Here is a 56,533-nt window from a genome sequence, read left to right as displayed (position 1 = left end):
GCGATCTGACCCTCGATGCGACGCAGCCGCTTCAGCAGATCGTCCTGCTCGCTCGTGTAACTACTCATACCGCCGATGATACCCCTACCGGGTATGGGAACACCCCTGAAAACGAACTCTGACTGCGTCGACCAGCAGTAGAAATGCGACGGTCACGCAGGCAGCACCGGCCGCTGTCCAGGAACCGGAGTACCGAACCGCCACGAATTCGGGCGCGCCCTCGTCCGTGGCCGCGAACAGGTGTTCCGTCGCACCGAGGTTCCAGCACACGACGGCCGCCGCGAACAACAGCACGGCACCGAGCACCTCCACCGCGGATCTCATGGGCCGCTCACCACCACTTCTTCCAGGGCCTCTCGTAAGCCGTCGTCGTCCTTCGCCCAGGCCTGAACCAGGCCGCCTCCCACCAGGCGCAACCCGACGCCGTGGCGTCGGCGGGGGATGCCGGTGAGCTCACCCAGCACCCGGGCGGTTTCCCACTTCTTCGGCTCGTATTCACCCGCGGCGTACTCGGGCGCCGGAAAGACGACGGCGATGTCCGCCACGGGCAGCCTTTCGGTGCCCTGGCGAAGCTCGGTCGCCGTGAGGGCCACGCTGACGTGGCGGCGAGCTGCGCTGACCTGAACGTAGGTGAAGCCCATCAGCACGACGGCAACCACTGCGAGCGCGACCCAGTGGACGACAGGCCCCGTCAGCAGCTCGAACACCAGTACCGCAGCGCAGAAGACAGGCCCCCACAGCAGCGATCGCCACCGAGCTCCCGGCTCTTCGAACAGCGCGTCGTTCGAGTCAGTCATGGGCGAACCACGGTGTCGCCGAGGGGCGGTAGATCACCACGCAGGCGGCGATCAGGACGAGGGCGACTGCGAGTAGTTCGGAGAACAGACCGAACACGAAGACCACCACGAGGAGCAGCAGAACGGTGACCGACGACAGCAGTACGGACACGGCCCGCATCCTTGCGTGTCCGGCGCGCACGGGTCCGGCGAGGAATCCGAGAACGATGCCCAGGAGTCCGCAGCCTGCACCGAGAAGACGAATGGTGCCGAGGTAGGAATCGATCTGAGCGGGTGTGTTGCCCTCGTCGGCGAGAGAGGTGCGTAGTTGGTCCACCGGCACGGTCAGCGTGATCAACGCGACGAAGACGAGCAGAACCGCAGCGATCAGCCACAGCAGGTATGCAGCGGTGACGACGCGCGGGCGTGCGGCCTTGTCCGAATTCACGACTTCATAGTGCCCGGTTACGTGTGATCGAACCACAGTGGGTCGGCCGAGAACCGCCGCGCGAAATTTCAGTGCGAGACGAGCGCCGGAATGACGATTGCGACCGATGCGAGGATGCCCATGGCAACCACGAGGGCGATCAGGAAGAGCTCTCGGGTGACACCGTGTTCGACGGGAATCGTGCGCTCGGCGGGTGGTGCGATCCGCCTCGAACTTGCCTGAACCATGGGTTCACCTCATCCTGACGAACGGGCATCTGCAGTGACAATTGTCACCGTACCCTCGCTCGGGTGCTCACCCTAATCACCAGGTCAGGCTGCACTCAACCCCATACTCACGATCAGCACGGCTACCGAGACGGCGGTGAGCAGACCGAGGAGCGCCCACAGCGGACGGCCGCGTTCGGGCTCGGGAACTTCGGATAGGGCCATGAGATGTCCGATCTACTCGACGGGTTCCCCCATCGCGTGATCGTAGTCACATGTGACGCATGTGGCTGATGTGACACGCGGAGCATCGGCCGAGTGTCAGTGCTTCCGCGCCGCCAGAAAGTACGCCTGCGACTCCTTGCGATGCATCAGATACACCGCGCCGCCCGCTAGAACACCCTGCAGAATGCCCGCGACGCTCATGACGATCTGCATGGCTCCACCGTCGACACCGAAGGCGAACAGCTGCGGGACGGCGAGCACCACCGTGACGGTTCCGATGACGGTGAGCACGGTTCGCGCCCAGAGCCGTCCGAGTCGCATCTTGTTCACCCAGTACAGGAACAGCCCCGCGAACGCGATGCCGATGACGGCCATCAACACCAGGGCGCCGGTCAGGTAACTTTCCGCGGATTCGAGCGTCAGCGGCAGCGACGGATCCTGTCTCGCCACGTCGTCGACCAGTTGCTGGGCGAACGGCGTGCGATCGGAGTTCACCATCACCAGGGTCAGAATCAAACTGATCAACCCGAGCGCGGTCACACCCCACCACAGATGCCGTGACGTCTCGATGTCCAGAGGAGCCGAACTGCGGGCCGCGGGCTGTTGCGGCGGGATGGCGTCGAATCCCACGGGGCCGTGCTCGGCTTCCCAGCGTGCCCAGTCGGGCTCGGGCGGGCGTTGTCCGTCATTGCTCACAGCCAGCCCGCCGCTTCCGTCGCCCAGTAGGTCAACACCACGTCTGCGCCTGCACGGCGAATGCTGGTCAACGACTCCAGGATTGCCGCGTCGCGGTCGATCCACCCGTTCTGGGCGGCCGCGGTGATCATCGAATACTCGCCGGAGATCTGGTACGCCGCAACCGGAACGGACGAGATGTTCGCGACGTCGCGCAGAATGTCGAGGTAGGACATCGCAGGCTTGACCATCACCATGTCCGCGCCCTCGTTCAGGTCCAACTCCACCTCGTGCACGGCCTCGCGGCGGTTCGCCGAATCCTGTTGGTAGGTACGGCGATCGCCCTGGAGCGACGAGCCGACGGCCTCGCGGAACGGACCGTAGAACGCCGAAGCGTACTTGGCCGAGTAGGCCAACTGTCCGATCTCGCGGTGCCCGGCGGCGTCGAGTGCCTCACGGATGACGCCGACCTGCCCGTCCATCATTCCGCTCGGTCCGAGCAGGTGTGCCCCTGCATCGGCCTGCGACAGCGCCATGTCCACGTAACGAGTCAGCGTCGCATCGTTGTCGACCGCGCCGTCCTCGGTGAGGACACCGCAGTGACCGTGGTCGGTGAACTCGTCGAGGCACGTGTCGGCCATGATGACCGTCGCATCGCCCAGATCCGACTTCAGCCGCCTCAGTCCGCGATTGAGAATGCCGTCCGGATCGCTCGCGCCGGAACCCTCGGCGTCCTTGTCCTCCGCCTTCGGCACGCCGAACAGCATGACACCACCGACGCCTGCTGCGACAGCCTCCTCCGCGGCTGTGCTCAACGAATCGAGCGTGTGCTGGAAGACTCCGGGCATCGACGAGATCTCACGAGGCTCGGCGATACCGTCGGCGACGAACATCGGCAGCACCAGGTGCCGTGGCTGCAGCGACGTTTCGGCGACGAGGCGCCGGAGCGCCGGGGTACGCCTGAGCCTGCGGGGACGGTCTACGGGAAACACCGGCCTCAGCGCCTACGGGACTTCTTGCGGGGAGGAGGCAGTGCGCCTTCGGCGCGCAGCCGAGCTGCGTGCTCGGCGAGCGCTTCGATCAGCGGACCGACCTGCGCGGTCTCCGGCTGCACGTCCACGCGCAGACCGAATTCCACCGCCGTCTCGGCTGTCTTCGGCCCGATGCACGCGACGAGTGTGCGCGCATGCGGCTTTCCGGCGATACCGACGAGATTGCGGACCGTGGAGCTCGACGTGAAGCACACGGCGTCGAATCCACCGGTCTTGATCATCTCGCGGGTCTCGGCGGGCGGCGGCGCTGCACGCACCGTGCGGTAGGCGGTGACGTCGTCGATCTCCCAGCCACGTTCACGCAGGCCCTCGGCAAGGGTCTCGGTGGCAATGTCGGCACGCGGCAACAGAACTCGGTTGACCGGGTCGAACACCTCGTCGTACGGCGGGAAGTCCTCGAGCAGGCCGAGAGAGGACTGATCACCCGACGGCAGCAGTTCGGGGTTGATTCCGAACGAACGGACCTTGTCCGCGGTTGCTTCACCGACGCAGGCGATCTTGACGCCCGAGAACGCGCGAGCGTCCAGCCCGAACTCCTCGAACTTCTCCCACACTGCGCGCACGGCGTTGGTGGAGGTGAAGACGACCCACTGGTAGCGGCCGTCGACGAGGCCCTTCACCGAGCGTTCCATCTGCGCGGGGCTGCGCGGCGGCTCGACGGCGATGGTCGGAACCTCGATCGGGATCGCACCGTGCGTGACGAGCCGATCGCTCATCTCACCGGCCTGATCCTTCGTCCGAGGCACCAGCACGGTCCACCCGTACAACGCCCGAGATTCCCACCAGGACATCTTGTTTCGGCCCGAAACGACCTTTCCGACGGTCACGACGAGCGAGCCGACGAGTTCGCTGCCCGCGTCGTTGAGCGTCGCGAGGGTGGCCTCGACGGTCCGCTGCTGACGGGTGGTGCCGCGAACGGTGATCGCGGCAGGTGTCTGTGGGGCGAGCCCGTGCTCGGTGAGCGCACTCGCGGTTTCGGCGAGGTGGCCGGACGTCGCGTGCAGAACCAGCGGGCCGGGAGCGGCCGCCAGAGCAGCCCAGTCGACCTCGCCGCGAACGTCGGCTTCGGTGTGACCGGAGCCCAAGGCCATGCCCGCGTAGCTGGGAACAGCCGATCCGGACGGGAGACCCGGCAGGACCTCGAACTGAACGTGGGTGCGAGCAACGGCAGCGACCTCGGCGATGACCGAATCGGTCGTCAACGGATCACCCGACACGAGACGGACGACGTCGTGGCCGTTCTTGGCCTCGGCCAGCAGAGTCTTCGCGACCTCGGCGGGCTCACCGAGGGCGGGACGGACGTCGACACCGTTCTCCCCGGTCTCCGGGTCGCGCGGGAGGTCGTTGCCGACCAGCGCCACGACACCCTTGTCGACGTCGGGATCGGTGAAGGCGAGTTCGGCTGCGCCGAGCACTTCGCGTGCGCGGACTGTGAGCAGAGCCGGATCTCCCGGCCCCGATCCCACGAACAGGATCCGTCCGTTTGCGTTCTTGCGGACTGGGCTCATCGGTTGTTCTCCAGTGCTGTCTTGTGTGGGTAATGCAGTTCGAGCGGGGTTGCCGGGCCCCGTTTCGGTATCAGTCGCGCGGTCGCTATCGCGCCGCCGCGCACAGGTGGCCGAGGGGCCCTGCGTTTGGCTCGTCCGCGTGTCGGAGCCGTGATGGACCTAGACATGGTCGGCTCCCCCGGTAGCGGCGGAACCGGCTGCGGGTGCAGGTTCGGTCACCGCGACGAGATCCCGGGCACCGAGGTCCAGGAGTTCGCGGGCGAGATCGCGACCGAGTTCCTCGGCGCCGGACACTGCGCCGACGATGGACGCTCGGATGCTGTCGCTGCCGTCGATTGCCGCGACACATCCACGGACCGACAACTCGTCGAACACTCGCCCGTCCTCGTCGATGGATTCGACGACCTCGGCGATGGCTCCGACGGGAGCGGTGCATCCCGCCTCCAGCTCGGCCAGCAGTCCACGTTCCGCGGCGACGGATGCCCGCGCGTTGGCGTCGTCCAGTGTGCGGACCACCTCGATGAGGTCGACGTCCGCGGACCGACATTCGACGGCGAGGGCACCTTGAGCGGGCGCGGGCAGCATCTGGACCGGGTCGAGAGCCTCGGTGACGACGTCCAGGCGGCCGATGCGGGCCAGTCCGGCCCGAGCCACGACGACGGCGTCGAGTTCGCCCGAGGCGACCTTGCCGATGCGGGTGTCGAGGTTTCCGCGTAGCGGCTGAACGTCGAGCCCCTGCCCCAGAGCTCGAAGTTGCGCCGCGCGACGCGGCGCCGAAGTTCCGATCCTCGCGCCTGCGGGCAGTTCGCCGAGAACGAGGCCGTCGCGTGCGACGAGTGCGTCGCGCGGATCCTCGCGGGGCGGGATTGCCGCGATGACGAAGCGCTCGTCGGGTGCGGTCGGCAGATCCTTGTAGGAGTGGACCGCGATGTCGACCTTGCCGTCGATGAGAGCCTCGCGCAGCGCGGCGGTGAAGACACCGACGCCGATGGTCTGCACCGGAGCAGCGGACAGATCGCCCGCAGTCTTGACGATGACGAGTTCGGCGTCGAGGCCTGCTGCGATCAAGCCCTGACGGACCGTCTCGGCCTGCGTCGTGGCGAGCAGAGACCCTCGCGTTCCGATCCGAACGACATTCTTTTCACTCACGCTCACTCCGACTGTCCCTTCCGACCATCGGTGCGGCTGGCGGTGAAGTCGTCCACGAGTTCCATTCCGTTGATCTCGATCGGGCTCGCGACGGCCTCGACCGTGCCCGGACTCAGCTCGAACAGTTCGCGCAGAGCAGCCGCGTACGAGTCCCCACCCGGGGTGGTGGCGAGCTGCTTGACCCGGACCGTCGGAGAGTGAAGAAGCTTGTCGACGACGCGCCGCACCGTCCTCGCGACCTCGTCGCGCTGCGGTGAGTCCAGGCCGGGCAATCTCGATTCCAGACGCATGAGCTCGCCTTCGACGACCTCCGCTGCGCGCTGGCGCAGCGCGGTGACCGTCGGCGTCACCTCGGCGAGCCGCTGGCCCGCCAGGTAGCCGGAAAGCTCGGAGGACACGATTTCGCGGGCCGCCGACGCGTCCGACGAGGCCGCTCCGGCTGCGGGGTCGCGTTGCAGCGACTCCATGTCGAACACGCTGATTCCGGGGAGTCCTGCGACTGCCGGATCCACGTCGCGGGGCAGTCCCAGGTCGCACACGGCGAGCGGCCGGCCTGCTTCTCGCTGCGCGAGCGCGTGGTGGGCGTCCGCGAGCGAGACGACGGCGCCGACCGCGCCGGTACAGGTGACGAGCACGTCTGCGTCGGCGAGGGCGGATGCGAGGTCGTCGAGGTCGACGGAGGTTGCTGCGACACCGGCCGACACCGCGGTCTCGGCCAGGTGGTCCGCACGCTCACGAGTGCGGTTGACGACGACCAGCGAGCCGATTCCGGCCCGACCGAGATGAGCCACGGACAGCCCGCCCATGGCCCCTGCGCCCAGCACGACAGCGGTTCGGCCTTCGAGGCTGCCGCCGAACAGTGCGGCGGCGCGGTCGAGCGCCACCGACACGACGGATGCGCCTGCGGCGTCGATCCCGGTTTCGGAGTGCACACGCTTGCCGACACGCAGTGCCTGTTGGGCCAGTTCGTGCAGAACACGTCCCGACGCCTGCGAGGCATCGGATGCCGCGTACGCGGCACGGATCTGACCGAGGATCTGCTGTTCACCGATGACCATCGAGTCCAGTCCGCTGGCGACGGCGAACAGGTGCTCCACAGCGGCTTCGCTGTAGCGAACGTAGGCGTGCTTGGTCAGCTCGGGAACCATCAGACCGGAGTGCTCGGCCAGGATCTCCCCCACCGATGCGAGCGCACCGTGGAAGGCGTCGACGACGGCGTAGACCTCGACGCGGTTGCACGTCGACACGACCATGACCTCGGATATGTTTCCGCTGGCCATCAGCTTGTCCGTCAACTTCGGACGGTCGGTCTCCGTGATGGCGACACGCTCGAGGACTGCGACGGGAGCGCTTCGATGCGAAATCCCGACGAGGAGGACACTCACGGTGTAATCACCGATCCGTTCTGTGTAAAGCTACTGCTTGCCGAACTACTTACCGGGGTACCGAGCGCGGATTGCGCCGAACTTGCTAGAGAACCGGGCGTGACGCGGGGGCCTCTGCTTCTGCCGAGCCGCGGCGCTGCCGACAGCGCGGACGCGTCGTTGCGGGAGCTGTTGAACGACAGGACCTGCATCTCGACGGCCAGATCCACGCGACGGACCTCCACTGCGTCGGGAACGTCCAGCGTCACCGGAGAGAAGCTGAGGATGCTCTGGACTCCGCCGGCGACGAACGCCGACGCCACGTCCTGGGCCGAATCGTCGGGGGTGGCGATGACGCCGATGGTCGCTTCCAGTTCACGGCACGACGTTTCGAGCCGGTCGACGTGCTGGACGCGGAGTCCGTCGATGTCGAGGCCGACCCGCTCGGGGTTGCGGTCGAACAGACCCACCATGGAGAAGCCACGACGGCCGAATCCTCCGTAGCGAGCGAGGGCCTCGCCGAGGTTTCCGACGCCGACGAGCACCACCTTGTGCCCGCGGTCCAGTCCCAGTGCGGTCTCGATCTTGGCGCGCAGTCGCAGAACGTCGTAACCGACGCCGCGGACACCGTTGGGCCCGAGAAAAGAAAGATCCTTGCGAAGTTTGGCCGATCCGACTCCGGCGGCAGTGGCGAGTTCTTCACTCGAAACGATCAGAACGCCGTCGTCGGCGAGGATTCCGAGGACCCGCAAGTAGGTGGCCAATCGCGTCACCGTAGCCTGTGGGATGACCCGTTCGGCAGTGCCCGATCGGGCTGGATCGACACCAGGTGACCGGTCGACACCAGCCGGCATGGCCGGGCGCTCTTCGGTCACGTTCATGGCTCCTCGTCCGATCGGCTGCGACGGCCGGTCTTCACGCTGATCCGCGGGCTTCTCTCACCAGAAACTGCACGCAGTTCCATTCCTGCGCCGACACCACGGTAACTGCTTGTGAACGAATGAACAAAGTCGCTGCATCCGTGCTAGAGGGGCTCTCACCTGCAAAGCGAGCACCGACGGCCCGTTATTAGGGTGCCCTTCTGGCTGCGAGATCGGCACGTAGACGTGGTTCGTCGACCTCCCAGTAACTGTGTTCGCGGCCGTCGAGCAGCACGACAGGGACGCGGTCGCCGTACTCCGCGCGCAGGTCAGGCATAGTTTTCGCGACTTCGTCGACGTCGGTGGACGTCGGCGTCACCCCGAACTCGCTGCAGACCGCCACCAATCGCTCGAAGGCGGCCACACATGTGTGACATCCGGCTCGGGTGAGAAGAACCACGGTGGGACCAGCTGTAGTCATACCGTCCACCCTCTCACCCACAGTAGAGAGACGAAGGTCACACAGGAGTGGAGCCTGCAGGAACGACCCGGTCGCACGTGGGTGGAGCCTGCGGGTCCTCGGTGGGGGTGACCGAGTGCGAGGGACTCCCCGCGGAGAGCTACGGACTAGGGTTTGGGGCAGTGCTCGAACATGGAGGTGCGCGTGATGAGCAACGGGGGTTCCGAGACGCCTGGAAGTACTCCTGACGGCCCGCTCGGGAGCAGCGACCCGGACACGAGCGCCGAGACGCCCGACCTTCCCATCACCGAGGTGCCGGACGAGGTCATGGTCGACACGGAGCATCCGCGGGAGGACAAGCGCCGCAAGCGGCGACTCCGTAATCCACTCGGTCCGTCGGATGCACAGGTGCGCGCGAATGTCGCAGGCGAGGCCAGTGCCGATGCTGCGATAGCGCTGCAGGCCGAGTCGGGAGGTTCGGTCCCACTCGACCTCACCGCGGCAGCGTTCTTCGACGTCGACAACACGATGGTGCAGGGTGCGTCGATCATTCACTTCGCGCGCGGGCTCGCAGCGCGCAAGTACTTCACCAGTAGCGACCTAGCGCAGTTCGCCTGGCAGCAGGTCAAGTTCCGGGTCAGCGGCAAGGAGAACAGCGACGACGTCGCGAGCGGCCGCGAGAAGGCGCTGTCCTTCATCAAGGGTCGCTCCACCGCGGAGCTGCGTCTGCTCGGCGAGGAGATCTACGACGAACTGATCGCGGACAAGATCTGGCCGGGCACCGCAACACTCGCTCAGATGCACCTCGACGCCGGCCAACAGGTGTGGCTGGTGACCGCGACCCCGCTCGAGTTGGCCCAGATCATCGCCGAACGCCTCGGTCTCACCGGCGCGCTGGGAACCGTGGCCGAGAGCAACGACGGCATCTTCACCGGCAGGCTCGTCGGCGACATCCTGCACGGTCTCGGCAAGGCTCACGCCGTCCGCACCCTGGCCGTACGCGAGGGCCTCAACCTCAAGCGGTGTACCGCGTACTCCGACAGTCACAACGACGTGCCGATGCTCTCGCTCGTCGGAACTGCAGTTGCAGTCAATCCCGACGCGGACCTGCGCGAGCTGGCGAAGAATCGGGGCTGGGAGATCCGCGACTTCCGCACCGGCCGCAAGGCGGCCAAGATCGGCGTCCCGACGGCCCTCGCGCTCGGTGCCGTCGGCGGCGGCCTCGCCGCGGTAATCGGCCGCCGCCGAGCCTGAGCAGGCGTTAGAGCGTCAACTGCATCAAGGTGAGATCGAGCCACCGGTCGAACTTGATGCCGACCTCGGGCATCTGCCCGACGGTGACGAATCCGAACTTCTCGTGCAGCGCTATCGACGTCGTGTTTCGTGATTCGATGACCCCGACGAGCGCATGGATCCCCGCGGCGGATGCCCGGGCGATCAGTTCGGCCATCAAGGCGCTGGCGATTCCGCGACGGTGGAAGTCGCTACCGACGTACACGGAATGTTCGACGGTGAGACGGTATCCGCTCTTCGGGCGCCACTGCGCGTACGACGCATACCCCGCGACTGCGCCGTCGACGACTGCGGTGAGCACGGGGTATCCGGCGCGGAGTCGGCCGTCGAGCCAGTCCATCCGCTCGTCGAGACCGACTTCGGTTTCGTCCCAGATTGCCGTCGTGTTCCGGATGGCGTCGTTGTGGATGTCGAGAATCGACGGGAGATCTTCGGTGACGGTGTCTCTGATCAGCACACCGGCGAGGTTACTGCCTACCCGAGAAAGACATTGCGGCGCTTGGCCAGCAGTCGGTACAGGGTGTGCTGGATGGTTTCACGGACGTGGTCGGTCAGTTCGAACAACACCATCGGGTCCTCCGACGCCTGCGCGTCGTACGAGTCGGTGTAGATCGGCTTACCGAATTCGATGTACCACTTCGAGGGCAACGGAACGAGACCGAGCGGCCCGAGATGCGGAAAGAACGGCGTGACCGGGAAGTACGGCATACCCATCAGACGTGCGAGCGGCGTGATGTCGCCGATCTTCGGATAGATCTCCTCCGAACCGACGATGGAGCACGGAATGATCGGCGCACCGGTTTTCAGAGCGGCGGACACGAATCCGCCGCGACCGAACCGCTGCAGCTTGTACCGCTCGCTGAACGGCTTGCCGATGCCCTTGAACCCCTCGGGGAACACCGCAGCGACCTCACCCATACGAAGCAGACGTTCTGCGTCCGGGTTGCAGGCGAGGGTGTGCCCTGCCTTTCGAGCGATGGTTCCGACGCCCGGCATCTCGAACGCCATGTCGGCGGCCAACATTCGCAACGGGCGGTGCGCAGGATGGTGGTCACGGACGGCGACCGACGTCATCAGCGCGTCGACGGGAATGACCCCTGCGTGGTTGGCGACGACGAGCGCGCCACCGTCGTCGGGGATGTTCTCGATTCCCTTGATCTCGACACGGAACCATTTGTCGAACAGAGGTCGCAGCAGCGGCAGCCAGACGGCGTCGGCGAAATGAGGATCGTATCCGAACTCGTCGACCGTGTAATCGCCCGCGAGACGGCGGCGCACGAATTCCGCTGTCTCCGAGATGGTGTCGACGATCTTCGCCTTGACGTCGTCGATCTGTGACGGCTCCGTCGCCGCGGTGGGGTGGGCCGTGGATTCGGTCGGCGTGAGCAGTGGGATCGGCGGCGTCGGCTCGGCGTACGACGACGGGTGTCTGCTACGGCTGCTCGCCGCACCGGTATCGGCACGGTTGTTGTCGGCACGTGCGCGGGCAGCGCGCTCTCGACCGGCTCCGTCGCGTCCGGAACCGGTGCCGTGCAGCGGGATTACCTTCGCCACCTCGTTCACCCCTCCCGTCCTGAACCCGACACAGCCGTCAGTGCTGCCTTGGTGACGGCAGCGCCGCCGTCGACTGCGCGCAGTGCGTGCTGTTCCACCGAATCGACCCATTCCGTGCGAAGTACCGGCCGTAGCGCCGCGCCTCGAACGAAATCGTCGAATGCCTGAACCGTAGTCCATCGAGGCTCGAATCCGAGGTCCGATCGCATACGAGTGGTGTCGAGTCCGCAGCCGAAGTGGAAGTAGTCCAACTGTTCGGTTGTGAACTCCCGCATCATCGATCCCATGAGGGCGCGCCCGACGCTCTTGAACAGCGCGAACGGGACGGGTACCTCGATACGGCCTGCGCGTCTGATGGCCTGCGACAGCATGATGGTGCCGTCTGCGCCGACGTTGAAGGTGCCCGCGGGACCGCTGACGGTGGCTCGTTCGAGCGCGGCGAGTGCGTCCTCCTCGTGCAGCAGCTGCATCCTCGCGTCGCGGCCGATGATGCTGGGAATGATCGGAGACGTCATGTATCGCGAGATGGACCCGTTCAGTCGTGGACCGATCAGCGGAGCCATCCGCAGGATCGACACGGCGATGTCCGGGCGGCGCCGACCGAGGCCGCGGATGTAGCCCTCGATGTCGATCGTGTCCCGGGCGAATGCTCCGGACGGCGGCCGCCTGGCGCTCATCTCCTCGGTGAACTTCACCGGATCCTTCGCACTGCACCCGTACACCGAGGACGAGGAACGGAGGACCACCTTCTGTACCGACGGAGACTTCTGGCACACGGCGAACAGCTGCATGGCCCCGATGACGTTGAGGTCCTTCATCGTGGCGCGACCACCCGAGCGGGGCGGTTTGGTGATGGTGGCGGCGTGCACCACCGTGTCCACGTTGGCGTTCCGGAGGACCTTGCCGATCAGCGGGTTGCGGATGTCGGCGCGCACGAATTCCGCGCGGCCCATGCGTCGCAACAGGTCTTTGCTCGGTGACTGTGCGTCGACGGCGATGACGCGCTCGACAGCCGGGTTCTGCGCAAGTCTGGTGACGAGATATCCGCCGAGGAAGCGGCTCGCGCCGGTGACCAGCACTACCTTCGGCGCCGCGACGCCTCGCTCGTTCGAAGTCACTCACACCCCCGATTGATTACCGCTGGCGGCAAGCCTACTGGAATCCGCGGAAGATGCGAGGACAGTGGAAAACGCAACAAGCGGTCCCATGACACACGAAAGGCCCGACACCTCCTGCGAGGTGACGGGCCCGTCGAGACGAGATTTACTTGCCGAGTTTCCTGCGCTGAACGCGGGTACGGCGAAGCAGCTTGCGGTGCTTCTTCTTCGACATGCGCTTGCGACGCTTCTTGATCACTGAACCCATGGCGGGTGTCCTCACGTTCTTCTCTAGCGTTTCGCGCACGCAAGTTGCGTACGCCTACCTGGCAGCCTCGAACCCATCCGCCCACGTACTGCGGACCGAGCCGTCGATCCCCAAGCTGGCGCTCGGGCCTCGTTTGCCGAAGCTCGATGCAACCGACGAAGCTCTTGAAGCTCCTGGCACGAGTGTCGATATTACTCGACCACGACGAAACCTCACCTTACCGGGGTGGACCTGGTTCCACGAAACCGGCTCGGCGAGGTGTACCGCCGACGACTCTCGGGCCGCTCAGCCTGCGTCGAAGTACGAGGTCTCGAGGTAATCGTGCACAGCCTTGGCATGCACACGGAACGATCGACCCACTCGCACAGCAGGCAACTCTCCGCCGTGCACCAATCGGTACACAGTCATTTTCGACACCCTCATCAGGGTCGCGACCTCCGCGACCGTGAGGAACTGCGTTCCAGCGACAGCTGACTGTCCGTCCTGGGACGCACTCTTGACCGGCTTGTTTGCAGGCACCATCAATCCACTTACCTCCGGCACGTCTCGCGCGGCAGGCTTCCCCTCCTGCCGAACAGACACGCACGTGCTACCTGTGAGCTTAACGTGACCAATGGGGTTACTGCGACGGGTGTAGGGAACTGATTTTTTATTCTGGTGTGACGCCCATCTCAGCTGCACGATCGTTGGCTGCGGACAACGCGTCGAAGAACGCAGTCCGTAGACCGCCCTCCTCGAGCCGGCGCACCGCTGCCGCCGTCGTTCCCCCAGGTGAGGTCACTGCGTAGCGCAGCTCGGTCGGGGTGTCGTCGGAGCGATCCAGCATCGCACCCGAGCCGATCATCGTCTGAACGACGAGCGCCGACGCCACATCCCGTGGCAGCCCCAATCCGACACCGGCGTCGATCATCGCCTCGGCGACGAGAAAGAAGTACGCCGGACCGGAACCGGACACCGCGGTCACCGCGTCGAGCTGATTCTCCTTGACGACGACGACCTTGCCCACCGAGGACAGGATCTTCTCGACCAGTTCGAGGTGTTCGGTCTTGGCGTACCGACCGGGCGCGAGGACGCTGACGCCTTCGCCGACGAGCATCGGTGTGTTCGGCATGACTCGGACGACGGGAAAACCTGCGGGCAGCTTCGGCTCGAACTTCGACGTCGGGACTCCGGCGGCCAACGACACGATCAGCTGTTCACGCTCGCCGTCCAGGTCGATCTTCGCGACCTCGGTGATGACGCCGTCGACGTCGCCCGGCTTCACGGCGAGAACGATGACGTCCGCGTTCTCCGACGCCTCCGAGATCGAGGTCGTGAGGATTCCGAAGGTGGATGCGAGCTCGGCCGCCCGGGCCTCGAACTTCTCGGCGACCACCAGGTCGCGGACTGCGTGGCCTGCTTCGAGCAGTCCGGCGATCAGCGCCTCGCCGATCCGCCCGCCTCCGATTACTGCAATTCTCGTCATGGGTGACAAGCGTAGATTGCGGCCCGGGAGTCGCCGAACGCTACCGGGGCACCATCGCCAACTGCCTGCTCTGCACGACGACGTCGCCCGTCTCGTCGAGCACCAGGTGATCCTCCTCGAACCACGTTCCGCCGATGACGGTGCTGCTCGCGGCGACCCGGAGCCATCCCGGTGCAGGCTGCTTGCGCAGGTAGGTCGTCAACTGCACAGTCGGCGCCCAGCCGAACATCCCTCGGTTCATCGTCACGGGTGCGCAGATGTCGCCCGTCATCAGCGCGAACAGGGCTGCCGTGTCCACGTCGTTCTCGTCGCCCGGCCGGGGCCTGACCCACATGCGAACTTCGGGTTCGCCCTGCTGTCCCGTGAGGAAGTGCGCCGACGTCGGGTCGATCCGCATCTCGCACCCCTGTGCCAGGTGCACGATCGACGCCATCGGATGCTCGCCGCCGATCGCATCCGTCTCCGGCGGCGGCGCGGCAGGCATCGACGCCAGCGACGATTCCACCGTGTGCCGGGGAGTGTCGGTGTCCGGCCGCCCCAGGGTGACGACTGCACGAACCGCGGCACGTCCGCCCTGCGTCATCTCGACGTCGACGTGCGAGACCTGCTTTCCGCGTTTGCGAAGTACTGCGGTCAGGTGCACCTCACCCGGGTCGGGTGCGCTGAGGTAGCTGACACTGACGGCAAGTGGCTGTACTCCCTCGTCCCCCAGCTGCGCCTTCGCTGCGGCGGCGCACGTCGCCAGCATCGTGCCTCCGTGCACCTTCGGCCCGATCGTCCAGATCGAATCGATGACCGCGCCGTAGCTGCCTTCGAACTCGGATCTCTCCAGCGGGGTCAACGTCGTCGCCGCGGCGAAGGGGCTGGTCATCGGTGGCGTGCCTTTCGAATCGGGACGTACTGGTGCGCTCACGCCAGGTGGCGGCGTGCGAACGCGAGGGCCTGGCCGAGCATCGATGCTCTCTCCGGCAGAGTTCGTGCGTTCTGAGTGTTGATCTCGATCACCGCCTGCCCGCGGAAGCCGCGGCGAACCAACTCGGCGCAGACCTGTCCGCACGGCTGATCTCCGTGGCCCGGGATCAGATGCTCGTCGATCGACGCGCCCCGACCGTCGGCGAGATGCAGGTGCGCGAGCCCGTCGCCCATCCGGTCCATCATGTCGACGGCGTCGGTCCCGGCGGTCGCGGTGTGCGACAGGTCGAGGGTGTAATGCGCGTGGCCGGAATCCGTCGGATCGTACGAGGGCGCGAACGCCGACACCGCAGCCCCCGGCCCACCACGCTTGCGGAGCCTCGCCGCCGAGCCTTCCTTGCGCCCGAAGAATCGGTCCGCGCGCATCGGGAACATGTTTTCCACGGCCACCACGACCTCGGACGCGGATTCCAGCTCGGCGACCTGGTCACCGAAGCCCTCGGCGTACTTCTTCTGCCACCGGAACGGCGGATGGACGACGACGGTCGCCGCACCCAACTGCTCCGCCGTACGCACCGAACGCTCGAGCTTCGCCACCGGATCCGCACCCCACACGCGTTGCGAGATGAGCAGGCACGGCGCGTGGATCGCCAGGACCGGGACGCCGTATTTGCGGGTCAACGCCCGTACGGCCTCCGCATCCTGGCTCACCGACTCCGCCCAGACCATCAGCTCGATGCCGTCGTAACCCAACTCGGCGGCGTATCGAAACGCCGCTTCGGTGTTCTGCGGATACACCGAGGCAGTGGACAACCCGACAGCTACGCCCGACACCCGAGCGCCTGTCAGCCAGTACTCAGTTGAAACGCCAATGGACCGAGCGTCACGAACACACCGACCACAACGGCGATCACCATGCTGACGAGGTCGTCGGTGCGGCGCAGGATCCGCACGACGGCAACGAGACCGACGATCACCAGAACCGCGAGAACGAGCGCCACCCACGGCAGGACGTCCCACAGCCTTTCGAAGCCCTTGAACAACAGCGCGCCGACGACCACCGCCACAACACCCTGGCCTGCGAGCCCGAGCCACTGCTTGGCGGCATCCTTCTTCTCGGCTCTCGGCTGCGACTCGTCCGTCTCCTCGACGCTCTCGGCGGAGGCGTCCCTGTCCGGGACAGTGCTGTTCTCGGCAGTGCTGTCCTCGGCTGGAGCGTCCTCGGTGTCGGCGAGCGCTGCGACCTTCTTCACCAGGTCAGGAGTCTGCGTCGTCTCCTCCTCGGCGAGCGCTTTCTCGTCTGCGTCGTCACGTCGAGCGAACGCACGCGTCGCTGGGCTCGACGTTGCTGCCGGTGTGGACGTGACTGCCGGGCCTGCCGCCTTCGGGGGCACAACAGGCTTGGGCGTGACGTCGGTCTTCGGTTCTGCGTCCGCAGGTGTCGCGGCGGACGGCTCCGGGCGCGACGGGCGGGGACGGGCCACGAATCCGGTCGTCTGCCTGCCGGACGTGGAACGTGAGGTCTCGTCGGGCGTGCGTCGACCCGCCGCGGGCACCGGACGCTGCGACGCCGTCGAGCCGTACGGTCGCCGCTCGTCGGCCTCGTCGTGAGCTCGGTTCATCAGGTCGCCGGCTGCCGTCGTCGATCCGGACAGCAACTCGGGTTCCGGTTCGTCGGTCTCGCGCGTGCGGACCGGCGCCGGGGCCTGCGCAGGCACCTGCTTGGAGTCCGTGGCGATCACCGGGGCCTCGTCGGATGCGGGCTCGGCGCGGACGACGGGAATTTCGCCGGTCAGTTCCGCTACGGAGATGCCGCCCTTGACGCCGCGTCGACGGCGTCCACCGGTGCTCGACGACGTCGACTTCTGTCCGTTGCGAGCGAGCAGTTCGGCTACGGAGATCTGTCCGGTGTCCTCCGGATCGGTGTTGTTCTCGCTCATGTCGACCGCACCACCAGATCGCCGTCCGTTTCGGTGTCCAGCTTCCGCAAAATCAAACCTTCCCTCAGCGCCCACGGGCATATCTCGATCTGCTCGACCGACAGTGCTCGCATACTCGCCTCTGCCACCAACGCCCCGGCCACCAATTGCGGTGATCGGTCGGCGCTGACTCCTTCCAATTCTGCACGGTCGGATGCAGTCATCCTCGTTATGAAGGCTATGAGTTGCCTGAGACCGTTCGCCGTCAGCGTCCGGGTCACTCGCGGACCTGCTGCCGACGGCGCCGCTCCGGTCAGCCGGGCGAGCGACCGGAACGTCTTCGACGTTCCGACGGCACGATCAGGTTCGCCAGCGGCCAGCAGTTCCTTCGCCGGGGTCGCGAGCTCGGCGTCGAGCCAGTCACGCAGGACCGCGACGCGACGCTTGCCCGGCGGGTCACCGTCGAGCCAATCCCTGGTCAAGCGGCCTGCGCCGAGTTGAAGGGAGAACGCGACGTCGGGGTCCTCATCGGTTCCCGAGGTCAGCTCGAGCGACCCTCCGCCGATGTCGAGGTTCAGGATGCGACCGGCGCTCCACCCGTACCAGCGGCGGACTGCGAGGAACGTCAGACGGGCTTCGTCGACACCGGACAACGTCTGCAGCGCGACGCCCGTTTCACGCTGAACGCGGGCCAGAACATCGTCGCTGTTGTGTGCGTCACGCACCGCCGACGTGGCGAAGGCCATGAGCTCCTCGCAACCGGACTTCGTCGCGATCGACGCGAAGTCGCCTACCTCGTTCACCAGCCGGTCTGCGCCTTCGCGGGTGATGTTGCCGTCGGCGTCGGTGTTCTCGGACAGTCGCAGCGTGGCCTTCGACGAGCTCATCGGTGTGGGGTGACCACCGCGGTGCGCATCCACCACCAACAGATGCACCGTGTTGCTTCCGACGTCGAGCACCCCTAATCGCACAGGACCACGGTACTGGGTCTACCGTCGACACTTGTGACAGCAGGTAGTAAGCAGCACACCTTCGCCGCAGAAGTGGACCTGGATTTTCCTCGCGAATGGGTGGAATTCCCCGATCCGGACAACTCCGAACACATCATCGCCGCCGACCTGACGTGGTTGCTGTCCAACTGGACGTGTGTGTTCGGCACTCCTGCCTGCCAAGGAACCGTGGCCGGGCGCCCGGACGACGGCTGCTGTTCGCACGGCGCGTTTCTGTCCGACGACGACGACAAGAAGAAACTCGACGCGTCGGTGAAGATGCTGACGGCCGAGGACTGGCAGTTCAGGGACAAGGGACTCGGGAAGAAGGGATACGTCGAGTACGACGATCTCGAGGACGAGCAGTCGCTGCGCACCCGTCGCTACAAGGGTGCGTGCATCTTCCAGAACCGTCCGGGGTTCGCCGGCGGCATCGGATGCGCACTGCATTCGATGGCGCTGCGCAAAGGCATCGAGCCGCTGGAGGTCAAGCCGGATGTGTGCTGGCAGCTACCGATTCGCCGCACTCAGGACTGGGTGACGCGCCCCGACGGCACCGAGGTTCTGAAGACGACCATCGGTGAGTACGACCGGCGCGGATGGGGCGAGGGCGGGCACGACCTGTCCTGGTACTGCTCGGGTTCCCCCGACGCGCACGTCGGCAGCAAGCAGGTGTTCGAGTCCTACGAGCCCGAGCTGACCGAGCTGCTCGGCAAGCCCGCGTACGACGAGTTGGCGTCGCTGTGCAAGCGGCGCCGCGGCCTCGGCCTCATCGCGGTCCACCCAGCGACTCGTGAGGCCCAGCGGACGAAGTAGGCCCTCTCCCCTACGTGAGTGGATATGTAGGCCAAGGCCTACATATCCACTCACAACGGACGTCAGGGCACGATCACCGCGCGGCCACGGATCTTGCCCGCGTGCAGGTTGTCATACGCCTCGGTGGCGTTGTCCAGGCTGTACTTCTCGACGTGGATCTCGATGGCGCCGCGCTTGGCGAGCTCGACGACCTCCATCAGCTCGGCGCGCGAACCCCAGTTGATCGCACGTCCGGTGACGTCCAGTGGAACCGTCCGCTGCCCGATCGGCACCGCGCCACTTGCCACACCGATGACGACGACCTGTCCTGCGGTCGCGACCATCTTCGCGGCCAGATCCGCGGTGGGCTGGATGCCCACGAAGTCGAAGACCACGTCCGCGCCGAGGCCACGAGTGAGTCCCTTGACCGACTCGGCAGCCGCTGCGTCGGAGGTGAACGTGTGGTCGGCACCGACTTTCCTGGCGAACTCGAGCTGCTCCTCGCCCAGGTCGAGCGCGACCACCGTCGACTGCGTCAGCGCCTTGAGGATCTGGATGGCGACGTGCCCGAGACCACCCGCGCCGATCACCACGGCCGTCGTGCCGGGCGTCAGCTTGTTCAGCGCCGACTTGACCGCGCGATACGGCGTCAGGCCTGCGTCGGTGAGCGACACACTCGTCACGGGGTCGAGGTCACCCAGCGGGACGAGGTGGCGGGCGTCGTCGACGATCATGTACTCGGCCATGCCGCCGTCGCTGAAGATGCCGGGCGCGCGCATCCCCTTCTCGCAGTTCATCTCGTCGCCCTGTGCGCAGGCGTAGCAGCGGCCGCATCCCCAGGGTCCGTAGACGATGACGGATTCGCCGATCTCCACGTCGTGGACTCCACTGCCGACGGCTTCGACGACGCCTGCGACCTCGTGGCCGAGGGTCAGCGGGAGGGGCTTGAAGTAGTACTCCTCTTCGGAGACGCCCATGATGAATTCGTCGGAGTGACAGGCGCCTGCGGCCGTGACGCGAAGCAGAATCTCCGATGCACCGGGTGTGGGCTTGTCGATGTCGACGAGTTCGGGGCGGGATCCGATGGAGCGGTATTGAAGGGCCTTCATTACTTACTTCTTCCTCGATACAGTTTCATTGCAATACTTGAATGTTAAACCTTCAAGTACTACCGATTCTGCGAGGGTGAGGCCCCATCCATAGGATCTAGCCTTCGAGCTTGTAGCCCAGGCCTCGGACGGTCACGAGATGCTCCGGCTTGGCAGGGTCGTTCTCGATCTTCGACCGCAATCTCTTGACGTGCACGTCGAGGGTCTTGGTGTCTCCGACGTAGTCCGCGCCCCACACCCGGTCGATCAACTGTCCGCGGGTGAGGACCCGACCGGAGTTGCGGAGCAAGTACTCCAACAGATCGAATTCCTTGAGCGGCAACGTGATCTGTTCCGAGTTCACCAGGACGACGTGTCGTTCCACGTCCATGCGGACCGGGCCTGCCTCGAGCACACCGGTGTCCGCGGTGCCGTCGAGCTCGGCGTCGCTGCCCCGGCGGAGTACCGCGCGGATGCGGGCGATGAGCTCGCGCGCCGAATACGGTTTGGTGACGTAGTCGTCCGCACCCAGTTCCAGTCCGACGACCTTGTCGATCTCGCTGTCGCGTGCGGTCACCATGATCACCGGGACGCCGGACCGTGCACGCAGTTGCTTGCACACGTCGGTGCCGCTCATTCCCGGCAGCATCAGGTCGAGCAGCACGATGTCGGCGCCGGCCTTGTCGAACTCGGCCAGCGCGGAGGGTCCGTCGCCGACGACGGTGGCCTCGAAACCTTCCTTGCGCAGGAGAAAGGCCAGAGGGTCGGCCAACGATTCCTCGTCCTCGACGATCAAGACGTTGGTCACTGTTCTTCTCCTTCTAACGACGCGAGGTCGTCCTCTTCGAAATACGCAGGGATCTGCAGAGTGAATGTCGATCCGGTGCCGAGCTTGCTCCACAGCGAGATGCTCCCGTTGTGGTTGGCTGCGACGTGTTTGGCGATGGCCAGGCCGAGACCTGTGCCTCCTGTTGCCCGCGACCGTGCTTTGTCGACGCGGAAGAATCGTTCGAAGACCCGCTCCTGGTCTTCTTTCGCGATGCCGATTCCGCGGTCGGTGACCGCGAAGGCGACGCAGCTGCTTCGCAGTGCCCGCGACACCGATACCGGCGATCCGTCCGATGAGTAGGCGATGGCATTCTGGATCAAATTGGCGAGCGCCGTCACCAGCAGTGCCTGGTCCCCCAGCACTTCGAGGCCGCTGGGGTGGTCGGTGGTGACGGTGATTCCCGCGTTCTCGGCGGCGATCTTCGACCGATCGAGAGCTTCGTTGACGACGGTATCGACGTCGACGACTTCGAGGTCGGGCAATTTCTCGGCGCCTTGGAGGCGGGAGAGCGCGATCAGCTCCGTCACCATGTTGCCGAGGCGCTTCGACTCCGCTACGACCTTTCCGCCGAAGTGGCGGACCGAATCGGGGTCGTCGGCGGACTCGAGCAACGCCTCGGCCAGCAGACTCATGGCGCCGACGGGCGTCTTGAGTTCGTGAGAGACGTTGGCGACGAAGTCCCTACGGGTCGCTTCCATCCGAACCTGTTCGGAATCGTCGTCGGCGAACAGCACGACGAAGCGTTGGTCTTCCTTGCTCAGCATCCGAGCCACACACCGTACGGCCATGCGATCTCGGCTGGTGGTGGTGCGGGCGTCCTTGGAGCTGATGTCGACTTCGACGGGGTGGCCGTCGGCGAGGACCTTCTGTGCGGCTTCCCATGCACGGTCGTCGATGAGGCGGTTACGCACCAGACCGAGCTCCTCGGCCCGTGGGTTGGACAGGACCACGTCGTGAAAGCGGTCGACGACGGCGATGCCGCTTTCCGACGCCAGGATGATCAGATCCAGTACCTGCGACATCGTCAGTCCCGACGTTGCGCGTGCGCGTTCGGAGTGACGTGTCGCGAGATAGGGGATCAGAACACCGCCGACGAGATATCCGACGAAGGCCGTGGCGATAGCCAGCAGTACGGCCGATGCAACACTCACACCGGAATCGTACGTTCGATGGACACCTCACATACGCAGGGTGCAGGCATTTCCCTGGTCGTCATAGTCCTCGTCGGCAGTGTTCTTCGATCGTTCACCTGCTGTTTCGGACCGGGGCCTTACTTGCCGCCCTGATTGGCGACCGCGGCGGCTCCTGCGGCGGCGGCTTCGGGGTCGAGGTATGTTCCGCCCGGGTTCGACGGCACCAGCTTGCCTTCGCCGTCGACGAAGTCGTACTGCAGGGGAATGCCCGTCGGGATGTTGAGGCCGGCGATGTCGGCGTCGGAGATCTCGTCGAGGTACTTCACGAGAGCGCGCAGCGAGTTGCCGTGTGCGGCGACGAGCACGTTCTTGCCCGCCTTCAGTTCGGCGACGATGACGTCTTCGAAGTACGGGATGAGCCGGTCGACGACGTCCTTCAGGCACTCGGTGAGTGGAACGCTGTCGAGGTCTGCGTATCGGGGATCGCTGTCCTGGCTGAATTCACTGCCTACCTCGATGGGCGGCGGCGGGGTGTCGTAGCTGCGACGCCACAGCATGAACTGCTCGTCGCCGTACTTGTCCTTCGTCTCAGCCTTGTTCAGTCCCTGCAGCGCGCCGTAGTGACGTTCGTTGAGTTTCCAGTCGCGGACGACGGGGATCCAGTGCCGGTCCGCGGCGTCGAGGGCGATGTTCGCGGTACTGATCGCGCGACGCAGCAGCGAGGTGTACAGCACGTCGGGGAGCACTCCTGCTTCCTTCAGCAGCTCACCTGCGCGCTTGCCCTCTGCTTCGCCCTTGTCGGTGAGGCGAACGTCCTGCCACCCGGTGAACTGGTTCGACGCATTCCATTCGCTCTCGCCGTGGCGGAGCAGAATCAAGGTTCCGATACTCATGAGGAGAGTTTCTCATGCCCGGTTTCGTGGTGCGCCGCGTCGACGGGACGGTGTACGACGAGCACTGCCACGATCACCGCCATCACGACGGCCGTCAGCGTGATCGGGATGGGAATGACCGGGTCGAGGAGGACCAGGAGGGCGCCGACGGGAACGACGGTGTTGACGACGCGATCCGCGTTGCCCTTGATCGCGATGAACCAGATGCCGAGGACGAACACTGCGATGGGCACCGTCACGGTGAACGATGCGGCGACGTCGCCGAGTTCGCTGTGATGGGTCAGCACGTCGATCTCCACTTCGATGCCTGCCGAGAACGCGCCGGCCGCGGCGAAGATGAAGTAGTGCATGTAACCGTAGGTCAGTGACGTGCCGAATCCACCGATCGCACGGTGATGAGGCGGCCAGAAATAGATCCACCACAGTCCGGCGGTGACCACGAGCGTCAGCACCGAGATGGAGATCAGTGGCGCGAGCGCGGTCTCGTCGTGGAGAGCTTCGATGATGGCGTTGGCCGACGCGAGAAGTGATTCGCCGAGGAGGATGAGCGTGAACAGTCCGTATCGCTCGGTGATGTGATGCGGGTGCCACGGTGTTGTGCCACCGGACTTCTCGGCGACGACGGGAATCGAGATCTCCAGTGCCGCGAACACCACGAACAGAACGATCTGCACCGGACTCTGCGGGACCAGCAGCCACAGAACCCACAGCACTTGAACGGCCGTGATACCGGACGCGTAGATCAACGCCGTCTTCCGGTGCTCGGGCGCCCTCGACGCTCGAATCCACTGCGCCACCATCGCGATACGCATCACGACGTAGCCCAGCACCGGAATCGTGAAGTCCTTGTCGGTGAACGCCGGTTCGATTCCCGCGGCAAGCACGAGCACGCCCGCCATCTGCACCACCGTCAGTACGCGATACAGCCAATCGTCGGTGTCGAACGACGTCGCGAACCAGGTGAAGTTCATCCATGCCCACCAGATGGCGAAGAACACCATGAGGTAGCTGGCAATACCGTCGAGGACGTGGTTCTCGGTCAACGCGTGATGCAGCTGAACCGCCGCGATACTGACGGCGACCACGAACACCAGGTCGAAGAACAACTCCAGCGGACTCGCGGCGCGATGCGGTTCTGCTGCGTCACGCGGGCGCATGGGGTTGAGCCTGAACTTACTCGTCGGTTGGTTCACAGGCGTCGACGATAGGCCAGAGCAGACCGAATTGTCTTGTGCTGCACACGTTTATCGGACATTTCGGGCGAAAGCCCTGACCTGGCACCCCTTCTACAGAAACAGGGTCAGCTACGCCCCGCCCATTTCAATCCGTGGGACTGTCCGATGGCGGTGCTGGAGATGCGCTGACGGAAGACCCAGTACGTCCATGCCTGGTACAGGATCACGACGGGCGTCATGAAGGCGGCGACCCAGGTCATGACGGTCAGTGTGTACGGGCTGGACGACGCGTTCGCGATGGTCAGGTTGTAGGCCGGGTCGAGGGTGGACGGCATGACGTTGGGAAACAGCGACGCGAACAGCAGTGTCACGGTACTGACGACGGCGATCGACGTGAGCGCGAAGGCACGTCCTTCCTTCTCGTCTCGGGTGAAGACCACGACGCCCAGAAGGGCTGCCGCGGCGAGGCCGACGAGGATCCAGGTCCATCCCTTGCCGTACGCGATCTGGGTCCACAGTACGAAGGATCCGGCGATCGGCACGGCAGGTACCGCGAGCCTGGCTGCGATGGCGACTGCGTCCTCGCGGATCTCGTCGGCCGATTTCAGTGCGAGGAACACCGCGCCGTGGAGTGCGAACACCACGGCGGTGGTGACGCCGCCCAACAGGGCGTACGGATTCAGCAGATCGAAGAGGCTGGACACCACTTGCTTCTGCGCATCGATCTCGACCCCGCGCACGATGTTGGCGAAGGCGACGCCCCACAGCACGGCCGGAACCCATGACCCGAAGACGATCCCCCAGTCGCATCGTCGGCGCCAGTTGTCGTCGTCGATCTTCGCGCGCCATTCGATCGCGACGATCCGCAGGATCAGGGCCACCAGGATCAGCAGCAGCGGAAGGTAGAAGCCGGAGAACAGGGTTGCGTACCAGTCCGGGAAGGCTGCGAACAGTGCGCCGCCCGCGGTGATCAACCAGACCTCGTTGCCGTCCCACACCGGTCCGATCGTGTTCAATACGACCCGACGTCGAACGTCCGGCGGGATATCGGTGCGCCGCCCCACGATCGGCATCAGCATTCCGACGCCGAAGTCGAAGCCCTCCAGCAGGAAGTAGCCGACGAAGAGTACTGCGACGATCACGAACCACATCTCGGCCATCGTCGCCTCCTAGTACTCGAACGAAAGTTGCTTCGGTTCAGCAGGATCCGGCGGTGTTCTGTCGTGATCCATGGGGCCTTCCTTCGCGTATCGGATCATCAGCTTCAGCCACACGACGCCCAGTGCCCCGTACAGCAGCGTGAAGGTGACGATGGAAATCCACACGGTTGCGGCGGAATGCCCGGACACACCTTGGTCGACGGTCAACCGGATCATGTCCACGCCGGTCGGGTTGGGGTGCACCATCCACGGTTGTCGGCCCATTTCGGTGAAGATCCAGCCGGCGCTGTTGGCGAGGAACGGCATCGGTATCGCGATCAACGCCAGCCACGAGTACCAGCGCTGATCGGGCACCCGCCCGCGCCTGGTGACCCACAGCCCGGCGAGCGCCAGCGCGGCCGATCCAGCGGCGAGCCCGATCATCATTCGGAACGACCAGTACGTGACGAAGAGATTGGGTGTGTAGTTGCCCGGTCCGAATTCCTGCTCGTACTGCTCCTGCAACTGTTCGACGCCTTGCAGTGTCACTCCGGAGAATTTGCCTTCCGCGAGGAACGGGAGCACGAAGGGTAATTCGATTACCGATGTCACGCTGTCGCAGTTGTTGTGCGTGCCGATCGTGAGGACCGAGAAGTCGGGGTCGGTCTCGGTGTTGCACAGCGATTCCGCCGACGCCATCTTCATCGGCTGTTGCACGAACATCAGCTTGCCTTGCGAGTCCCCCGTCCACGCCACGGCGACGCCTGCCACGACCATCACCAGCAGCGCGAGACGTGTTGCCGGACGGAACAGTTCACGAGCTTCCTGTTCGCGGCCCCGACGCATGTTTCGCACCATCCACCAGCCGGAGATACCGGCGACGAAGGTTCCGGCCGTCAGGAATGCGCCGGCGATGACGTGTGGATAGGCAACCAGCGCAGTGTTGTTCGACAGCAGGTCACCGATCGAGGTCAGCTGCGCCCGGCCGGACTCGGCGTTGTACTCCGCGCCGACGGGATGCTGCATGAACGAGTTCGCGACGACGATGAAGTATCCCGACGCGTTCACACCGATCGCGACGAGCCAGATGGTCGCGAGGTGGACGCCCCGAGGCAGTCGTTCCCAGCCGAAGATCCACAGTCCGAGGAACGTGGATTCGAGGAAGAACGCGACGAGACCTTCCATCGCCAACGGAGCACCGAAGACGTCGCCGACGAACCGCGAGTACTCACTCCAGTTCATGCCGAACTGGAACTCCTGAACGATTCCGGTGGCGACGCCGAGCGCGAAGTTGATCAGCAGAAGCTTGCCGAAGAACTTGGTGAGCCGGTACCAGGAGTCCTTCCCGGTGATCATCCACATCGTCTGCATGATCGCGACCATCGGCGCGAGACCGATGGTCAGCGGCACCAATACGAAGTGATAGACAGTCGTGATTCCGAACTGCCACCTCGATAGATCCAAAGCGTCCATTGCCACTCCAGCCCGCAGGTTGGTGGTGACTATAGACCCGTTGTCGACGCCTTACCTGTGAAACGAGACCTCGTCAGCGCACCCCGGCCCAGACTTCCCTCGTCGACGCACGGGGGTCGTCGACCACTTCGGTCCGGTCGCCGAACATCATCACCGATCGATCCGCCCCGTACCGGGACCAGCCGGGCGAGCCGTCGCGCACGAAGTCGACCCAGGCTCGGTGCATGTCGTCGGCCACCTGCTGGGGTGGGTTCGCTCCGGTGATGCGCGCCGTCTCCGGTTTGTCCAGCAGGTCGAACACGAACGGTATTTCCAGGGCATGACATGCCCCGAGGGCGCCGTCGAAGAGAGTGGATCGCCACGTGAACTCGTAGACGAAGGCGTTTCCGCCGCGGGTCTCCGCGACGCGTACGGCGGGGATGCGGAAGAACCAGTCGGTGATCACCGCGATGAGCAGTTCGCCGGGTGACGCGTCGGGCAGCTGCGCCCGGTAGACGTCGAGTGTCTGCTCGACGTCGGCACCGTACGCGCCGATCGCGGCTCGAACCCGTGCCTCGTCCACGTACCCGACGACACCGGCCGGCACCAGGAAGAACGCGAACTCCTCGCTGGTGGTGCCGATCAGAACATCGATCTCCGAGCCCGCGCCTGCGGCGATTCTCCGGTGCGGAACGTCGGGCACGACATCTCCGTCGACATAGGGCTCGAACGGCATCATGTTGAACGCCAGTTCACCCCACGCTCCGGTCGGGGCTTCCGCGGTGACGCGGTCGCCGAGCTCACGCTGAGCGTCGACGAACGCTTCCACCGGCACAGAACCGAAACCGTTCACATCGGGTTGCACGCCGAGCGAATCGGCAAGCGCCTCGGCTACTTTCGTGGCAGTACCCTCGGTGATGACGTGGTAGCCCGCCCCGCTCTGCAGTATCGCGCGCCGGAAGAGCCCCTCCGCCGACGGCATCGACATCAGGGTCCCGACGCTCATCGCCCCTGCCGACTCACCGGCAACGGTCACCGCGTTCGGGTCTCCACCGAAGGCAGCGATGTTGTCACGAACCCACCTCAGTGCGGCGACCTGGTCCAGGAGACCTCGGTTGGCAGGCGCTCCGTCGATTCTCGCGAATCCGTCGGCGCCGAGACGGTAGTTGACGGTGACGACGACGATGCCGTCCCGCGCGAACGCCGAGCCGTCGTAGATGGGTACGGCGTTGCTCCCGTTCACGAATGCCCCGCCGTGGATCCAGACGAACACCGGCAGTCCCGACGCGGACACGTCGGGTGTCCACACGTTCACGTTCAGGCATTCGTCACCGGGAACCACTGGCTCGGTGAGTATGTCGCTGACGGGCGGTCGGTATCCGATCTTGGGGGCCGTGGCCCCGAACGTCACGGCATCTCGGACACCGCTCCACGACGGGGGTGCGCTGGGCGCCGCGAACCTGCGGGCACCGAACGGCGCTTCGGCGTAGGGAATTCCGAGAAAAGAGGTGACCGGTCCGCTCTGTTGACCGCGGATCGTGCCTTGAGCGATGTCGACTGTGACGTCCATACATCTTTACTACCCGAACGACTGGGCGTGGTGTGACAGTTCCGTCCTACGCAGGCGGGAATCCGAATGCTGAGCACGTGATTGTCACACCACTCCCGGAGGTCCTACTGTGCTACTTCCGCGGCCCTGAGGTCCTTGCGCAGGATCTTGCCCGCAGCGGACTTCGGAACCGTGTCGATGAACTGGACCTTGCGGACCTTCTTGTGCGGTGAGACCCGCTCGGCGACGAAGGCGATGACGCCGTCCTCGTCGATCGCCGCATCGGCCTGCAACACGACGAAGGCCTTCGGCACTTCCTCGCCCTCGTCGTCGAGTACACCGATGACGGCGGCGTCGGCGATTTCGGGGTGGGTGAGCAGCAGAGCTTCGAGCTCGGCGGGCGGAACCTGGTAACCCTTGTACTTGATGAGTTCCTTGAGCCTGTCCACGATGTAGACGACGCCCTCGGAGTCGACGACTGCGATGTCTCCGGTGTGCAGGTAGCCGTCGTCGTCGAGGGTCTCTGCGGTAGCGGTCGGGTTGTTGAGGTAGCCGGCCATGACGTTCGGCCCCTTGACCCACAGTTCGCCCGGCTTGGACCGTCCTTCTGCCGGAATGTCGATTTCCTCGAGGGTCTCGGGGTCGACGAGCTTGTTGACGGTGTTGGCCAGCGGGAGGCCGACGGAGCTGAGCGGCATGTCGTCGCGGTCGAACGGGATTGCGTGGCTGACCGGGCTGAGCTCGCTCATGCCGTAGCCCTGACGGATGCGCGTGTTCAGCCGAGCCGCGACGGCCTTGCCGAGTTCTTCGTCGAGCGGGGCTGCGCCGGAGAAGATGGTGTGCACGCTGGAGAGGTCGTACTGGTCCACCAAGGGGTGCTTGGCGAGTGCAACGGCGACGGGGGGTGCGATGAAGAGGTAGGTCAGCTTGTTGTCCTGGATGATGCGCAGGAATTCGACGAGGTCGAACTTGGGCATGGTGACCAGTCGTGCACGCAGTTTCAGGGCGATGTTGAGAAGCACTGTCAGGCCGTAGATGTGGAAGAACGGCAGCAGCGCGAGGATCGCGTCGTCGGTGTCGATGCCGACGCGGGGTTCCATCTGTGCGACGTTGGCGACGAGGTTGCGGTGCGTGAGAATGACGCCCTTCGGGACACCGGTCGTTCCGGACGAGTACGGAAGCACGGCGACCTGGGTTGCGGGATCGAACGTCACGTCGGGGGCGGGCGCGCCCTGGGTCAGCAGGTCGCGCAGATTCGGGTGGCCTTCGGCGCCGTCGAGAACGATGACGTGGTCGTCGTCGATACCGACTTTCTCCGCGGCGGCCTTGGCCTGCGGGTACAGCGGCGAGACGGTGAACAGGAACTTCGCGCCGGACCCGGTGAGCTGCTTGGCGATGTCCTCGGCGGTGTACAGCGCGTTGATCGTGGTCGCGGTGCCGCCTGCGCGCAGGATGCCGTGGAGGACCGCGGCGAACGCGGGCACGTTGGGCGAATGCAGGCCGACGACGTCGCCCACCTCTAGCCCGCGCGCGGCGAGTGCTCCTGCGATGCCGTTGATCTGGCCGATGAGAGCCTGGTACGTCGTGACATCCCCCGAGGCGCCGTCGATGAGGGCGGGCTTCTCGAGGTCGGCGTCCGTGATGGAACCGAAGAGGTAGTCGTAGACACTCAGGTTCAGTATCTCTACGTCGGGAAAGGGGCTGTTGAAGCTCATGACTCTCCTTCGAACACGCTTACGGCAATATGTCCGAAACCCTACAGTGAACGCGGTCACAACCGACAGGTGACCTACTGGCGAGTCAGGACTTCACGTACGGCTTACCGGCAGCGGCGGGACCACGCACGTGACCGACGAGGCCGGCGACCGCGAAGATCGTGACCACGTACGGGAGCATCAGCATGAACTCGCTCGGAACGGGCGAGCCGATGATGCCGAGCACGTTCTGCAGGTTCGACGCGAAGCCGAACAGCAGGGCCGCCAGCGTTGCGCGTATCGGGTCCCATCGGCCGAAAATGACTGCGGCCAAGGCGATGTAACCGGCGCCTGCGGTCATTTCCTTACCGAATGCGCCGACCGATCCGAGGGTGAAGTACGCACCGCCCAGGCCGGCGATGGCTCCGGCGAGGCAGACGTTCCAGAAGCGCGTACGCGCGACGTTGATACCGACGGTGTCCGCAGCCTGCGGGTGTTCACCGACGGCGCGCAGACGCAGACCCCACTTGGTGTGGAACAGACCGAACCACACCAGCGCGACGACGAAGTACATCATGTAGACGATCAGGGTCTGGCGGAACAGCACGGGGCCGATCACGGGGATCTGGGACAGCACCGGAATCTCGATGCGCCCGAACCGCGGCGGGGAGTTGAGGGTCTCGGGATTCTTCGTGAGCACGACCGAGTACAGGAAGCTCGTCAGTCCCACGACCAGAACGTTCAGTACGACGCCGACGATGACCTGGTTGACGAAGTACTTGATGGAGAACATCGCCAGCAGTGCCGCGGTCAACGCTCCGGCCAGCAATGCGGCGAGCAGGGCCACGTAGGCGGATCCGGTGATCGACGCGACGACGGCGCTGACGAAGGCGCCGGACAGAAGCTGGCCTTCGATGGCGATGTTGATGACGCCGACGCGTTCGGAGATGACGCCGCCCATCGCGCCGAAGATCAGTGGTGTGCTGAGTGCGACGGCGCCGATGAGCAGTCCGGGCACGGGCACGGTTGCTCCGGCGGCGGCCCACGTCAGGAACCCGAGTACGAACAGCACTGCGAACACTGCGAGGAGCCACAGCGGCGTTGTCCTGTGGCGCAGTACGTTCCAGACGGAGAACGCGAGAATCGCAGCCAATGCCGCGACGACGAGAATTCCGGTCGCCCCGGTCGGGACTCCCACTGCCGGGAGCGCAAAGAAGTCGTTCTCGCTGGCGAGGCCGAAGGTGGTCGTACCGGACTTGCCGCGCAGGACGAACAGGATCAGCCCGAGCAGAGTCGCTGCACCGAGGACGCCCGGTACCTTCCAGCTTCGCTTCGGCGTCAGTACTTCCGGCGCCGTGTCGAGGGTGGTCACAGTGCTCCCACCTTCGCGGTGTCGGCGCGGGCCGCGGTCTCGGCTCCCGGTGGCGGTAATCGGAAGACAGCTCGCACCAGCGGAGGCGCCGCGATGAACAGGACGATGACCGATTGCACGACGAGAACGATGTCGATGGGGATGCCCTCGGCCGCCTGCATCGCGAATCCACCGGCTTTGAAAGCACCGAACAGTATGCCCGCGAAGAACACTCCCCACGGTTTGGATCGGCCGAGCAGGGCCACGGTGATGGCGTCGAATCCGATGCCTGCGTCGATGTCCGCGCCGAAACCGGTGGTGACCGTGCCCAGAACCTGGGCGACACCTGCCAAGCCGACCAGGGCGCCGGACATCACCATCGCGTACAGGTACATCCGATTGACATCGATGCCCGCGATCTTCGACGCATGCGGGTTCTCGCCGACGGCGCGGAAGCGGAATCCCAACGATGATCGTTCGAGAAGCCACCAGACCGCGACGGTCACCACGACGACGAGGACGAAACCGAGATGCAGGGAATAGCGGTCACCGAACAGCTTCGGGAAGACCGCCGTCGATTCCATCGCTGCGGTCTTGGGGTTGTTCTGCCCGGGGGCTTGCAGTGCGCCCGGTGTGCGCAACAGATATGCGACGAGGTAGAACGCGACGTAGTTGAGCATGATCGTGACGATGACTTCGTGGGCACCGGTGCGTGCCTTGAGCACTCCGGCGATACCGCCCCACACCGCGCCGCCGACGACACCCGCGAGGATCGCCAGGATCAGGTGAATCCCCGCCGGGAGCTGCAGCGAGAAACCGACCCACCCGGCGCACGCCGCGGCGATGAGCATCTGGCCGCGGCCACCGATGTTGAACATCCCGACCCGGAAGGCAAGTGCCACACCGAGACCGGCGACGATCAACGGCGTCGCGAAGGTCAGTGTCTCCGTGAGCGGCCGGATGCCGTTCTCGAATCCGGGTCGCCGGAAGTTGTACACCGATCCCTGGAACAGGGACGAATACGCCCCCGACACTGCGTCCCAGACCGCCACCAGCATGTCCGACGGCCGCGAGAAGAAGTATCCGGCGGTCTCCTGCACCTGATCGTCGGTGACGGCGATCAGCACTGCTCCGACGATCACCGCCATGAACACGGCGAGCACGGAAATGATCGCGCTTCCGGTGAATATCTGCCGCAGAACCACATGGGACCGCGACGGTGCAGGCGTTTCAGCCATGCTTCTCTCCACCCATCATCACACCTAGAACTTCGCGGGACGTGTCGGCAGGCACGATGCCGACGATGGTCCCGCGGTACATGACTGCAATTCGATCGGCGAGCGCCGCGACTTCGTCGAGTTCGCTGGAGACGACGATCACCGGCACACCGGAGTCCCGAGTCGCGACGATCCGCTTGTGCACGAACTCGATCGAGCCGACGTCGATACCTCGTGTCGGCTGCGACGCGACGAACAGCCGGAGGTCTCGGCTCAGTTCGCGAGCGAGCACGACCTTCTGCTGATTACCGCCGGACAGCCGCCCGACGCGTGTGTCGATTCCCGGAGTTCGGACGTCGAACTCCTCGACCTTCTCGGCGGCGAACGTGTCCAGATACTCGCGTCGGATGGCGCCGCGACGAACGAACGGCTCCCCCGTCGACCTGTCCAGCATGAGGTTCTCCGCGATCGAGAACTCGCCGACGAGTCCGTAGACCGTGCGGTCCTCGGGCACGAAGCCGACACCTGCGCCGAGCACGTCGTGCACGGATGCGCCGACGAGAGAGCGACCGTCGAGCTCGATCTCGCCGCTGATCTGCTCGCGCGCTCCCAGGAGGGCCTCGACGAATTCGCTCTGCCCGTTGCCCTGTACACCGGCGACGGCGAGGATCTCACCTCGGTGGACCTCGAGGCTGACATCGTCGACGACCTTCTGACCGGCTCCGTCGAAGACCGTCAGATTTCTCACGACCAGCGCGGCATCCCCGGGCGTCGCCGGTTCCTTCGACACCGTGAGCTGCACATCGCGTCCGACCATGAGGGCAGCCAGTTCGGCGTTGGTTGCCGTCGGTTCCGCTTCGCCGACGACTTTGCCGAGCCGGATGACGGTGATGCGGTCCGCCACCTCACGCACTTCGCGAAGCTTGTGGGTGATGAACACGATGGCCGTGCCGGATTCAGCCAATTCACGCATGATGCGCATCAGGTCGTCGGTTTCCTGCGGCGTGAGCACAGCCGTCGGCTCGTCGAACACCAACACCTTGGCGTCACGGCTGAGCGCCTTGATGATCTCCACGCGCTGCTGAACGCCGACGGGGAGGTCGTCGATCCTGGCGTCCGGGTCGAGGTCGAAACCGAAGCGCGACGAAATCTCCCGCACCAGCTTCCGGGCGGCGGCGAGATCCAGTCTGCCTCCGGATTTGGTTGTCTCGTGCCCGAGGATGATGTTCTCGGCGACGGTGAAGACCGGAATCAGCATGAAGTGCTGGTGCACCATGCCAATTCCGGCGCTCATGGCCTCACCGGGGCCGGCGAAATTCTGCTCGACGCCGTCGAGCAGAATCTTGCCTTCCTCGGCGCGATACAGGCCGCTGAGAACGTTCATCAGCGTCGACTTGCCTGCCCCGTTCTCGCCGAGCAGGCACACGATCTCTCCCGGCTCGACGACGAGGTCGATGGAATCGTTCGCGACGAGCGAGCCGAACCTCTTCGTGATGCCCTGTAGTTCGAGTTTCACGTCACTTGGGCGAGGACGGGGACTCGACGGTGATCGAACCGTCGATGATGCCTGCCTTGATCGTGTCGAGTTCGCCCTGCAGTGCCGGGTCCACCTGGGACTCGAAGTCGTGGAACGGTGCGATGCCGACACCGTCGTTCTCGAGGGTGCCGACGTAGGGTGCGTTGTCGAACGATCCGTCACCCGAGGAGGCGACGATTTCGTCGACGCTGGTCTGCAGGCCCTTGGTGACCGACGTGAGGAGCAGGTCGCCGACGGACGGGTCGGACACGTAGACGTCCGCGTCGGCACCGATCAGAGCGATGGGACGCGAGGAATCACGGATTGCCTGTGCCGCGCTCTGGTAGATCGGTCCACCGACGGGGAAGATGACGTCCGCGTTCTGGTCGATGAGGCCTTGAGCGGTGTTCTTGGCGACGGCGTTGGCTTCGAAACCGCCGGTGAACGAGCCGTTCTGGGCCGGGACGTCCCAGCCGATGACGCGAACGTTGCCGTTCTTCTGCTCGTTGAAGTAGTTGACGCCGTCGGCGAATCCGTCCATGAAGATGGTGACGGTGGGCAGTTGTGAGCCACCGAAAGTACCGACGACACCGGTCTTGGAGAAGCTCGCAGCGGCGTAGCCGGCGAGGAATCCGCCCTGGGCCGCGTCGTAGGTCAGCGGTTTGACGTTCGGCAGGTCGATGCTGGAATCGTCGATGATGGCGAAGTCGATGTCGGTGTTCGCTTCGGCGGCGGCCTTGGTGGCGTCGGCGAGGTCGAATCCGACGGTCAGGATCAGCGAACATCCCTGGTCGATCAGGTTGTTCAGGTTGGGGTTGTAGTCCGTCGGCGACGCCGATTCGACGGTGATGGGCTCGACACCGAGCTCTTCGGAGGCGTTGGTCAACCCCTCGAAGCTGAGCTGGTTGAACGACTTGTCGTCGAAGCCACCTGCGTCGGACACCATGCAGGGCTTGAAGTCGCCTGCGGCTGTGCCACCGGAATCCGATCCACTGTCCTCGGGGGCGGAGCCACATCCAGCGACGAGAGCGACCGCACCGAGCGACGCGACTCCCCCGAATACCAGTCTGCGGGTGTGTGAGCGGGGAACGACGGTCAAAACTTCCTCCAGTGTTCGGTGCAGCACGGTGGCGCTGCTGCGTGTTCGCGGGTCTCGTGAACACGCGATCGGTGTGTGGCTAGTTTGTCTGATTGCGGACGCTACTACTCGCTCGGGTTACCCGCATGATTTCGCGCCTTACGCCTCCGGGTCCCGGGGGTTCGGTTTCCGGCCGTCGACGCTGCTCCCGTCACGGTCTCTCGGGACGTCTGCTTCGTCGTCGCGCACCATGACGGCGGGGCCCGCAGCGACGATCGAGGGGTCCTCGGGCGTGCCGGGTCGGAAGACGTTGAAGAAGAGATTGAGTATCACCGCGACGATACTCGCGGCGCTGATGCCGGAGTGGAACACAGTGACGAACCAGTCCGGGAACTCGTCCCAGAAGTCGCTCGCCACAACGGGAATCAGCCCGAAGGCAAGTGTCACCGCGACGATGACGAGATTGTTGTTGTTGTCGTAGTTCACCTTGCCGAGTGTGCGGATGCCACTGGCCGCGACGGTCCCGAACAGTGCGATGCCCGCCCCGCCGAGAACGGGAAGCGGAATCACACCGACGACCGCCGCGAGAATCGGCGAAAGACCCAGCAGCGCAAGCACTCCACCGCCCACGGCAACGACGAATCGACTCTTCACTCCGGACATCGCGACGAGCCCCACGTTCTGCGCGAACGCGGTGGCGGGGAACGAGTTGAAGACCGGAGCGATCGCCGAGGACAGCATGTCCGCGCGGAGACCGTCGCCGACGCGCCGGGTGTCGACGTCGGTGCCCACGACCTCACCGACGGCGAGGATGTCGGCCGTGGTCTCGACCATGATCACCAGAATCACGATGGTCATCGAGATGATGGCGCCCACGGCGAAGATGGGACTGCCGAATGCGAACGGTGTCGGCAGTGCCACGATGTCCGCATCGCCGACACCGTCGAAATCTGTTTTTCCGAAGACGAATGCGGCGATCGTGCCCACGAGAAGTCCCAGCAGAATCGACAGCCGCGACACCCTGGGGGTCTTCGTCAGGATCAGCACCACGAGCAGAGTGAACATCGCCAATCCGATGTTGCCGACGTCGAGGTACTCCGGATTCGGTGCGCCGCCGACCATTTCCTGCCCGGTGATCCACCGGGCCGCGACGGGCATCAGCGACAGTCCGATGACCGTGATGATCGATCCGGTGACGATGGGCGGAAAGAACTTCACCACTTTCGAGAAGAACGGTGCGACGGCGAGGCCGATCAGCGCGGCGACGATCACCGAGCCCAGCACGGTTCGCAGGCCGGTCTCGCCGTTCTCCGCCCCGACGATGATGGTCAGCATGGTGGAGACGGCGGCGAACGAAATACCCTGCACCAGTGGCAGTTGCGAACCGAAGAACGGCACGCCGACCGTCTGCAGCACCGTCGCGACACCGCTGACGAACAAAGCGCAGGAGATGAGCAGCGCCTGGTCGGTACCGGATAGCCCCGCCGCGCCGCCGACGATGATCGGCACTGCGATGACGCCGCCGAACATCGAGAGGATGTGTTGCATGCCGTACCCGAACATCTGAAGCACCGGCGGCGTGGCGTCCTCTGGCCTGGTCATGCACCGAAGCGTACGAACCCTCGGTTACGTCCGATCAGTTGTCGAGTTTCGACGGTGTAACCAGGTGTTCGAAGGCCTTCAAGTTCGCCAACGACTCGCCCCGGGACACACGCCAGGCCCACTCGCGCTTGATCGATTCGGCGAAGCCGAGTTCGAGCAGAACGTTGAAATCTCCGTCGGCGGCTTCGAGCACCTGGCCGAGTATTCGGTCGATTTCCTCCCCCGTCACCGCATGGGTGGACAACCGTCCGACGAGGTAGATGTCTCCTACCTTGTCCAGGGTGTAGTGCACTCCGTAGAGCCGTCGATTTCGGCGCAACAGGTATTTGTAGACGCCCTCGAAGTTCTCGTCCGGTTTACGGCAGACGAACGCCTCTATCCGTACGCCGTGGTGCCCGACGGTGAGGATCGTGGTCGTCTTCAGCTTCCGCTCGCCCGGCAGTTCGACGACGAACGCGTTGTCCCCCTTGCGTTGGTACTCGAGCTCGCGTTCGCTCAGTACCGAATCGATCAGCTCGATCAGCTCGCTCATGCCGTTGCCCCCGCCCTTCGTAGCTTCGACAGTCCGCGCACGCGCCGCGGCGAGAACTCGCTCGGGGCCTCGTGACGGTCGAAGTGGAACTGTGCTGCACGATAACTGTCCAGCAGGCCTTCCGCGGTGTGTTCCCACGAGAAGTTCGCAGCGTGGTCCGGTGCCGCCGATGCCATGTGCGCCAGGCCATCTCGATCTGCGAGCATTGCGCCGAGGGCTCGCGCCCACTCCGTGGTCCGGTGCCCTTGCACGAGCACGCCCGTCTCCCCGGACCTGACGGCGACCCCGAGCCCGCCGACGTCCGCTGCGATCACCGGGGTTCCGCTGGCTTGAGCTTCGATCGCGACGAGTCCGAACGATTCGTTGTAGCTCGGCACCGCCACGACGTCGGCGGCACGGTAGACCTGGACGAGTTTCTCGGAGGGCTGCGGCGGCAGGAACGTCACTCGCGTCGAAATACCCAGTTCTGCAGCGAGTTCGATCAAGCTGTCGGGGCGGTCGAGGCCGCTGCCGGACGGCCCTCCGACCACGAGCACCCGCAGCGGAAGGCTCGGCCGAGCGGCCACCAGTTCCGCTGCGGCGCGCAACAACACGTCCGGGGCCTTGAGCGGTTGGATCCGGCCGACGAAGGCGACCACGGTTTCCGACGGATCGATACCGAATTCGGCTCGCGCAGCGGCTTTGTCACCGGGCCGGTACCGGCCGAGGTCGGCGCCGGGGGCGACGACGTCGATCGATCGAGGCGATGCGTGGTAGATCTCGATCAGCTGCTTCGCTTCCTCGCCGGTGTTGGCGATGAGCCTGTCCGCCTCGGCGACCACCTGTTGCTCGCCGATCTGCCGCGCGGCCGGTTCCGGGGAATCCCCCGCTGCCAGCGACGCGTTCTTGACGGCGGCGAGTGTGTGGGCCGTGTGGACCAGCGGCACGCCCCAGCGATCACGGGCCAACCATCCGACCTGGCCGGACAACCAGTAGTGCGAATGGACCAGATCGTAGTAGCCGGCGTCGTGCCGGGCCTCTTCACGAAGGACTCCTGCCGCGAACGCGCACAGCTGCGTCGGGAGGTCCTGTTTGTCGAGCCCCTCGAACGGCCCTGCCACGATGTTGCGCACCAGAACGCCCGGCGCCGCTTCCTCGAGAGGCTTGTCCGCCGACGACGTCGCCCGGGTGAAGATCTCCACCTCGACGCCCCGTTTCGCCAGCTCCTTGGCGCTCTGGAGCACGTAGACGTTCATTCCGCCCGCATCCCCCATGCCCGGCTGCGCCAACGGCGAGGTATGCAACGACAACACTGCAACCCGATTCAACTGGCGACCACTCACCACACCAGTTTGCACTCTCCCGCGCCGGGTGGGTTCACAGACCCTGGACGAAGGCCGTCACCTCGGCCAGAAACCGGTCGGGATCGGCGACGAACGGGCCGTGGTCGACGCCCTCCCAGAACGAGGCGGTTGCCGCCGGAATCAGCGACGCAGCATGCTCACCAGCGGAGACGTCGACGACGGTGTCCGCGGTGCCGTGGAGGACCAGCGCGGGTACGTCGAGGCCCGCAAGCAGGTCGTCGTGCGAGACAGCCCGATCGAACAGCGCTGCTCGGACGCGGGGCAGCGTGGACAGCGTCGCCCCGAACAGGGCCTGAGCCTGCGCGCCTTTGCCCTCGATCGGCCCCTTCAGGGCTTCGCCCTCGATCGGTCCTGTCAGTGCACGACCGAAGCTGCCGAGCGCCTTGATGGCCACCCGCGGCTCCTCCGACATCGCGTCCGGGATCGCCGCGCGCATCGCGCTGCCGACTCGACCACCGGCTTCCCCCCTGCCGATGCTGGTGATCGCGCCGACGAGCACGATGCCCGCGACCGCCCCTGTCCCGTGTGCGGCCAGGTAGTCGCAGATGACCAGGCCGCCGTAGGACCAGCCGAGCAGAACCGCGTCCTGCTCGATTCCCTCGGCAGTCAGTACCGCGTGCACGTCTGCCGCCCAGTTGGCCGATTCGCCGTACCCCGTGTTCGGCGCGTCCGAGTAACCGTGGCCCCGCAGGTCGACCGCGATCACCCGGTACGACTCCGCCAGCGTCGTCAACACCCGGTCACCCCAGCACGCGGACGACTGCGCCCACCCGTGCAGCAGGACGAGCGGGCGGTGCGACTCGTCGCCGCTCACTCGATAGACGATGTTCGTGCCTGCCGTCGTGGTGTCGATTCGGCTCGTGGCGTGGCGTACCGATCCAGTCATGCCCCCATCATGCCCGGGTGCCCGACTGCCCGACTGCTCGGAGCGCGAGTTACGCGGCGGCCCGGCGCATCGACGCGAGCGGATCGGAGTAGACCGAGCTGAGGGACACCACGGCCGCAGCGAATTCCTGCACCTTGTTTCCGAAACCGGAGATTCGAATGTCCTTGCGCGGCAGCGTCGACGTCTGGCCGAATGCCTCGGCGACGTACGGGATACCCGCGGCGTATTCGGTGAACGCCTGTCCGCCGAGGACCACCCGATCGGGGTTGAACAGATCCCGCAGGAGTCCGACCGTCCGACCGAGCACCTTCGCACGTTCGACGAGGATCTGCTGCGCCGCCGCCGAGCCGTCGTGTGCGGCCTGGTACAGCGCGGCGACGCCCGATCCTGCCGGGAGAACCCCGCGCTCGACGGCGATGGCCAGCACCGCGCGGTCGCTCACGGTCGCTTCGAGGCATCCGCGGTTTCCGCACTGGCACAGCACGTTCGATCCGGTGGGCAGGTGAGCGATCGACCCGGGTCCGGTGGAGGGCGTGTGCACCCGGCCGTCGATCGTCAACGCGATTCCCGCGGTCTCGCGTGCGTAGAAGTACAGGCTGGTACCGGTCGTCGTCGTGTCCGCCCGCGCCGGCGTCAGGAGCAGTTCGGAGCCCGCCATCGCCTCGACGTGACCGGACACGGAGACGGGCAACCCCAGACCGCCACCGACGATGGCGCCGACCTGGGCGTTCTCCCAGCCGAGGCGGGGATGATCCACCGTGCCCGACGCACCGTCGACTCGACCGCCGAGGGCGACACCCACCCAGAGCGGAGTTCGACGGTGCCAGCGCGCCGCGAAAGCGCCTGCGCTGCGGGTGATCACGGACAACGCTTCGGAGGCGGGGCCGCCCGGCGTCGGGATCTCGACGGCGCCGAGGATGCGACCACGCAGGTCGCTGACGACGATGCCGGTGACGATGGCACCGATGTGGATTCCGATGGTGGCGAAGGGCTCGTGGTTGACCTCGAACGGCACGCGTGGGCGGCCGATCGCACCGGAGGCCGTCAGATCGGCGCGTTCGCGAAGCAACCCGACGCCGAGCAGGGCGGAGACCTGACGGTTGACCGTAGCGATACTCAATCCTGTTGCGCGAGCGGCAATATCGCGGGAAAGCGGACCGTCGGCGGAGGCTACGCGAAGCACCGATGCGGCGGGACTGTCGGCGATGCGCAGGTCGGGTGCAACGACCTGGACTCGGGCCCGTCCCGCTGAACGGGACAGAGAGGTGGGCCGTGACCCTCGAAGGTTCACGGAGGTGGAAGATACCGGCAAAGTTGCAAGTGACACTGTGGTTCGTCCTCGGCAGTAGACCCACTTGAATCGTGGGTGACACAGGTGCTGGAGAAGGAGAAAGTCGAGCGAGCGACGCCTGCAGAACGGCCGATACGGCCGAGAATCGAGAAGCGATCCCGAGAAAGCTACAGGCCTAGAAGCTGCGACAACACAGTTCGCGAGGGAGCGGCAGCCGGGAACCCAGAGCAGCGGTCACGTACGTGACGCGCAGTGCAGGAGTGTGGCTGGCGGACATGAACGCAAAAGTAGCACTTCCCCGCCCGATCACCAATACGGGCAAGATTTCCGCTGCGTACCGGCCGCGCCCGACCGGAGTCTAGAATTTCTGCCATGACATTGTCAGAACAAATCCCGTCCGACGCCCGCATCGCCGTAGTCACCGGCGCAAGTTCCGGCATCGGTGAGGCAACCGCACGCCAACTCGCCGAGCAGGGCTACCACGTCGTCGTCGGTGCGCGTCGCGTCGATCGACTCGAGAAGCTGGCATCCGAAATCGGTGGGACTGCACTGCAACTCGACGTCACCGACGAAGATTCGGTGGCCGCGTTCACCGCGGTGATCCCCCGTGTTCACGTGTTGATCAACAACGCGGGAGGCGCGAAGGGACTGGCACCGGTCATCGATGCCGATCTCGACGACTGGCGCTGGATGTGGGAGACGAACGTCCTCGGCACCCTGCGTGTCACCAAGGCATTGCTTCCGAAACTCATCGAGTCGGGCGACGGACTTGTGGTCACCATCACGTCGGTGGCCGCCTTCGAGGCGTACGACAACGGCTCGGGATACACCTCCGCCAAGCACGCACAGGCCGTCCTGCATCGCACGCTGCGCGGCGAGCTGCTCGGGCAGCCGGTTCGGCTCACGGAGATCGCGCCGGGAGCCGTGGAAACCGAATTCTCGCTCGTCCGTTTCGACGGAGACGAGGACAAGGCCGACGCCGTCTATCAGGGCATCACGCCGCTCGTCGCCAGGGACATCGCCGAGATCATCGGGTTCGTGGCATCACGTCCGTCGCACGTGAACCTCGATCAGATCATCATCAAGCCGCGTGACCAGGCCGGCCCCGGCCGCTTCAGTAGAAAATAGAACCCTTTGTGTGAGTGGAAATGTAGCGTCTTCTGGTCGCTCCGCAGGCTCCGCTCCTGTCCCAGGGCCTACATTTCCACTCACCTGAGATGCGCATCAGAGCGCAGACATCGACTCCCACGTCGGCCAGTCGATCGCCCAGTCGTAGAGGTCACCGTCGGCGGCCGACAGATCGATGGACGTACCCGTCACCTCGACCGGATCGCCGTACATCGCGGTCCCGAAATACTGCTCCGCGTCCGACGTCGACAGGTTGATACAGCCGTTCGTCACGTTGGACGCCCCCTGGACACCCGTCGTCTCCGGGTTGGCGTGGATGAACTCGCCGTTGTTGGAGATCCGCACGGCCCATCGTTCGCGCACGTTCTCGTAGAACGGCGGGTTCGACATCAGGAAGTCCTCGTGCTTCTCGGTCACCACGTGCACTCCGCTGCGCGTGACGTTGCGCGCTTCGTTGCCCTCGCCGTAGCTGACGGGGATGTCCATGATGGTCTGGCCGTCGCGCACGACCTGCATGCGGTGGCTCGTCGCCTCCGCCTTGACGATCTGGCTACGACCGATGGTGAAGTCGAGTGTCACGTCGTCGGCGCCGTACGCACCGCCGCCGTAGTCGACCCCGTACAGGTTCGCTTTCACCGACACCGTCGTGCCCGGAGCCCAGTAGTTGGTGGGGCGCCAGTGGACGCGTGAGCCGTTGTCGTCGGGGAACCACGCCCACGCGCCGGGCGTCGGCGGGTTGGTCGTCACCGTCAACGCCTTCTCGACGGCGGCCTTGTCCTCGATCGAGGAGTCGAACTGCAGGATGATCGGGGCCGCGATCCCCACCTCCTGGCCGTCGCCGATGTTGGTGCTCACCGACGTGCGGCTGTCCGGCGTGACCGTCGTGAAGCTGCCCTCGACGGGTACGGACTTGCCGTCGCTTCCGACGGCGTTGCCCGCCCAGGTGTACGAGACGCCGTAGCCCAGCGGCTCCGTGACGGAGTATGACGCCTTGTCCGGCGCCAGCGCGCCTTGGACGACCTTGCCGTCGGGGTTGGTGAGGGTGACGTCGGCCAGGGTCCCGTTCTTCACGGCCACGGAGATCGGCGCGACGGGGCTGACGTCCTCGGCTCCGTCGGCGGGGTTCTGCGTCACTTGGGCGACGGGAGCCGCTTCGGTGGTCGGCTCGGACCCGCCGGAGGAGCCGTCGGTGCCACCGATGGTGCAGCCCGCGACGAGCGCCGCCAACGCCACGATTGCTGTGACCAGCCACAACAACCGCGTCCGTTTTGTCTGTTCTACCTGCTCATGCACGTATTCCAACGTACTCGCGGCTCATGGGCGAACCACTATCGAAAGCTCGGGTGCGCGGAGATTCACATCGAATCCTCGAGGAGATTCGGACAATCCGCGCACTTCAGAGCTTCGTCGACCTGAGTTCGTGTCCCTTGGACGTCAGGCAGCGGCCGGTATCGAGGTTCCAGTCCCAGCCGTGCAGGTTGCAGGTCAGCTTGTTGCCCTCGACGATGCCGAACTTCGACAGGTCCGCCTTCAGGTGCGGGCAGCGACGCTGGATCTCGTAGCCGTCCTTGACGATGGTGGCGGTGTCGTCGTGTGCTTCGGCGAACCACCCGTCGGCGTAGGCGATGCGCTCGTCGGTGAGGCACTTGAAGAACGTGTAGAGGAACTCGTTGTATCCCCCGACGCGTCGTGCCCGGAACCTGGTGGACAGGAAGATCGAGTTGACCCAGTCCGGTTCCTTGTCCCGCACGGCCGTCCGCACGAGCTGCGGCGAGATCGTGAAGCTGTACCGGAACCGCTCCTTGAGCAGGGGCTCACGCACGATGCGCTTGGGGAAATCGAGCACGACGGTTTCCGCGCCGAGCATCAGGGCCACCGGGTACCCGATGCCGTCGCATATCTGGTCGGTTTGAATCATGATGGGCTCGAACAGCTCTCGCAGTGGGTCGAGCAGTGGCTCGCCCTCGGCCGGTGCCCACGCTGCCTTCTCCGCGGCGATGACGCCTGCCTGTCGCTGTGCGAAATCCTCGATGTACTGGGCCTTGCCGGTGGTGAAGATGGCTTCGGCTTCTTCGGTGGGAATCGGGTGCTCGTGCGAAACGAGCTCGCTGCCCGAGAACGTCGACGTGGTGCCGGGGATCTGCAGCAGGCCCTTGTCGTGACCGTTGCGGCGCATCTGGTCCAGGAACACCATCTGGTCGGGGAAGATGTTCGACGGGTCCTCGTACACGTCGTTGAGGAAGCGGAGCTCGTCGTCGAGGAAACACGGCGGGCCTGCCGACGGAATCACCCACGTCGCGCCGATCTGCTCGATGTACTGGCGCGCACGATCCATCTGACGCTGACGCTTCTGCTCACCGAACGACTTCTTGGCGCGCTCGACCATGTCGTAGACCATCGGGTACCAGATCGCGCCCGAGTACTGCAGCATGTGCACGTCGACGTGCCCGAATTCCTCCGTCAACACGTCGAGGTCGACGGGCCGGGCGTCGTTCATGTTGAACGCGACGGTCTCTCCGTCGGAGACGACCAGGCCGGAGTCACCGATCGGGCCGTCGGCGGGTGCGCGCAGGGCGATGATCATGATGTCGAGATCGCCCTTGGGACCGGAAATGCGGTGCTTGACCGAGTCCGTCGTCTCGAAGAACTTGTGGAAGCCGAGCTTCTCCAGCTCGTGCTTGAGGTCCGGCACGGGGTAGTCCGGCAGCAGAACGGTGGTGTCCTTGTCCACGTGCTCGGCGAGGTTCTTGGGGTCGAAGTGGTCCTTGTGCAGGTGCGAGACGTACAGGTAGTCGCACTTGCCCAGCTCGTCCCAGTCCAACTGCGTGTTGTCCGGGAACGGGAACCAGGACGTGAAGTAGGCAGGGTTGACCCACGGGTCGCACAGGATGGTGCCTGCATCGGTCCGAATGTGGAACCCCGCGTGCCCGACGCTTGTGACCTGCAACGAACTACTCCTTAACTTGCTACGAAGAATCAATGGTAGGCGCTGCCACCGACTCGATGCTGCTACCGATTCAACTCAGCGAGCAGCCGACGAGATCGCACTCCGGCACCAAGGTGATGCCGAACTCGGCTTCCACTCCGTCACGAATGTGCGACGCCAACGCCATGACGTCCGACGTGCTCGCCCCGCCGCGATTGGTGATGGCCAGCACGTGCTTGGTGGACAACGACACTGTTCCGTTGCCGAACTCCGTGCCGTAGCCGTGCGCGAAGCCGGCGTTCTGGATCAACCAGGCGGCATGGATCTTGATGCCCGACGGGTCCGGATACTGAGGCGCCCTCGATGCGGACGCGGGGATCTCCGTCAGCACCGGATTCAGGAAGAACGAGCCGACGCTCCACGTGTCGTGATCTGCCGCGTCGAGCACCATGCCCTTCTGTCCACGCAGATCGAGTACGGCTTCTCTCACATCGAGAGCAGGGACCGTGTCACCGATGTCGACGCCGAGCCGGTCCGCGAGACCGGCGTAGCGGACAGGATCGGAGGACACGGACCGTCGCAACCCCATCGTCGTGTCGAGAATGACGTATCGCATCGAATGCTTGAACACCGACTGACGGTGCAATCCGAAACCACATCGGTCCGGCGACCAGACGGCGGTCTCGCCTGTCTCGCGGTCGTACACCGTCAGCGATTCCAGCACGTCGGACGTGACCGTGCCGTACGCACCGACGTTCTGCACCGGCGTCGCACCGGCCAATCCAGGAATGCCGGACAGGGTTTCGATCCCGGCAAGACCCTCGTCCAACGACGCGGCGACGACGGAGTCCCACCGCTCACCGGCAGCGACCCACATGGAATCACCGTCGACGCGCACTCCCGACGTCTCGACCTTGATCACCAGACCGTCGAAACCCTGGTCCCCGACGACGAGGTTGGATCCGCCACCGACCAACAGCACCGGGGTTCCCGACGCATCGGCGTCGCGCACGAGGGAGACGAGTTCGTCGGACGTCGTTGCGACGGCGAACTCGCGAGCCGGGCCACCGAGTCGCATGGTGGTGAGCTCGGAAATTGCGGTAGGCACGGGAGTCCAGGGTACCGGTCGACGCGGATGTCGGGAGCCACCGGTACCCTCCGCCTATGCCTCGCCCCATCGCGCACAGCGCGCCCGTTCCCGCACCCGTCGACAAGGTGCACGCCGCGCTCGTGTCCGAGAAGTACTGGAAGGACCGCATCGAGCAGATCGGCGGTCCGGGCGCACAGTTGGTGAGCGTCACCGCGATCAACGGAACCATCAGCGTCGTCATCACGCAGTCGGTTCCCGAGGAGGAACTCCCCGCCGCGGTCACCGCCTTCAAGAAGGGCCCGCTGATCATCGAGCGCACCGAGTCGTGGGGTCCTCTCGGCGGCGGTCGCGCCGAGGGCAAGTTCGGAGCCACCGTCGACGGCGCTCCGGCAACCATTTCCGGCACCACGCTCCTCGAAGGCGACGACACGTCGTCGACGATGTCGCTGTCCGGAACCACCGAGGTCAAGATCCCTCTCTTCGGGAGCAAGATCGAAGCGATGATCAGCGAGCAGGTACTGGGGCTCATCGACAACGAGCACGACTTCACGGGCAACTGGATCGCGGACAACCTCGGATAGGTACCCTCTCCGGTTATGGCGCGCCGAATGAACTACTCAGCCCGGTTCACCTACTCCACCGAGCAGGTGTACGCGGCATTGTCGAGCCGCGATCACTGGGACGCTCGCATCGAGGAGATGAAGAAGTACTCCCACAACGAGCTGAAGAGCTTCGAGGTCTCCGACGCAGGCATCGACGTCGTGATGCACCACATCATTCCCAGGACCGAACTGCCGGACATCGCGCAGACGGTCATGAAGAAGGACATGGTCATCACCCGCAACGTGCACTTCGACCCCTACTCGGACACCACCGAAGGCAAATACGACGCCTCCATCCCCGCCGGCCCCGGCAGCCTCAAGGGCGTCACCTCGCTGTTCTCCACCGACACGGGCTCGACGCTGCGGACCTCCTCCGAGGCCAAGGTGTTCCTTCCTTTCGTCGGCGGAAAACTGGAACAGCTCATGCTCGTCAACCTCCGAGACCTCTGGCGCGGCGAAGGCGAAGTCACCGCCGACTGGCTTGCCCAGAACAACTAGAGGCTCCACTCCTGGCCAACCGGGTCGTTCCGCAGGCTCCACTCCTGGCCAACCGGGTCGTTCCGCAGGCTCCACTCCCGGCCAACCGGGTCGTTCCGCAGGCTCCACTCCTGAAGGCACTATTACCCGCGGCACCACCGGCATCAACCGCCTCCGCCGCAGTGATCGGTGGCTGATGCACGATCCACTCGTGCGCCGGGTGCTGACCGATGCACCCGATCCCCTGGTCGTCGATCTCGGGTACGGCGCACGGCCGGACACGACGCTCGAGCTGGCTCGTCGGCTCCGAACCGTTCGGCCGGACCTGCGGGTCACCGGCCTCGAGATCGATCCCGCACGAGTTGTCGAGTCGCAGGAGAACGTCACGTTCGCGCGCGGCGGCTTCGAGCTCGCCGGCCTCCGACCGAACCTGGTTCGCGCGTTCAACGTGCTGCGGCAGTACCCCGAGGACGCTGTTCCCGACGCCTGGGCCCGCATCCTGTCCGGGCTCGAACCCGGAGGGCTCCTGGTCGACGGGACGTGCGACGAACTCGGCCGTCGGTGCGCGTGGGTGCTCGTCGGGCAGCAGGGTCCGATCTCGTTGACCTTGGCGTGGGATCCGTTCACCGTCGCGACGCCGTCGGACATCGCGGAGCGTCTGCCGAAGGCGTTGATTCACCGCAATGTGCCGGGTGAACGCATTCATGCGGTGCTGCGCGCCGCGGACAGGGCGTGGTCGACGGCGGCGCCGCTGGCACCGTTCGGCCCGCGAGTGCGATGGCGGGCGGCCTTGAATCAGTTGGTCGCCGAGGGTCTTCCCACCACGGCGCCGCGGCGCAGGCTACGCGACAACATCCTCACCGTTCCCTGGGATGCTGTGGCGCCCGCCGAGACCTAGGTGCAGGACGAGAGGGCGAGCTCGACGCGTTCGGCCACTCGTTCCGGCCCGCCGACGGCTTCGTCGTACAGGGTTCCCGGGTCGACGCGGCCGATGGCGACGGCGTCGCCCACCACTTCGTCGAGGGTGATCTGGGAGATTCCTCCGGCGGCGAGGTCCAGGACAGTTCGGACCGGGGTGGTCATCCGGAACGTGCCGGTGGACTCGAAGTCCTTCGGAGACAGCTGCAGTCGGTGCACGGCGAGGCGCGTGTCGGTCAGACGCAGGTTGGTGTACGCGGAGACGTGCACGAACTGCGGGTGCAGGTGTCCGAATCCGTGTAGCTCGGCGGCACTTTGGTGAGAGATCACAGCATCACCACCGAACCACGCGCACCACATGGCGAACTGTTCGAGGTCGCTGTGCGGCCAGTCGGTCAGCCGGCACAGGTTTCGTTCCACTTTGGTCCAGTCGCCGACGGCGATGTTGGCGACCACTGCAGGGGCCTCGAAGCCCAGGGCCTCGGCCTGCTCGGTGGTGAAGTATCCGTCTTGGCGTGCTGCCAGACGACGCAGTTCGACGGTGCTCGGCCGTAACGTGCTCATGCGCCCCAGCGTACGACAATCTGTGTTGCACATCACAAAGAATCGGCACTACTCCCGTGTCGATCCATCTTTCCCGCGCTTGTATCTCTGTTTCACAGAGGACTTTCAGAATCATCGGGAAGACTGCGGCGAATGACACGAAGCAAAGCTCCCATGATCGCGGTGCTCGTCGTACTCGTTCTCGTCGCGGCGTTGCTCGGCGGGGAACTGTATTTCCGGCAGCAGATCAAGTCGTGCCTCGCCGGCCAACTGGAGTCCGAGATCGGCAGCCAGGTCGACGTCGCTCTCGGATGGAAGCCCATTCTGATCTCGCTCGTCGACAAGCAGGTTTCTTCGGTCACGCTCGATTCGAACGATGCCCGCTTCGGCCCCGCCGAGGGCATGACCGTCCACGCGGAGGTGGAGGACGTCGACCTCGCGCAGACCGCGGACAGCAACGGGACCATCGGCAGCTCCAGCGCCGACATCTCGTGGTCGACCGACGGGATCGCCCGCACCCTGCAGTCCCAGGGCATCGGTGCCCTCGTCTCCGGTGTGACGTCGGACGCCGCGGCGGGCACGCTGTCCTTCGCCGTCGGCGGCCTCGCGCAGTTGACGGTGAAGCCGACCGTCACCGGTGACCGCGTCGACGTCCAGACCGTCGACGCATCGATCCTCGGCCTCGGCATCCCGACCGATCTCGTCGACAGCATCGTCGGAGTCCTCTCCGACAGCCTCCAGCAGTACCCGCTGGACATGACGCCGACGTCGTTGACCGTCACCGACAGCGGCATCGCACTGAACCTGCAGGGCGGGCAGTACTCGATTCCCGCCGCCCAACCGGGTCAGACGGTCGAGGCTCCCGAAGGCTGCGGAATGCTCGCGTAGCGGAAACTGGCCCCTACACCCCGTCCAAGACGGCGCGAGTACCCGAGAGACCCAATCTGGTTGCGCCCGCGTCGATCATCGCCAGGGCGGCGTCCGTCGTACGGATGCCGCCGCTGGCCTTGACGCCGAGTCGTCCGCCGACGGTCTCCGCCATCAACCGCACTGCTTCGACGCTGGCGCCGCCTGCCGGATGGAAGCCGGTGGAGGTCTTGACGAAGTTGGCACCGGCTTTCTCCGCGACGCGGCAGGTTTCGACGATCGCGTCGTCGGACAGGGCTGCCGATTCGATGATCACCTTGAGCACAGCCGTCGGTCCGATGGCTTCGCGGACGGTCAGGATGTCCGACAGCACAGCGTTGTAGTCGCCGGCGACTGCGGCTCCGACGTCGATGACCATGTCGATTTCCTGCGCACCTTGATCGACGGCGAGCCGCGCTTCCGCTCCCTTGACGAGCGAATGATGTTTTCCCGACGGGAATCCCGCGACTGCGGCGACGACGAGTCCGTCGGCCCTGATCGGCAGCATCGATGGTGACACGCAGACTGCGAGGACACCGAGTTCGAGGCCCTCGGCGATGAGTGCAGTCACGTCGTCGGACGTGGCTTCGGGCTTGAGCAGGGTGTGGTCGACCATTCGGGCGAGGGCTCCGCGTGAGAGAGACATGAGACCACCCAACCACAGCCCCCGAACGACATAAACTCATCGGTCATGAGCGTCGCAGGCACTTTCAATTCCACGAGTTCCGATTTCGACTCCGTCACCCCGCTCGTCTGGGGTCCGGCAGGCCAGTCGTTGGCGTTCGCGCTCGCATTGAGGGCCGGGGACGCGGTGCTCGACGTCTGCACGGGTACGGGCGCGTCGGCGCTCCCCGCAGCGCAGGCAGTGGGTCCGGACGGCATCGTCCACGCCATCGATCTCGCCGACGACCTCCTCGAGGTCGGGCGGGTGAAGGCCACGGCGGCCGCGCTGCGCAACATCGACTTCGTGTGCGCCGACGCCACCGAGTGGGAGACACCGAGTTCCGTTCCGGACGGCTACGACGCGTTGTCCTGCTCCTACGGCATCTTCTTTCTTCCGGACATGGACATCTCGTTCGCGCGCCTGGTTCGCTTGGTTCGACCTGGCGGTCGTGTCGGCGTCACCGTGTGGCGCAAGGGCGCGGTGGAAGCGTTCGGTAACGCGTTCTTCGACGTCGTTGCCCGCTACGCGCCGGACGTCGCGCACAACGGTCCTCGGTCGAGGAGCAACTACGACACCAACCCCATCCGACGGGTGGAGACAGCGGACTCCTTGGCCGAGTGGCTGCAGTCGGAGGGATGCAGCGACGTACAGATTCAGGAACTGTCCAATCGCGTTCCCGCCACCGAGGAGTTCGTGTGGAACTTTGTGTTGGGCAGCGGCTTTCGTGGCGCCTTGAGCAACTTCGACGAGTCCACCACACTCGCGATCCGACGAGAGTTCGGCGAGCTGCTGACCGAGCGCGGTATCGATTTCGTCGACGCCACCACACTGGTCGCAACCGGCGTCAGGACCGCCTGAGAGAATCGACGCATGAGTTCCGCTGCTGTAGCCGACGACCGTCGCTACGTTCTGTCCCTCGGGTGCCCCGACACCACCGGCATCGTTGCCAGGATTTCCTCGTTCCTCGCGGACGTCGGCGGCTGGATCGTCGAAGCCGCGTATCACGCCGACCCGGACACGGGCTGGTTCTTCACCCGCCAGGCCGTCCGGGCGTCGTCGGTGAACATGAGCATCCAGGATCTACGCGCACGATTCCAGGAAGTCGCCGACGACATCGGCCCCGAGACGGAGTGGACGCTTCAGGATTCCGGCGAGCGCAAACGCGTCGTACTTCTCGTCAGCAAGGAAGCGCACTGCCTGCACGATCTGTTGGGCCGCGCGGCGGGCGGCGAGCTACCTGCCGAGATCTCGGCCGTGATCGGTAATCACAAGTCGCTGGAACCGGTGGCGACAGCGCACGGCATCACGTTCCATCATGTCGAGTTCGCGAAGGATCCGGCCGAACGAGGCCCGGCGTTCGATCGGGTTCGCGAGCTGGTCGACTCCTATGATCCCCACGCCGTCGTTCTGGCCCGGTTCATGCAGGTGCTGCCGGAGGATCTGTGCGAGCACTGGGCCGGCCGCGCGCTGAACATCCACCACAGCTTCCTGCCGTCGTTCGTCGGCGCACGCCCTTACCACCAGGCATTCGCCCGTGGCGTGAAGCTGATCGGAGCGACCTGCCATTACGTGACGGCCGAGCTCGACGCCGGCCCGATCATCGAACAGGACGTCATTCGCGTCGACCACTCCGACGAGGTCACCGACATGGTGCGCCAGGGCCGGGACATCGAGAAGCTCGTTCTCTCCCGTGGCCTCCGATGGCATCTGGAGGACCGTGTCCTGGTCCACGGCCGTAAGACAGTCGTCTTCAGCTAGTTGCCCGCGGGCTTCACAAGTTGCGCAGGCGCGCGACTTCGGCGTTGAACTCGTCGATGGCCTCGACCGAACTCATGTGGCCGATGCCGGGAATCTCGACGAGGGCGCTGAGGTGGTCGTGGGCGTCGAGCGCTTCGGCCAGTTTGCGAGCGTGCACGGGAGGCGTGAGCCGGTCCGCGGTTCCCACGAGCACGGTCGTCGGCACGTTGAGGTTCTTCAGCGCCTCGTGAATGTCGAGGTCGGTGAGTGCAGCGCCCCAGATTCCTCGGGTTCGGGGCGCACACTCGAGCACGATCTTCTCGCAGAACGCGACCTCGGCAGGCGTCGATCCCGGCGCCATCGACACGTACTTGATGGCGTGGCGGGTGACGGACGACGGTCGTAGCGGGACCGCTGATTTGAGGACCACCCGCCCGACGGGCACGGGTACGCGCGGGAATCGCTGAGGGAGCGGGATGACCGTGGTCTCACGTACCAGGCTGTCCGTGGCGGTCGAGGCGAGCAGGACTGCGCTCACCAGGCGGTCGACCTGTTCGGGGTACCGCCCCGCCCAGGCCATGATCGACATTCCGCCCATGCTGTGGCCGACGAGCACTGCCTTGTCCGATTCATCGACAGTGGCCGCGAGAACGTCCGCGAGGTCGTCGGCGAGTACGTCGGGGCCGAGCGGCCTGGTGCCGACGTCGCTGCGGCCGTGGCCACGCTGGTCGTAGACGATGACCTTGTAGTTGTCCGCGAAGGCGTTGATCTGCGGTGTCCAGTAGTCCACCGAGCACGTCCATCCGTGGCTGAACACGATCGGCTGTGCGTCGGGGTCTCCGTAGATCCGCACGTGCAGTTGCGCGCCGTCGTCGGTGACGACGGGGACGGTCCGAGGAACGTGTGTCGGCTGGTGCAGCAGCTCGTCGGGTCGACTGTCCGCCGCGCGGACGAAACTGTTCGCGTGGCGATTTCTGCGGACGAGGGCACCGATGCCCGCAATCGCCGCGAGACCTCCGACTCCGAGAATCGTTGCTTCGACTGCCTTGCGTGTAACCACTTCAAGCCTCCCCTGTCTGCGACAGTGCCGCGCCTTCCGACGCAGTGTCGCCTTCCGCGCTGTACTGCGCGACCATCTCTTCCATGGTCAACGTGATTCGGTGTTCCATTGCTTCCCGGAACAGCGCTCCGACCACGCGATGCGTGAGCGGCCGGAGGTTGTCGATCAGCGTTGCCAGTTGCCCTACGGTCAGGGCGTCGGTGTCGAACGGATCCTTGCCTTCGCCGACGAATTTGTCTGTGATCAACGACACAAACCTTGCGGCGACGTCATCGAGGTCCTTCTGCACCGCTTCGGTCTCGTCGAGGATGCGACCGACCGAGGTTCCCGCGTCGTGGAGCAGTGTCGCGGCGTCGAGCAGATCCGGCTGGTCGACGCGGTAGCCATCCGAGCTGCGGGCCAGTACGCCGAGGGCAACCCCCCGGTCGAGTTCGTCGTCGGTGATGCCTCGGGCGAACTTCCGGGTGATGTCCTCGCGGGTCACGTGGGTCGATTCCCGTTGCCTGCGGGCGGTGTCGTCGACGTCGTCGGCGGTCAGAACGTCCTCGATGCGGAGCCCGGACTGCGCTGCGATCAGCAGTTCGCTGATGGTTGCGAAGGTGTACCCGCGGTCGAGCATCCGGCTGATCAGCTCCAGCCGGGCTAGGTGGGACTCGCTGTACCAGCCGGTTCGTCCTTCTTTCCGCGGCGGCGGAAGCAGTCCACGGTCCTGGTAGACGCGGACGTTACGAACGCTCACCCCTGCGCGACGCGCCAGATCGTCGACCCGGTACTCCATCATCCCTAGAAGATAGGCCCACGCCCCGCGGGATCGGCGAGCGAGGATCTACCAGCGCGAGCCGCCGCGCTGGATGCTGTCGACCTTCGGTCGGACGTCGACCAGGTAGACGCAGACCGCGACGATGCCGATCAGGCCGATGAAGTTGATTCCGAACGCAAAGATGACGAGCAACGCCACGACGAGGATTCCCAGCCAGACGGGCTTGGTCAACTTGTCCACCGCGGTGAAAGCGTCGGGCCGCTGCCTCACTGCGTGGAACACCGCGTAGGCGGCGCCGGCCAGCGCGATGAAGCGCAGGACGAGAAGGATCAGTCCGGTGAGGCTGTCTACGGCTGGCACAAGGCCCATACTAACCACTCGAACTGGGCAATTCGACCCCTGCACCGCTCGGTGCAGGGGTCGACAGCCGTTCGGACGCTCAGCTGGTGGTCTTCTTGGCCGGAGCCTTCTTGGCCGGTGCCTTCTTCGCTGCGGTTGCCGGCGTCGCCTTCTTGGCGGGCGCAGCCTTCTTGATCGGAGCGTTGGCGGTGCCGCGGGTCTTGGACTCGACCTTGCCTGCCACGCCGCTCACCTTCTGCGATGCGTCGGTTGCGGCTTCCTTGGCGCCTTCGCCCGCCTCGTCGATGCCCTCGGCCAGTTCCTCGGCCGAATCGGAGATGTCGTCGGCGGTGTCGCGGACCTTGTCCGACGCGATGCCTGCGAGTGCGGCAGCGCGCTCACCGACTGCACGGGTCTGCGAGGCGACGGTGCCGAGAGCCTGCTCGGTCAGGTCGACGACGTCGTTGGCGGCGGAGTTGGCACGCTCGAGTCCTTCTTCGACGGCGGGGGTGCGGCGAATCCGCTCGACGGTCTCTTCGCCGCGCTCGGCGAGCGAGGTGTAGAGATCGGACGCGACCTTCAGGTACGCCTCGGCGACCTTACGCAGTTCTTCCGGGGTGAAGCGCTCACGCAGATCCGCGATCTCGTCGGGGAGTTCGGCGGGAAGGTTCGCCAAGCGCTCGCGAAGGGACTCGACTCCTTCGGTGACGTCCTCGGACAGGTCGGCGATCCGTGCCCGTGCCGTGTCGACGCGATCGGTGACCTCGCTGCCGCGCGTCTCGGCGCGACTGCGTACCTGCGAAACGACGTCGGCGACGGCCTGAACGACGGCATCGCCTGCGCCGACTGCGGCGTAGAGGGGCGTCTTGACGTTGTCGAAGTTCCTGGGATCAGTCATGGGAAGACTCCTGTAAGGGTGATTCGGTGTCGGTTGTCGGATCTGGTCCGGCTGCGTTCTTCTGGTCGTTCTCTCGGCGGAACGAGTCGTAGATCTCGATCAGCACGTGCTTCTGCCGTTCGGTGATCTCCGTGTCGCCGAGCAACGCGTCCCGGACTGGACCGTGTGGTCGTTCTTCCAAGAACCCGGCCCGTACGTACAAAGCTTCCGATGACACACGTAGACCCTTGGCGATCTGCGTGAGCACCTCGGCGGAGGGCTTGCGCAATCCGCGCTCGATCTGGCTGAGATACGGATTGCTCACCCCCGCCCTCGACGCGAGTTGCCGCATGGATACCTGGGCTGCCTCGCGCTGGCTACGGATGTAACTACCGATGTCCGACGCCGCGGTTGTGACGACGCTTGCGACGAGGTCGCTCGCTTCGGCCACGACGTCCGTCGCCTCGGACACCTTCGCGACTATCCCCTGGTTGTCGATCTGACTGTCGATCGGATCTTCACTGCTGGGGGTCATGGTCACCACTCGTTTCGTGTGTCTCGAACTTGTGGTCTTCGGTGTACTCGTCCGAGGCTACCCAAGGGTGCTAACTATTGCAAGCACTCTGCTAGCAGTAGTTGCCATCAGCCGAACAGCAGGTGCGACAACGTGTAGATCACCAGTCCGGCGAAGGAACCGACGACGGTGCCGTTGATACGAATGAACTGCAGATCGCGACCGACCTGTAGTTCGATCTTGCGGCTCGCCTCGTCGGCGTCCCATCGTGCGACGGTGTCGGTGATGATCGTCGTGATCTCGTCCGCGTAGTTGGACGCCACGTAGCGGGCCCCGCCGAGCAGCCATCCGTCGACCTTGGCGCGCAGTTCCTCGTCGTCGCGGATTCTCGCGCCCCAGCTCGCGACGTTCTCGCTGACCTTGCGTCGCAGGGTGCTGGACGGGTCGTCCACGGATTCGGTGATGAGCCGCTTGGCCACCTTCCACGTTGCCGCGGCGAGCCCGGTGATCTCCTCACGGCCCATGATCTGCGCTTTGAGCGACTCCGCCTTCTCGATGGTCGCGGGGTCGTTCTGCAGATCGTGGGCGTAGTCGACGAGGAACTTGTTGGCGGCCAGGCGCAGTTCGTGCTGCGGGTTGGACCGAACCTTCCAGGTGAACTCGACGAGTTCCTTGTAGATCTTCTCGCCGAGCAGGGCGTCGACGAACTTCGGCGACCACGTCGGTGAGTCACGGGACACGACGCGCTCGATGGTCTCCTCACTGCCGAGGGCCCACTGGTGTGCGCGCTCGGCCAGCATGTCGATGAGCGGTAGCTGCCGGTTCTCCTTGATCAGCTCGTCGAGCACGCGTCCGATGGGCGGCCCCCACTGTGGATCGCCGAGACGTTTGACGATGGTGCTGTCGATGATCTGGGTGATGTCCTCGTCCTTCAGGACTTCGACGGCGCCGTGCAGAATCGTCGCGGATTCCGCGGCGACACGTTCGGCGTTCTGCGGCTCGGCGAGCCACGTTCCGAGCCGCAGCGGGATCTGCGCGGACCGTACTTTCTCCGACACGACGTCGGGCGCGAGGAAGTTGCTCCCCACGAAGGATCCGAGCGAGGATCCGAGCTGATCCTTCTTCTTCCTGATGATCGCGGTGTGCGGAATCGGAATGCCGAGCGGATGCTTGAACAACGCGGTCACCGCGAACCAGTCGGCGAGCGCA

General features: G+C 65.3%; 60 protein-coding genes (2 of these 60 running past the window's edge). 9 read left to right on the top strand and 51 right to left on the bottom strand.

What is annotated here, in order from left to right:
* From CH290_RS05725 to CH290_RS05675, 12 genes are all read right to left on the bottom strand, one after another.
* Positions 1-68 carry the 5' portion of a metal-sensitive transcriptional regulator gene (locus tag CH290_RS05725; protein WP_019666495.1) on the bottom strand. 214 nt of this gene lie to the left of the window's left edge, so the window shows 68 of its 282 coding nt (coding positions 1-68); its start codon is at positions 66-68; its stop codon lies beyond the left edge, outside the window.
* Positions 69-84: 16 nt separating this feature from the next.
* A complete protein-coding gene (locus CH290_RS05720; RefSeq protein ID WP_033188644.1) occupies positions 85-324 on the bottom strand; it encodes a hypothetical protein in 240 nt (79 codons plus the stop codon).
* Complete coding sequence (gene mce1N, locus CH290_RS05715; protein WP_033188645.1) at positions 321-797, bottom strand: transport-regulating membrane protein Mce1N; 477 nt, start codon at positions 795-797, stop codon at positions 321-323. The genes CH290_RS05720 and mce1N overlap by 4 nt, the downstream gene beginning before the upstream one ends.
* On the bottom strand, positions 790-1,224 hold the full coding sequence (locus tag CH290_RS05710) for a hypothetical protein (RefSeq protein WP_033188646.1): 435 nt from the start codon (positions 1,222-1,224) through the stop codon (positions 790-792). Before CH290_RS05710 ends, mce1N begins: the two co-directional genes overlap by 8 nt.
* 68 nt (positions 1,225-1,292) lie before the next feature.
* Positions 1,293-1,451 (bottom strand): hypothetical protein, encoded by a 159-nt coding sequence (locus CH290_RS30155; protein ID WP_020112522.1) that lies wholly within the window; start codon positions 1,449-1,451, stop codon positions 1,293-1,295.
* 300 nt (positions 1,452-1,751) lie between these two features.
* A complete protein-coding gene (locus CH290_RS05705) occupies positions 1,752-2,351 on the bottom strand; it encodes a hypothetical protein (RefSeq protein WP_033188647.1) in 600 nt (199 codons plus the stop codon).
* Positions 2,348-3,322, bottom strand: coding sequence for a porphobilinogen synthase (gene hemB / locus CH290_RS05700; protein WP_027498939.1), 975 nt, complete (start codon positions 3,320-3,322; stop codon positions 2,348-2,350). The genes CH290_RS05705 and hemB overlap by 4 nt, the downstream gene beginning before the upstream one ends.
* Positions 3,323-3,327: 5 nt before the next feature.
* A complete protein-coding gene (locus CH290_RS05695; protein WP_020112525.1) occupies positions 3,328-4,890 on the bottom strand; it encodes a bifunctional uroporphyrinogen-III C-methyltransferase/uroporphyrinogen-III synthase in 1,563 nt (520 codons plus the stop codon).
* Positions 4,891-5,049: 159 nt separating this feature from the next.
* Complete coding sequence (gene hemC / locus CH290_RS05690; RefSeq protein WP_033188648.1) at positions 5,050-6,045, bottom strand: hydroxymethylbilane synthase; 996 nt, start codon at positions 6,043-6,045, stop codon at positions 5,050-5,052.
* The gene (locus CH290_RS05685; protein WP_019666505.1) at positions 6,042-7,424 is read right to left on the bottom strand and encodes a glutamyl-tRNA reductase; all 1,383 of its coding nucleotides are present in this window, start codon (positions 7,422-7,424) and stop codon (positions 6,042-6,044) included. Before CH290_RS05685 ends, hemC begins: the two co-directional genes overlap by 4 nt.
* Positions 7,421-8,284, bottom strand: coding sequence for a redox-sensing transcriptional repressor Rex (locus CH290_RS05680; protein WP_019666506.1), 864 nt, complete (start codon positions 8,282-8,284; stop codon positions 7,421-7,423). The genes CH290_RS05685 and CH290_RS05680 overlap by 4 nt, the downstream gene beginning before the upstream one ends.
* A 187-nt stretch (positions 8,285-8,471) precedes the next feature.
* On the bottom strand, positions 8,472-8,744 hold the full coding sequence (locus CH290_RS05675) for a glutaredoxin family protein (protein ID WP_026348038.1): 273 nt from the start codon (positions 8,742-8,744) through the stop codon (positions 8,472-8,474).
* Positions 8,745-9,050: 306 nt separating this feature from the next.
* Here CH290_RS05675 and CH290_RS05670 point away from each other — a divergent pair, with 306 nt between their 5' ends.
* Positions 9,051-9,977: an HAD family hydrolase gene (locus tag CH290_RS05670; protein WP_230620907.1), complete on the top strand. Its 927-nt coding sequence runs from the start codon at positions 9,051-9,053 to the stop codon at positions 9,975-9,977.
* A 7-nt stretch (positions 9,978-9,984) separates the two neighbouring features.
* Here CH290_RS05670 and CH290_RS05665 read toward each other — a convergent pair whose 3' ends face one another.
* From CH290_RS05665 to CH290_RS05620, 10 genes are all read right to left on the bottom strand, one after another.
* Positions 9,985-10,473: a GNAT family N-acetyltransferase gene (locus CH290_RS05665; RefSeq protein ID WP_019666509.1), complete on the bottom strand. Its 489-nt coding sequence runs from the start codon at positions 10,471-10,473 to the stop codon at positions 9,985-9,987.
* 17 nt (positions 10,474-10,490) lie between these two features.
* Positions 10,491-11,579 (bottom strand): lysophospholipid acyltransferase family protein, encoded by a 1,089-nt coding sequence (locus tag CH290_RS05660; protein ID WP_019666510.1) that lies wholly within the window; start codon positions 11,577-11,579, stop codon positions 10,491-10,493.
* A complete protein-coding gene (locus tag CH290_RS05655) occupies positions 11,576-12,688 on the bottom strand; it encodes an NAD-dependent epimerase/dehydratase family protein (protein WP_170947532.1) in 1,113 nt (370 codons plus the stop codon). Before CH290_RS05655 ends, CH290_RS05660 begins: the two co-directional genes overlap by 4 nt.
* A gap of 145 nt (positions 12,689-12,833) precedes the next feature.
* The gene (locus CH290_RS05650) at positions 12,834-12,935 is read right to left on the bottom strand and encodes a 30S ribosomal protein bS22 (RefSeq protein ID WP_003402602.1); all 102 of its coding nucleotides are present in this window, start codon (positions 12,933-12,935) and stop codon (positions 12,834-12,836) included.
* A 285-nt stretch (positions 12,936-13,220) separates the two neighbouring features.
* Positions 13,221-13,457, bottom strand: a complete 237-nt coding sequence (locus tag CH290_RS05645) for a helix-turn-helix domain-containing protein (protein ID WP_019666513.1) — start codon at positions 13,455-13,457, stop codon at positions 13,221-13,223.
* 127 nt (positions 13,458-13,584) lie between these two features.
* Positions 13,585-14,400, bottom strand: coding sequence for a pyrroline-5-carboxylate reductase (gene proC / locus CH290_RS05640; RefSeq protein WP_019666514.1), 816 nt, complete (start codon positions 14,398-14,400; stop codon positions 13,585-13,587).
* A gap of 40 nt (positions 14,401-14,440) precedes the next feature.
* Positions 14,441-15,271, bottom strand: a complete 831-nt coding sequence (locus CH290_RS05635; protein ID WP_019666515.1) for a thioesterase family protein — start codon at positions 15,269-15,271, stop codon at positions 14,441-14,443.
* Between the two features lie 38 nt (positions 15,272-15,309).
* Positions 15,310-16,146 carry a sugar phosphate isomerase/epimerase family protein gene (locus tag CH290_RS05630; protein WP_170947533.1) on the bottom strand — a complete coding sequence of 279 codons (837 nt, stop codon included), beginning with the start codon at positions 16,144-16,146 and terminating at the stop codon, positions 15,310-15,312.
* Positions 16,147-16,157: 11 nt separating this feature from the next.
* On the bottom strand, positions 16,158-17,252 hold the full coding sequence (locus CH290_RS05625) for an Rv0497 family membrane protein (RefSeq protein ID WP_033188651.1): 1,095 nt from the start codon (positions 17,250-17,252) through the stop codon (positions 16,158-16,160).
* Positions 17,249-18,202 carry a Ppx/GppA family phosphatase gene (locus CH290_RS05620; RefSeq protein ID WP_026348041.1) on the bottom strand — a complete coding sequence of 318 codons (954 nt, stop codon included), beginning with the start codon at positions 18,200-18,202 and terminating at the stop codon, positions 17,249-17,251. Before CH290_RS05620 ends, CH290_RS05625 begins: the two co-directional genes overlap by 4 nt.
* Positions 18,203-18,235: 33 nt before the next feature.
* Here CH290_RS05620 and CH290_RS05615 point away from each other — a divergent pair, with 33 nt between their 5' ends.
* A complete protein-coding gene (locus CH290_RS05615; protein WP_033188652.1) occupies positions 18,236-19,036 on the top strand; it encodes a DUF3109 family protein in 801 nt (266 codons plus the stop codon).
* Between the two features lie 62 nt (positions 19,037-19,098).
* Here the strand turns inward: CH290_RS05615 and CH290_RS05610 are convergent, their stop codons facing one another.
* The 18 genes from CH290_RS05610 to CH290_RS05525 form a co-directional block, all read right to left on the bottom strand.
* Complete coding sequence (locus CH290_RS05610) at positions 19,099-20,124, bottom strand: NAD(P)-dependent alcohol dehydrogenase (protein ID WP_019666520.1); 1,026 nt, start codon at positions 20,122-20,124, stop codon at positions 19,099-19,101.
* 97 nt (positions 20,125-20,221) lie between these two features.
* On the bottom strand, positions 20,222-20,911 hold the full coding sequence (locus tag CH290_RS05605; protein ID WP_019666521.1) for a winged helix-turn-helix domain-containing protein: 690 nt from the start codon (positions 20,909-20,911) through the stop codon (positions 20,222-20,224).
* Positions 20,908-22,083, bottom strand: coding sequence for a sensor histidine kinase (locus tag CH290_RS05600; protein ID WP_019666522.1), 1,176 nt, complete (start codon positions 22,081-22,083; stop codon positions 20,908-20,910). The genes CH290_RS05605 and CH290_RS05600 overlap by 4 nt, the downstream gene beginning before the upstream one ends.
* Before the next feature lie 119 nt (positions 22,084-22,202).
* Complete coding sequence (locus CH290_RS05595) at positions 22,203-22,958, bottom strand: phosphoglyceromutase (protein WP_019666523.1); 756 nt, start codon at positions 22,956-22,958, stop codon at positions 22,203-22,205.
* Positions 22,955-24,115, bottom strand: coding sequence for a low temperature requirement protein A (locus CH290_RS05590; protein ID WP_033188653.1), 1,161 nt, complete (start codon positions 24,113-24,115; stop codon positions 22,955-22,957). Before CH290_RS05590 ends, CH290_RS05595 begins: the two co-directional genes overlap by 4 nt.
* Positions 24,116-24,258: 143 nt before the next feature.
* Positions 24,259-25,293: a cytochrome d ubiquinol oxidase subunit II gene (gene cydB / locus CH290_RS05585; RefSeq protein ID WP_033188654.1), complete on the bottom strand. Its 1,035-nt coding sequence runs from the start codon at positions 25,291-25,293 to the stop codon at positions 24,259-24,261.
* A 9-nt stretch (positions 25,294-25,302) separates the two neighbouring features.
* Positions 25,303-26,745 carry a cytochrome ubiquinol oxidase subunit I gene (locus tag CH290_RS05580; protein WP_026348042.1) on the bottom strand — a complete coding sequence of 481 codons (1,443 nt, stop codon included), beginning with the start codon at positions 26,743-26,745 and terminating at the stop codon, positions 25,303-25,305.
* Positions 26,746-26,818: 73 nt separating this feature from the next.
* Entirely contained in the window at positions 26,819-28,294 is a 1,476-nt protein-coding gene (locus CH290_RS05575) for a carboxylesterase/lipase family protein (RefSeq protein ID WP_033188655.1), read from the bottom strand.
* 104 nt (positions 28,295-28,398) lie between these two features.
* Positions 28,399-29,988 carry an AMP-binding protein gene (locus CH290_RS05570; protein WP_033188656.1) on the bottom strand — a complete coding sequence of 530 codons (1,590 nt, stop codon included), beginning with the start codon at positions 29,986-29,988 and terminating at the stop codon, positions 28,399-28,401.
* Between the two features lie 85 nt (positions 29,989-30,073).
* A complete protein-coding gene (locus tag CH290_RS05565) occupies positions 30,074-31,339 on the bottom strand; it encodes an ABC transporter permease (protein WP_019666529.1) in 1,266 nt (421 codons plus the stop codon).
* Positions 31,336-32,556: an ABC transporter permease gene (locus CH290_RS05560; protein WP_230620901.1), complete on the bottom strand. Its 1,221-nt coding sequence runs from the start codon at positions 32,554-32,556 to the stop codon at positions 31,336-31,338. The genes CH290_RS05565 and CH290_RS05560 overlap by 4 nt, the downstream gene beginning before the upstream one ends.
* A complete protein-coding gene (locus CH290_RS05555) occupies positions 32,549-34,051 on the bottom strand; it encodes an ABC transporter ATP-binding protein (RefSeq protein ID WP_033188657.1) in 1,503 nt (500 codons plus the stop codon). The genes CH290_RS05560 and CH290_RS05555 overlap by 8 nt, the downstream gene beginning before the upstream one ends.
* 1 nt (position 34,052) lies before the next feature.
* Positions 34,053-35,150, bottom strand: coding sequence for a BMP family lipoprotein (locus CH290_RS05550; RefSeq protein ID WP_026348043.1), 1,098 nt, complete (start codon positions 35,148-35,150; stop codon positions 34,053-34,055).
* Positions 35,151-35,288: 138 nt separating this feature from the next.
* On the bottom strand, positions 35,289-36,731 hold the full coding sequence (locus tag CH290_RS05545; protein WP_033188658.1) for a nucleobase:cation symporter-2 family protein: 1,443 nt from the start codon (positions 36,729-36,731) through the stop codon (positions 35,289-35,291).
* Between the two features lie 34 nt (positions 36,732-36,765).
* On the bottom strand, positions 36,766-37,263 hold the full coding sequence (locus tag CH290_RS05540; protein ID WP_019666534.1) for a type III secretion system chaperone family protein: 498 nt from the start codon (positions 37,261-37,263) through the stop codon (positions 36,766-36,768).
* The gene (gene mshA / locus CH290_RS05535; RefSeq protein WP_176460155.1) at positions 37,260-38,588 is read right to left on the bottom strand and encodes a D-inositol-3-phosphate glycosyltransferase; all 1,329 of its coding nucleotides are present in this window, start codon (positions 38,586-38,588) and stop codon (positions 37,260-37,262) included. The genes CH290_RS05540 and mshA overlap by 4 nt, the downstream gene beginning before the upstream one ends.
* 31 nt (positions 38,589-38,619) lie before the next feature.
* Positions 38,620-39,492, bottom strand: a complete 873-nt coding sequence (locus CH290_RS05530; RefSeq protein WP_019666536.1) for an alpha/beta fold hydrolase — start codon at positions 39,490-39,492, stop codon at positions 38,620-38,622.
* Between the two features lie 49 nt (positions 39,493-39,541).
* Positions 39,542-40,783 (bottom strand): ROK family transcriptional regulator, encoded by a 1,242-nt coding sequence (locus tag CH290_RS05525; protein ID WP_230620902.1) that lies wholly within the window; start codon positions 40,781-40,783, stop codon positions 39,542-39,544.
* Between the two features lie 372 nt (positions 40,784-41,155).
* Between CH290_RS05525 and CH290_RS05520 the strand changes: the two genes are divergently transcribed.
* Entirely contained in the window at positions 41,156-41,911 is a 756-nt protein-coding gene (locus CH290_RS05520; RefSeq protein WP_020112540.1) for an SDR family NAD(P)-dependent oxidoreductase, read from the top strand.
* A 96-nt stretch (positions 41,912-42,007) separates the two neighbouring features.
* Here CH290_RS05520 and CH290_RS05515 read toward each other — a convergent pair whose 3' ends face one another.
* The 3 genes from CH290_RS05515 to CH290_RS05505 form a co-directional block, all read right to left on the bottom strand.
* Entirely contained in the window at positions 42,008-43,204 is a 1,197-nt protein-coding gene (locus tag CH290_RS05515) for a L,D-transpeptidase (protein WP_026348046.1), read from the bottom strand.
* Between the two features lie 103 nt (positions 43,205-43,307).
* A complete protein-coding gene (locus CH290_RS05510; protein WP_033188659.1) occupies positions 43,308-44,858 on the bottom strand; it encodes an MBL fold metallo-hydrolase in 1,551 nt (516 codons plus the stop codon).
* A gap of 70 nt (positions 44,859-44,928) precedes the next feature.
* On the bottom strand, positions 44,929-45,945 hold the full coding sequence (locus tag CH290_RS05505) for a UDP-N-acetylmuramate dehydrogenase (protein ID WP_019666541.1): 1,017 nt from the start codon (positions 45,943-45,945) through the stop codon (positions 44,929-44,931).
* A 56-nt stretch (positions 45,946-46,001) separates the two neighbouring features.
* On the opposite strand from CH290_RS05505, the gene CH290_RS05500 reads away from it, so the two are divergent.
* The 3 genes from CH290_RS05500 to CH290_RS05490 all read left to right on the top strand — a co-directional run bounded on the left by CH290_RS05500 (position 46,002) and on the right by CH290_RS05490 (position 47,904).
* Entirely contained in the window at positions 46,002-46,508 is a 507-nt protein-coding gene (locus CH290_RS05500; protein ID WP_019666542.1) for a DUF2505 domain-containing protein, read from the top strand.
* A 15-nt stretch (positions 46,509-46,523) separates the two neighbouring features.
* Positions 46,524-47,027 carry a DUF2505 domain-containing protein gene (locus CH290_RS05495; RefSeq protein ID WP_020112541.1) on the top strand — a complete coding sequence of 168 codons (504 nt, stop codon included), beginning with the start codon at positions 46,524-46,526 and terminating at the stop codon, positions 47,025-47,027.
* Positions 47,028-47,202: 175 nt separating this feature from the next.
* Entirely contained in the window at positions 47,203-47,904 is a 702-nt protein-coding gene (locus CH290_RS05490) for a class I SAM-dependent methyltransferase (protein WP_019666544.1), read from the top strand.
* Here the strand turns inward: CH290_RS05490 and CH290_RS05485 are convergent.
* Positions 47,901-48,488, bottom strand: a complete 588-nt coding sequence (locus CH290_RS05485) for a type IV toxin-antitoxin system AbiEi family antitoxin domain-containing protein (protein WP_019666545.1) — start codon at positions 48,486-48,488, stop codon at positions 47,901-47,903. The genes CH290_RS05490 and CH290_RS05485 overlap by 4 nt on opposite strands.
* Before the next feature lie 132 nt (positions 48,489-48,620).
* Between CH290_RS05485 and CH290_RS05480 the strand changes: the two genes are divergently transcribed.
* Complete coding sequence (locus tag CH290_RS05480) at positions 48,621-49,355, top strand: LmeA family phospholipid-binding protein (RefSeq protein ID WP_033188660.1); 735 nt, start codon at positions 48,621-48,623, stop codon at positions 49,353-49,355.
* Between the two features lie 13 nt (positions 49,356-49,368).
* On the opposite strand, the gene deoC is transcribed toward CH290_RS05480, so the two are convergent.
* Positions 49,369-50,019 (bottom strand): deoxyribose-phosphate aldolase, encoded by a 651-nt coding sequence (gene deoC / locus CH290_RS05475; protein ID WP_033188661.1) that lies wholly within the window; start codon positions 50,017-50,019, stop codon positions 49,369-49,371.
* A 45-nt stretch (positions 50,020-50,064) separates the two neighbouring features.
* Here deoC and CH290_RS05470 point away from each other — a divergent pair, with 45 nt between their 5' ends.
* Entirely contained in the window at positions 50,065-50,895 is an 831-nt protein-coding gene (locus CH290_RS05470) for a class I SAM-dependent methyltransferase (protein ID WP_033188662.1), read from the top strand.
* Between the two features lie 12 nt (positions 50,896-50,907).
* On the top strand, positions 50,908-51,795 hold the full coding sequence (gene purU, locus CH290_RS05465) for a formyltetrahydrofolate deformylase (protein ID WP_033188663.1): 888 nt from the start codon (positions 50,908-50,910) through the stop codon (positions 51,793-51,795).
* 13 nt (positions 51,796-51,808) lie between these two features.
* Here purU and CH290_RS05460 read toward each other — a convergent pair whose 3' ends face one another.
* The 6 genes from CH290_RS05460 to CH290_RS05435 all read right to left on the bottom strand — a co-directional run.
* Positions 51,809-52,834, bottom strand: coding sequence for an alpha/beta fold hydrolase (locus tag CH290_RS05460; RefSeq protein WP_019666550.1), 1,026 nt, complete (start codon positions 52,832-52,834; stop codon positions 51,809-51,811).
* Between the two features lies 1 nt (position 52,835).
* Positions 52,836-53,615: a MerR family transcriptional regulator gene (locus tag CH290_RS05455; protein ID WP_033188664.1), complete on the bottom strand. Its 780-nt coding sequence runs from the start codon at positions 53,613-53,615 to the stop codon at positions 52,836-52,838.
* Positions 53,616-53,660: 45 nt separating this feature from the next.
* A complete protein-coding gene (locus CH290_RS05450) occupies positions 53,661-53,963 on the bottom strand; it encodes a DUF2516 family protein (protein WP_019666552.1) in 303 nt (100 codons plus the stop codon).
* A gap of 70 nt (positions 53,964-54,033) precedes the next feature.
* Complete coding sequence (locus CH290_RS05445) at positions 54,034-54,831, bottom strand: YtxH domain-containing protein (protein WP_020112547.1); 798 nt, start codon at positions 54,829-54,831, stop codon at positions 54,034-54,036.
* Positions 54,824-55,345, bottom strand: coding sequence for a helix-turn-helix domain-containing protein (locus CH290_RS05440; protein WP_371828083.1), 522 nt, complete (start codon positions 55,343-55,345; stop codon positions 54,824-54,826). Before CH290_RS05440 ends, CH290_RS05445 begins: the two co-directional genes overlap by 8 nt.
* A 107-nt stretch (positions 55,346-55,452) precedes the next feature.
* Positions 55,453-56,533: the 3' portion of a DUF445 domain-containing protein gene (locus CH290_RS05435; RefSeq protein ID WP_170947547.1), read on the bottom strand. 173 nt of this gene lie beyond the right edge of the window; the window shows 1,081 of its 1,254 coding nt (coding positions 174-1,254); its start codon lies beyond the right edge, outside the window; it ends in the stop codon at positions 55,453-55,455.

It is taken from the genome of Rhodococcus sp. 06-156-4 (assembly GCF_002259345.1).
Taxonomy (GTDB): domain Bacteria; phylum Actinomycetota; class Actinomycetes; order Mycobacteriales; family Mycobacteriaceae; genus Rhodococcoides; species Rhodococcoides fascians_E.
This window is presented reverse-complemented; position numbering and strand designations above follow the sequence as displayed.

Coding starts and splice junctions, on each gene's coding strand:
- CH290_RS05720 (WP_033188644.1), bottom strand. CDS start 324: ATGAGATCCGCGGTGGAGGTGCTCGGTGCCGTGCTGTTGTTCGCGGCG.
- mce1N (WP_033188645.1), bottom strand. CDS start 797: ATGACTGACTCGAACGACGCGCTGTTCGAAGAGCCGGGAGCTCGGTGG.
- CH290_RS30155 (WP_020112522.1), bottom strand. CDS start 1,451: ATGGTTCAGGCAAGTTCGAGGCGGATCGCACCACCCGCCGAGCGCACG.
- CH290_RS05695 (WP_020112525.1), bottom strand. CDS start 4,890: ATGAGCCCAGTCCGCAAGAACGCAAACGGACGGATCCTGTTCGTGGGA.
- CH290_RS05680 (WP_019666506.1), bottom strand. CDS start 8,284: ATGAACGTGACCGAAGAGCGCCCGGCCATGCCGGCTGGTGTCGACCGG.
- CH290_RS05675 (WP_026348038.1), bottom strand. CDS start 8,744: ATGACTACAGCTGGTCCCACCGTGGTTCTTCTCACCCGAGCCGGATGT.
- CH290_RS05670 (WP_230620907.1), top strand. CDS start 9,051: ATGGTCGACACGGAGCATCCGCGGGAGGACAAGCGCCGCAAGCGGCGA.
- CH290_RS05650 (WP_003402602.1), bottom strand. CDS start 12,935: ATGGGTTCAGTGATCAAGAAGCGTCGCAAGCGCATGTCGAAGAAGAAG.
- CH290_RS05645 (WP_019666513.1), bottom strand. CDS start 13,457: ATGGTGCCTGCAAACAAGCCGGTCAAGAGTGCGTCCCAGGACGGACAG.
- proC (WP_019666514.1), bottom strand. CDS start 14,400: ATGACGAGAATTGCAGTAATCGGAGGCGGGCGGATCGGCGAGGCGCTG.
- CH290_RS05635 (WP_019666515.1), bottom strand. CDS start 15,271: ATGACCAGCCCCTTCGCCGCGGCGACGACGTTGACCCCGCTGGAGAGA.
- CH290_RS05625 (WP_033188651.1), bottom strand. CDS start 17,252: ATGAGCGAGAACAACACCGATCCGGAGGACACCGGACAGATCTCCGTA.
- CH290_RS05610 (WP_019666520.1), bottom strand. CDS start 20,124: ATGAAGGCCCTTCAATACCGCTCCATCGGATCCCGCCCCGAACTCGTC.
- CH290_RS05595 (WP_019666523.1), bottom strand. CDS start 22,958: ATGAGTATCGGAACCTTGATTCTGCTCCGCCACGGCGAGAGCGAATGG.
- CH290_RS05590 (WP_033188653.1), bottom strand. CDS start 24,115: ATGCGCCCGCGTGACGCAGCAGAACCGCATCGCGCCGCGAGTCCGCTG.
- cydB (WP_033188654.1), bottom strand. CDS start 25,293: ATGGCCGAGATGTGGTTCGTGATCGTCGCAGTACTCTTCGTCGGCTAC.
- CH290_RS05580 (WP_026348042.1), bottom strand. CDS start 26,745: ATGGACGCTTTGGATCTATCGAGGTGGCAGTTCGGAATCACGACTGTC.
- CH290_RS05575 (WP_033188655.1), bottom strand. CDS start 28,294: ATGGACGTCACAGTCGACATCGCTCAAGGCACGATCCGCGGTCAACAG.
- CH290_RS05570 (WP_033188656.1), bottom strand. CDS start 29,988: ATGAGCTTCAACAGCCCCTTTCCCGACGTAGAGATACTGAACCTGAGT.
- CH290_RS05560 (WP_230620901.1), bottom strand. CDS start 32,556: ATGGCTGAAACGCCTGCACCGTCGCGGTCCCATGTGGTTCTGCGGCAG.
- CH290_RS05545 (WP_033188658.1), bottom strand. CDS start 36,731: ATGACCAGGCCAGAGGACGCCACGCCGCCGGTGCTTCAGATGTTCGGG.
- CH290_RS05540 (WP_019666534.1), bottom strand. CDS start 37,263: ATGAGCGAGCTGATCGAGCTGATCGATTCGGTACTGAGCGAACGCGAG.
- CH290_RS05530 (WP_019666536.1), bottom strand. CDS start 39,492: ATGACTGGATCGGTACGCCACGCCACGAGCCGAATCGACACCACGACG.
- CH290_RS05520 (WP_020112540.1), top strand. CDS start 41,156: ATGACATTGTCAGAACAAATCCCGTCCGACGCCCGCATCGCCGTAGTC.
- CH290_RS05500 (WP_019666542.1), top strand. CDS start 46,002: ATGCCTCGCCCCATCGCGCACAGCGCGCCCGTTCCCGCACCCGTCGAC.
- CH290_RS05495 (WP_020112541.1), top strand. CDS start 46,524: ATGGCGCGCCGAATGAACTACTCAGCCCGGTTCACCTACTCCACCGAG.
- CH290_RS05490 (WP_019666544.1), top strand. CDS start 47,203: ATGCACGATCCACTCGTGCGCCGGGTGCTGACCGATGCACCCGATCCC.
- CH290_RS05485 (WP_019666545.1), bottom strand. CDS start 48,488: ATGAGCACGTTACGGCCGAGCACCGTCGAACTGCGTCGTCTGGCAGCA.
- CH290_RS05480 (WP_033188660.1), top strand. CDS start 48,621: ATGACACGAAGCAAAGCTCCCATGATCGCGGTGCTCGTCGTACTCGTT.
- deoC (WP_033188661.1), bottom strand. CDS start 50,019: ATGTCTCTCTCACGCGGAGCCCTCGCCCGAATGGTCGACCACACCCTG.
- CH290_RS05470 (WP_033188662.1), top strand. CDS start 50,065: ATGAGCGTCGCAGGCACTTTCAATTCCACGAGTTCCGATTTCGACTCC.
- purU (WP_033188663.1), top strand. CDS start 50,908: ATGAGTTCCGCTGCTGTAGCCGACGACCGTCGCTACGTTCTGTCCCTC.
- CH290_RS05455 (WP_033188664.1), bottom strand. CDS start 53,615: ATGATGGAGTACCGGGTCGACGATCTGGCGCGTCGCGCAGGGGTGAGC.
- CH290_RS05450 (WP_019666552.1), bottom strand. CDS start 53,963: ATGGGCCTTGTGCCAGCCGTAGACAGCCTCACCGGACTGATCCTTCTC.
- CH290_RS05445 (WP_020112547.1), bottom strand. CDS start 54,831: ATGACTGATCCCAGGAACTTCGACAACGTCAAGACGCCCCTCTACGCC.
- CH290_RS05440 (WP_371828083.1), bottom strand. CDS start 55,345: ATGACCCCCAGCAGTGAAGATCCGATCGACAGTCAGATCGACAACCAG.